At 61.4% G+C, this 52,983-nt stretch carries 72 protein-coding genes (2 of these 72 cut by a window edge); 42 read left to right on the top strand and 30 right to left on the bottom strand.

Translation table 11 applies throughout. From position 1 onward, the window contains the following. From I6F35_RS03185 to I6F35_RS03170, 4 genes are all read left to right on the top strand, one after another. On the top strand, positions 1 to 654 hold the 3' portion of the coding sequence (locus I6F35_RS03185) for a PepSY-associated TM helix domain-containing protein (protein WP_225116197.1). 495 nt of this gene lie to the left of the window's left edge; only the last 654 of its 1,149 coding nucleotides appear in the window; its start codon lies beyond the left edge, outside the window; its stop codon occupies positions 652 to 654. Between the two features lie 159 nt (positions 655 to 813). Next, complete coding sequence (locus tag I6F35_RS03180) at positions 814 to 1,173, top strand: hypothetical protein (protein WP_225116196.1); 360 nt, start codon at positions 814 to 816, stop codon at positions 1,171 to 1,173. A 183-nt stretch (positions 1,174 to 1,356) separates the two neighbouring features. After that, positions 1,357 to 1,536, top strand: coding sequence for a hypothetical protein (locus tag I6F35_RS03175; protein WP_225116195.1), 180 nt, complete (start codon positions 1,357 to 1,359; stop codon positions 1,534 to 1,536). Between the two features lie 523 nt (positions 1,537 to 2,059). After that, complete coding sequence (locus I6F35_RS03170) at positions 2,060 to 2,302, top strand: hypothetical protein (RefSeq protein WP_225116194.1); 243 nt, start codon at positions 2,060 to 2,062, stop codon at positions 2,300 to 2,302. Between the two features lie 105 nt (positions 2,303 to 2,407). Here I6F35_RS03170 and I6F35_RS03165 read toward each other — a convergent pair whose 3' ends face one another. Continuing rightward, on the bottom strand, positions 2,408 to 2,650 hold the full coding sequence (locus I6F35_RS03165; RefSeq protein WP_225116193.1) for a hypothetical protein: 243 nt from the start codon (positions 2,648 to 2,650) through the stop codon (positions 2,408 to 2,410). 393 nt (positions 2,651 to 3,043) lie between these two features. Further along, positions 3,044 to 3,904, bottom strand: a complete 861-nt coding sequence (locus I6F35_RS03160) for a DUF2306 domain-containing protein (RefSeq protein WP_225116192.1) — start codon at positions 3,902 to 3,904, stop codon at positions 3,044 to 3,046. 195 nt (positions 3,905 to 4,099) lie between these two features. Here I6F35_RS03160 and I6F35_RS03155 point away from each other — a divergent pair, with 195 nt between their 5' ends. The 3 genes from I6F35_RS03155 to I6F35_RS03145 all read left to right on the top strand — a co-directional run bounded on the left by I6F35_RS03155 (position 4,100) and on the right by I6F35_RS03145 (position 6,943). Then, positions 4,100 to 4,279, top strand: a complete 180-nt coding sequence (locus tag I6F35_RS03155; protein ID WP_225116191.1) for a hypothetical protein — start codon at positions 4,100 to 4,102, stop codon at positions 4,277 to 4,279. A gap of 129 nt (positions 4,280 to 4,408) precedes the next feature. Further along, complete coding sequence (gene serA, locus I6F35_RS03150; RefSeq protein ID WP_225116190.1) at positions 4,409 to 5,665, top strand: phosphoglycerate dehydrogenase; 1,257 nt, start codon at positions 4,409 to 4,411, stop codon at positions 5,663 to 5,665. A gap of 1,002 nt (positions 5,666 to 6,667) precedes the next feature. Continuing rightward, entirely contained in the window at positions 6,668 to 6,943 is a 276-nt protein-coding gene (locus tag I6F35_RS03145; protein ID WP_225116189.1) for a hypothetical protein, read from the top strand. A gap of 265 nt (positions 6,944 to 7,208) precedes the next feature. Here I6F35_RS03145 and I6F35_RS03140 read toward each other — a convergent pair whose 3' ends face one another. Continuing rightward, positions 7,209 to 7,439 carry a hypothetical protein gene (locus I6F35_RS03140; RefSeq protein ID WP_225116188.1) on the bottom strand — a complete coding sequence of 77 codons (231 nt, stop codon included), beginning with the start codon at positions 7,437 to 7,439 and terminating at the stop codon, positions 7,209 to 7,211. Positions 7,440 to 7,698: 259 nt separating this feature from the next. Between I6F35_RS03140 and I6F35_RS03135 the strand changes: the two genes are divergently transcribed. Then, a complete protein-coding gene (locus I6F35_RS03135) occupies positions 7,699 to 7,968 on the top strand; it encodes a DUF2312 domain-containing protein (RefSeq protein WP_225116454.1) in 270 nt (89 codons plus the stop codon). Between the two features lie 89 nt (positions 7,969 to 8,057). Here the strand turns inward: I6F35_RS03135 and I6F35_RS03130 are convergent, their stop codons facing one another. The 3 genes from I6F35_RS03130 to I6F35_RS03120 all read right to left on the bottom strand — a co-directional run bounded on the left by I6F35_RS03130 (position 8,058) and on the right by I6F35_RS03120 (position 10,275). Further along, positions 8,058 to 8,492: a hypothetical protein gene (locus I6F35_RS03130; protein ID WP_225116187.1), complete on the bottom strand. Its 435-nt coding sequence runs from the start codon at positions 8,490 to 8,492 to the stop codon at positions 8,058 to 8,060. Positions 8,493 to 8,648: 156 nt separating this feature from the next. Further along, positions 8,649 to 9,587, bottom strand: coding sequence for a hypothetical protein (locus I6F35_RS03125; RefSeq protein ID WP_225116186.1), 939 nt, complete (start codon positions 9,585 to 9,587; stop codon positions 8,649 to 8,651). A gap of 442 nt (positions 9,588 to 10,029) precedes the next feature. Next, a complete protein-coding gene (locus tag I6F35_RS03120) occupies positions 10,030 to 10,275 on the bottom strand; it encodes a hypothetical protein (protein WP_225116185.1) in 246 nt (81 codons plus the stop codon). A gap of 145 nt (positions 10,276 to 10,420) precedes the next feature. Between I6F35_RS03120 and I6F35_RS03115 the strand changes: the two genes are divergently transcribed. Further along, positions 10,421 to 10,666, top strand: a complete 246-nt coding sequence (locus I6F35_RS03115; protein WP_225116184.1) for a DUF3551 domain-containing protein — start codon at positions 10,421 to 10,423, stop codon at positions 10,664 to 10,666. A gap of 62 nt (positions 10,667 to 10,728) precedes the next feature. Here I6F35_RS03115 and bluB read toward each other — a convergent pair whose 3' ends face one another. After that, positions 10,729 to 11,361, bottom strand: coding sequence for a 5,6-dimethylbenzimidazole synthase (gene bluB / locus I6F35_RS03110; protein WP_225116183.1), 633 nt, complete (start codon positions 11,359 to 11,361; stop codon positions 10,729 to 10,731). 275 nt (positions 11,362 to 11,636) lie between these two features. Between bluB and I6F35_RS03105 the strand changes: the two genes are divergently transcribed. Further along, positions 11,637 to 12,557, top strand: a complete 921-nt coding sequence (locus I6F35_RS03105) for a DMT family transporter (protein ID WP_225116182.1) — start codon at positions 11,637 to 11,639, stop codon at positions 12,555 to 12,557. Positions 12,558 to 12,668: 111 nt separating this feature from the next. Here the strand turns inward: I6F35_RS03105 and I6F35_RS03100 are convergent, their stop codons facing one another. From I6F35_RS03100 to I6F35_RS03070, 7 genes are all read right to left on the bottom strand, one after another. Beyond that, positions 12,669 to 14,165, bottom strand: coding sequence for a hypothetical protein (locus I6F35_RS03100; protein WP_225116181.1), 1,497 nt, complete (start codon positions 14,163 to 14,165; stop codon positions 12,669 to 12,671). Positions 14,166 to 14,254: 89 nt separating this feature from the next. Then, complete coding sequence (locus I6F35_RS03095; protein ID WP_225116180.1) at positions 14,255 to 15,085, bottom strand: hypothetical protein; 831 nt, start codon at positions 15,083 to 15,085, stop codon at positions 14,255 to 14,257. Between the two features lie 156 nt (positions 15,086 to 15,241). Beyond that, positions 15,242 to 19,003, bottom strand: coding sequence for a vitamin B12-dependent ribonucleotide reductase (locus I6F35_RS03090; protein ID WP_225116179.1), 3,762 nt, complete (start codon positions 19,001 to 19,003; stop codon positions 15,242 to 15,244). Positions 19,004 to 19,740: 737 nt separating this feature from the next. After that, positions 19,741 to 20,163, bottom strand: coding sequence for a DUF3237 domain-containing protein (locus I6F35_RS03085; protein ID WP_346283135.1), 423 nt, complete (start codon positions 20,161 to 20,163; stop codon positions 19,741 to 19,743). A 38-nt stretch (positions 20,164 to 20,201) separates the two neighbouring features. Beyond that, positions 20,202 to 21,194 (bottom strand): NADP-dependent oxidoreductase, encoded by a 993-nt coding sequence (locus tag I6F35_RS03080; protein WP_225116453.1) that lies wholly within the window; start codon positions 21,192 to 21,194, stop codon positions 20,202 to 20,204. A gap of 139 nt (positions 21,195 to 21,333) precedes the next feature. Beyond that, a complete protein-coding gene (locus I6F35_RS03075; protein WP_225116177.1) occupies positions 21,334 to 22,455 on the bottom strand; it encodes an alkene reductase in 1,122 nt (373 codons plus the stop codon). A gap of 68 nt (positions 22,456 to 22,523) precedes the next feature. Then, a complete protein-coding gene (locus I6F35_RS03070; RefSeq protein ID WP_225116176.1) occupies positions 22,524 to 23,150 on the bottom strand; it encodes a TetR/AcrR family transcriptional regulator in 627 nt (208 codons plus the stop codon). Between the two features lie 110 nt (positions 23,151 to 23,260). Between I6F35_RS03070 and I6F35_RS03065 the strand changes: the two genes are divergently transcribed. Beyond that, positions 23,261 to 24,157: a DMT family transporter gene (locus I6F35_RS03065; RefSeq protein WP_225116175.1), complete on the top strand. Its 897-nt coding sequence runs from the start codon at positions 23,261 to 23,263 to the stop codon at positions 24,155 to 24,157. Here I6F35_RS03065 and I6F35_RS03060 read toward each other — a convergent pair whose 3' ends face one another. Further along, the gene (locus I6F35_RS03060; protein WP_225116174.1) at positions 24,158 to 24,562 is read right to left on the bottom strand and encodes a response regulator; all 405 of its coding nucleotides are present in this window, start codon (positions 24,560 to 24,562) and stop codon (positions 24,158 to 24,160) included. Positions 24,563 to 24,771: 209 nt separating this feature from the next. Then, complete coding sequence (locus I6F35_RS03055; protein WP_225116173.1) at positions 24,772 to 25,440, bottom strand: BA14K family protein; 669 nt, start codon at positions 25,438 to 25,440, stop codon at positions 24,772 to 24,774. Between the two features lie 264 nt (positions 25,441 to 25,704). Here I6F35_RS03055 and I6F35_RS03050 point away from each other — a divergent pair, with 264 nt between their 5' ends. Further along, on the top strand, positions 25,705 to 26,115 hold the full coding sequence (locus tag I6F35_RS03050) for an NADH:ubiquinone oxidoreductase subunit NDUFA12 (protein WP_225116172.1): 411 nt from the start codon (positions 25,705 to 25,707) through the stop codon (positions 26,113 to 26,115). 335 nt (positions 26,116 to 26,450) lie between these two features. Here I6F35_RS03050 and I6F35_RS03045 read toward each other — a convergent pair whose 3' ends face one another. Next, a complete protein-coding gene (locus I6F35_RS03045; protein WP_225116171.1) occupies positions 26,451 to 27,137 on the bottom strand; it encodes a DJ-1/PfpI family protein in 687 nt (228 codons plus the stop codon). 121 nt (positions 27,138 to 27,258) lie between these two features. Here I6F35_RS03045 and I6F35_RS03040 point away from each other — a divergent pair, with 121 nt between their 5' ends. Next, entirely contained in the window at positions 27,259 to 28,206 is a 948-nt protein-coding gene (locus I6F35_RS03040) for a GlxA family transcriptional regulator (RefSeq protein WP_225116170.1), read from the top strand. 12 nt (positions 28,207 to 28,218) lie between these two features. On the opposite strand, the gene I6F35_RS03035 is transcribed toward I6F35_RS03040, so the two are convergent. The 9 genes from I6F35_RS03035 to I6F35_RS02995 all read right to left on the bottom strand — a co-directional run bounded on the left by I6F35_RS03035 (position 28,219) and on the right by I6F35_RS02995 (position 33,038). After that, entirely contained in the window at positions 28,219 to 29,169 is a 951-nt protein-coding gene (locus tag I6F35_RS03035; RefSeq protein WP_225116169.1) for an alpha/beta hydrolase, read from the bottom strand. A gap of 192 nt (positions 29,170 to 29,361) precedes the next feature. Continuing rightward, positions 29,362 to 30,543, bottom strand: coding sequence for a tyrosine-type recombinase/integrase (locus tag I6F35_RS03030; RefSeq protein ID WP_225116168.1), 1,182 nt, complete (start codon positions 30,541 to 30,543; stop codon positions 29,362 to 29,364). Between the two features lie 270 nt (positions 30,544 to 30,813). Beyond that, positions 30,814 to 31,251 carry a hypothetical protein gene (locus I6F35_RS03025; RefSeq protein WP_225116167.1) on the bottom strand — a complete coding sequence of 146 codons (438 nt, stop codon included), beginning with the start codon at positions 31,249 to 31,251 and terminating at the stop codon, positions 30,814 to 30,816. After that, positions 31,244 to 31,555 carry a hypothetical protein gene (locus tag I6F35_RS03020; RefSeq protein WP_225116166.1) on the bottom strand — a complete coding sequence of 104 codons (312 nt, stop codon included), beginning with the start codon at positions 31,553 to 31,555 and terminating at the stop codon, positions 31,244 to 31,246. The genes I6F35_RS03025 and I6F35_RS03020 overlap by 8 nt, the downstream gene beginning before the upstream one ends. A gap of 10 nt (positions 31,556 to 31,565) precedes the next feature. After that, on the bottom strand, positions 31,566 to 31,832 hold the full coding sequence (locus I6F35_RS03015; RefSeq protein ID WP_225116165.1) for a hypothetical protein: 267 nt from the start codon (positions 31,830 to 31,832) through the stop codon (positions 31,566 to 31,568). Beyond that, a complete protein-coding gene (locus tag I6F35_RS03010; protein WP_225116164.1) occupies positions 31,823 to 32,044 on the bottom strand; it encodes a hypothetical protein in 222 nt (73 codons plus the stop codon). Before I6F35_RS03010 ends, I6F35_RS03015 begins: the two co-directional genes overlap by 10 nt. Then, positions 32,037 to 32,231, bottom strand: coding sequence for a hypothetical protein (locus I6F35_RS03005; protein ID WP_225116163.1), 195 nt, complete (start codon positions 32,229 to 32,231; stop codon positions 32,037 to 32,039). Before I6F35_RS03005 ends, I6F35_RS03010 begins: the two co-directional genes overlap by 8 nt. A gap of 69 nt (positions 32,232 to 32,300) precedes the next feature. Next, entirely contained in the window at positions 32,301 to 32,612 is a 312-nt protein-coding gene (locus tag I6F35_RS03000) for a hypothetical protein (protein ID WP_225116162.1), read from the bottom strand. Between the two features lie 90 nt (positions 32,613 to 32,702). Next, positions 32,703 to 33,038, bottom strand: coding sequence for a helix-turn-helix domain-containing protein (locus I6F35_RS02995; RefSeq protein ID WP_225116161.1), 336 nt, complete (start codon positions 33,036 to 33,038; stop codon positions 32,703 to 32,705). Positions 33,039 to 33,432: 394 nt separating this feature from the next. Between I6F35_RS02995 and I6F35_RS02990 the strand changes: the two genes are divergently transcribed. From I6F35_RS02990 to I6F35_RS02920, 15 genes are all read left to right on the top strand, one after another. Continuing rightward, positions 33,433 to 33,666, top strand: a complete 234-nt coding sequence (locus tag I6F35_RS02990) for a helix-turn-helix domain-containing protein (RefSeq protein ID WP_225116160.1) — start codon at positions 33,433 to 33,435, stop codon at positions 33,664 to 33,666. Between the two features lie 5 nt (positions 33,667 to 33,671). Beyond that, the gene (locus tag I6F35_RS02985; RefSeq protein WP_225116159.1) at positions 33,672 to 34,094 is read left to right on the top strand and encodes a GcrA family cell cycle regulator; all 423 of its coding nucleotides are present in this window, start codon (positions 33,672 to 33,674) and stop codon (positions 34,092 to 34,094) included. Between the two features lie 50 nt (positions 34,095 to 34,144). Next, positions 34,145 to 34,486: a VRR-NUC domain-containing protein gene (locus I6F35_RS02980; RefSeq protein ID WP_225116158.1), complete on the top strand. Its 342-nt coding sequence runs from the start codon at positions 34,145 to 34,147 to the stop codon at positions 34,484 to 34,486. Then, positions 34,483 to 34,812, top strand: coding sequence for a hypothetical protein (locus I6F35_RS02975; protein ID WP_225116157.1), 330 nt, complete (start codon positions 34,483 to 34,485; stop codon positions 34,810 to 34,812). Before I6F35_RS02980 ends, I6F35_RS02975 begins: the two co-directional genes overlap by 4 nt. 28 nt (positions 34,813 to 34,840) lie before the next feature. After that, positions 34,841 to 35,131 (top strand): hypothetical protein, encoded by a 291-nt coding sequence (locus tag I6F35_RS02970; protein ID WP_225116156.1) that lies wholly within the window; start codon positions 34,841 to 34,843, stop codon positions 35,129 to 35,131. A 1-nt stretch (position 35,132) separates the two neighbouring features. Beyond that, positions 35,133 to 35,588: a hypothetical protein gene (locus I6F35_RS02965; protein WP_225116155.1), complete on the top strand. Its 456-nt coding sequence runs from the start codon at positions 35,133 to 35,135 to the stop codon at positions 35,586 to 35,588. Positions 35,589 to 35,590: 2 nt separating this feature from the next. Beyond that, positions 35,591 to 36,640 (top strand): hypothetical protein, encoded by a 1,050-nt coding sequence (locus tag I6F35_RS02960; RefSeq protein ID WP_225116154.1) that lies wholly within the window; start codon positions 35,591 to 35,593, stop codon positions 36,638 to 36,640. A 96-nt stretch (positions 36,641 to 36,736) separates the two neighbouring features. Further along, entirely contained in the window at positions 36,737 to 37,429 is a 693-nt protein-coding gene (locus I6F35_RS02955; protein WP_225116153.1) for a hypothetical protein, read from the top strand. Positions 37,430 to 37,495: 66 nt separating this feature from the next. Then, positions 37,496 to 37,666 (top strand): hypothetical protein, encoded by a 171-nt coding sequence (locus I6F35_RS02950; RefSeq protein ID WP_225116152.1) that lies wholly within the window; start codon positions 37,496 to 37,498, stop codon positions 37,664 to 37,666. A 29-nt stretch (positions 37,667 to 37,695) separates the two neighbouring features. Then, entirely contained in the window at positions 37,696 to 40,440 is a 2,745-nt protein-coding gene (locus tag I6F35_RS02945; protein ID WP_225116151.1) for a DNA-primase RepB domain-containing protein, read from the top strand. 130 nt (positions 40,441 to 40,570) lie between these two features. After that, positions 40,571 to 41,119 (top strand): hypothetical protein, encoded by a 549-nt coding sequence (locus I6F35_RS02940; protein ID WP_225116150.1) that lies wholly within the window; start codon positions 40,571 to 40,573, stop codon positions 41,117 to 41,119. Next, a complete protein-coding gene (locus I6F35_RS02935) occupies positions 41,094 to 41,606 on the top strand; it encodes a hypothetical protein (RefSeq protein WP_225116149.1) in 513 nt (170 codons plus the stop codon). Before I6F35_RS02940 ends, I6F35_RS02935 begins: the two co-directional genes overlap by 26 nt. Beyond that, positions 41,606 to 41,791 (top strand): hypothetical protein, encoded by a 186-nt coding sequence (locus tag I6F35_RS02930; protein WP_225116148.1) that lies wholly within the window; start codon positions 41,606 to 41,608, stop codon positions 41,789 to 41,791. The genes I6F35_RS02935 and I6F35_RS02930 overlap by 1 nt, the downstream gene beginning before the upstream one ends. 13 nt (positions 41,792 to 41,804) lie before the next feature. Further along, positions 41,805 to 42,341: a hypothetical protein gene (locus tag I6F35_RS02925; protein ID WP_225116147.1), complete on the top strand. Its 537-nt coding sequence runs from the start codon at positions 41,805 to 41,807 to the stop codon at positions 42,339 to 42,341. Next, positions 42,338 to 42,991: a hypothetical protein gene (locus I6F35_RS02920; RefSeq protein WP_225116146.1), complete on the top strand. Its 654-nt coding sequence runs from the start codon at positions 42,338 to 42,340 to the stop codon at positions 42,989 to 42,991. Before I6F35_RS02925 ends, I6F35_RS02920 begins: the two co-directional genes overlap by 4 nt. Before the next feature lie 27 nt (positions 42,992 to 43,018). Here the strand turns inward: I6F35_RS02920 and I6F35_RS02915 are convergent, their stop codons facing one another. From I6F35_RS02915 to I6F35_RS02900, 4 genes are all read right to left on the bottom strand, one after another. Continuing rightward, a complete protein-coding gene (locus tag I6F35_RS02915) occupies positions 43,019 to 43,213 on the bottom strand; it encodes a hypothetical protein (protein WP_225116145.1) in 195 nt (64 codons plus the stop codon). Between the two features lie 38 nt (positions 43,214 to 43,251). Further along, a complete protein-coding gene (locus I6F35_RS02910; protein WP_225116144.1) occupies positions 43,252 to 43,566 on the bottom strand; it encodes a hypothetical protein in 315 nt (104 codons plus the stop codon). Between the two features lie 171 nt (positions 43,567 to 43,737). After that, complete coding sequence (locus tag I6F35_RS02905; protein ID WP_225116143.1) at positions 43,738 to 44,235, bottom strand: hypothetical protein; 498 nt, start codon at positions 44,233 to 44,235, stop codon at positions 43,738 to 43,740. A gap of 19 nt (positions 44,236 to 44,254) precedes the next feature. Continuing rightward, positions 44,255 to 45,298 (bottom strand): PIN domain-containing protein, encoded by a 1,044-nt coding sequence (locus tag I6F35_RS02900; protein WP_225116142.1) that lies wholly within the window; start codon positions 45,296 to 45,298, stop codon positions 44,255 to 44,257. Between the two features lie 140 nt (positions 45,299 to 45,438). On the opposite strand from I6F35_RS02900, the gene I6F35_RS02895 reads away from it, so the two are divergent. The 14 genes from I6F35_RS02895 to I6F35_RS02830 all read left to right on the top strand — a co-directional run. Next, positions 45,439 to 45,741 carry a hypothetical protein gene (locus tag I6F35_RS02895; RefSeq protein WP_225116141.1) on the top strand — a complete coding sequence of 101 codons (303 nt, stop codon included), beginning with the start codon at positions 45,439 to 45,441 and terminating at the stop codon, positions 45,739 to 45,741. Between the two features lie 10 nt (positions 45,742 to 45,751). Further along, entirely contained in the window at positions 45,752 to 46,099 is a 348-nt protein-coding gene (locus I6F35_RS02890; protein WP_225116140.1) for a hypothetical protein, read from the top strand. Positions 46,100 to 46,277: 178 nt separating this feature from the next. Further along, positions 46,278 to 46,520 (top strand): hypothetical protein, encoded by a 243-nt coding sequence (locus I6F35_RS02885; RefSeq protein ID WP_225116139.1) that lies wholly within the window; start codon positions 46,278 to 46,280, stop codon positions 46,518 to 46,520. Between the two features lie 335 nt (positions 46,521 to 46,855). Further along, the gene (locus I6F35_RS02880) at positions 46,856 to 47,362 is read left to right on the top strand and encodes a phage terminase small subunit P27 family (protein WP_225116138.1); all 507 of its coding nucleotides are present in this window, start codon (positions 46,856 to 46,858) and stop codon (positions 47,360 to 47,362) included. Beyond that, positions 47,359 to 48,954, top strand: a complete 1,596-nt coding sequence (locus I6F35_RS02875) for a terminase TerL endonuclease subunit (RefSeq protein ID WP_225116137.1) — start codon at positions 47,359 to 47,361, stop codon at positions 48,952 to 48,954. Before I6F35_RS02880 ends, I6F35_RS02875 begins: the two co-directional genes overlap by 4 nt. A 94-nt stretch (positions 48,955 to 49,048) precedes the next feature. Continuing rightward, positions 49,049 to 49,309, top strand: a complete 261-nt coding sequence (locus tag I6F35_RS02870; protein WP_225116136.1) for a hypothetical protein — start codon at positions 49,049 to 49,051, stop codon at positions 49,307 to 49,309. Beyond that, complete coding sequence (locus I6F35_RS02865; protein WP_225116135.1) at positions 49,306 to 49,512, top strand: hypothetical protein; 207 nt, start codon at positions 49,306 to 49,308, stop codon at positions 49,510 to 49,512. The genes I6F35_RS02870 and I6F35_RS02865 overlap by 4 nt, the downstream gene beginning before the upstream one ends. Before the next feature lie 12 nt (positions 49,513 to 49,524). Then, the gene (locus I6F35_RS02860; RefSeq protein WP_225116134.1) at positions 49,525 to 49,878 is read left to right on the top strand and encodes a hypothetical protein; all 354 of its coding nucleotides are present in this window, start codon (positions 49,525 to 49,527) and stop codon (positions 49,876 to 49,878) included. A gap of 23 nt (positions 49,879 to 49,901) precedes the next feature. Next, entirely contained in the window at positions 49,902 to 50,171 is a 270-nt protein-coding gene (locus I6F35_RS02855; RefSeq protein WP_225116133.1) for a hypothetical protein, read from the top strand. 6 nt (positions 50,172 to 50,177) lie between these two features. Continuing rightward, positions 50,178 to 50,417, top strand: a complete 240-nt coding sequence (locus I6F35_RS02850) for a hypothetical protein (RefSeq protein ID WP_225116132.1) — start codon at positions 50,178 to 50,180, stop codon at positions 50,415 to 50,417. Then, entirely contained in the window at positions 50,414 to 51,196 is a 783-nt protein-coding gene (locus I6F35_RS02845) for a glycoside hydrolase family 25 protein (RefSeq protein WP_225116131.1), read from the top strand. Before I6F35_RS02850 ends, I6F35_RS02845 begins: the two co-directional genes overlap by 4 nt. Next, positions 51,196 to 51,519, top strand: a complete 324-nt coding sequence (locus tag I6F35_RS02840) for an HNH endonuclease (protein ID WP_225116130.1) — start codon at positions 51,196 to 51,198, stop codon at positions 51,517 to 51,519. Before I6F35_RS02845 ends, I6F35_RS02840 begins: the two co-directional genes overlap by 1 nt. 4 nt (positions 51,520 to 51,523) lie before the next feature. Next, positions 51,524 to 51,988 carry a hypothetical protein gene (locus I6F35_RS02835; protein WP_225116129.1) on the top strand — a complete coding sequence of 155 codons (465 nt, stop codon included), beginning with the start codon at positions 51,524 to 51,526 and terminating at the stop codon, positions 51,986 to 51,988. Then, positions 51,975 to 52,983, top strand: partial view of a hypothetical protein gene (locus tag I6F35_RS02830; RefSeq protein WP_225116128.1) — the beginning only. Its footprint extends 2,417 nt past the window's final position; only the first 1,009 of its 3,426 coding nucleotides appear in the window; its start codon is at positions 51,975 to 51,977; its stop codon lies beyond the right edge, outside the window. Before I6F35_RS02835 ends, I6F35_RS02830 begins: the two co-directional genes overlap by 14 nt.

Here is a 52,983-nt window from a genome sequence, read left to right as displayed (position 1 = left end):
GTCTATTGGCCGTTCATGCGGCGGCTGGATTTTGGCACGATCCGACGCGGATCATCGCCGCGGCTCAAATGGCTCGACACGCATAATCTGCTCGGCATCGTCACGGTGACCTGGGCCGTGGTGGTTGGCATCACGGGCACGATCAACACGCTGGCGACGCCGCTGTTTGACCTGTGGCGCGCGCAACTCGTGCCGGTTCTGCTCGCCCCGTACCAGGGCAAGCCGGTCGCGCCGATACCCTCCGTTCAATCGGCCGTCAGCCGCGTGCGTGAAAAATTTCCCGACCGATTGGTGACATCTGTCACCATGCCGACCTCGGCGCGCTTCGGGAGCCCGCAACATGTCATCGTCTGGACCAAGGGCGCAACGCCATTCACGGCGCGCATGTTGCAGCCGGTGCTGGTCGACGCCAACAATGGCGAGAACATCATTGCCCCGCAGGTGCCCTGGTATCTGAGGGCGCTGCAGGTCTCGCGACCGCTGCATTTCGGGGACTACGGCGGGCTGCCGCTCAAGATCGTCTGGGCGCTGCTTGATCTCGTCACCATCATCGTGCTGGGCAGCGGCATTTATCTGTGGATTGCCAAGCGGCGCACCGCGCCGGCACGGACGAAGTTGCCGCGTGTGCGGCACGCCGTGGAGAGCAAGATCTAGATTCCTGTTTTGACGCGTTTCACTCCGCTCGAAAGCGCTCTACCCGCGAGCGTCGGAGCGCGGAGGAACCGGAACTTCAGGGCCCGTTGAACGAAAAATGGGAACGGCGTCCTCATTCCATCGTTGCCGCTTTCGAAGGGGCATATTGGAGGAGGAGCGATGAAGAAGCTTGCATTATTGGGCGCCGCCGCGGCATTGGCGACAACGTTCGCCACGCCCCTGATGGCGCAGGGCGTTACACAGGAACCGGGCTCGATCGGATTCAACTATCCGAATTCGCGCTACCTGACCGGCAGCTATGGCGTCGGCACGCCCTATAACACCGGCCGCTATCCCCGCATGGGGTATTATCGGCAGGTCTATTACGGACCGGTCTATCACCGACCGTATTATGGGCCGGGTCCAGGCGAGGTCGCGGCCGGCGTCGTCGGCGGCGCGATCGGCACAGCGGCCGCGATCGCCGCAGCGCCGTTCGAGCCCTATGATTCGTACGCCTATTACGGCTACGATCCCTACTGAGGAACGGAGTGGCGACAGGAGAGCGGCCCCCAAGGGGCCGCTTTTTTGTTGCCGCTTCCGCTATGCACCCGTCGGCCGAAGGCGCGTTGGCGAGTTCCATCAAATCGTCACGTTCCGGGCGAATTGCGGCCAAAGCCTATTGGCTATTGGCAAGGACGGAACAGGCGCAAAGGGATAAAGAATTTGTCCTACAGGATGATCGCAGAACGCGACAACGAGAAGGTCAGGGTCGAACGCCAGAGTTCATTGATCATCGTCGCCAAGGCGCGCGTGTTCGCCAGCGCTGGCTGGCAGGTGGTGATCACGGACGAAGAGGGGAAATCGTACGCCCCAGCGGAGTTCGATCGATTGTTGGCCGCTTGATCTGGCAGATTACGCTCACGCTAATTCACCCTGCGAATTCCGTGTCCGCAACTCGCGCGGCCATGCACCGTTCGCGGTGGACGGTGCGCTTATTGCGTCGAATGCGAGAATGATAGCGCGCCATACAGCCAACGCGTGATCGCGTCGTACAGCTGGCTAGCAGCTCAGCAACTCGTGAACGGCCGATCGAAATCGCAAGAGAGTCGGCTCGGCGGACTAAGGCGTGCAGCGGCAGTCGGTGTCTGGGAAGATCATTCTATTTCAGTCCCCGATCAGGAAGGCCTGGTTTCGCAGGCCGCCGTCACGGCGAAGATTCTTCCAATGACGCGCAAGGCGGATGCCTCGACCTCGTCGAGCTCACGGGCCCGTGGCGCCCGATCACGATGATGTTTTTAAATGATGATCATCATTCGATTGAACGTGAGCGCCTGATCGCTATGTGCACGTGCGAACGCCACGACGACTTCGAAACGTTGGCGAATTCAAACGCTATTGGTTTGGTCAATCGAAAGGGGAATAGGCAATGACTAGGTTCAAACTGTTTAGCGCGGTTGCGTTGGTATCGGCCGTGGTCGCAACTCCAGTGGTTGCGCAACAGGCGGTGCAGGAGCCTGGCGCGCAGGCATTCTATCAGAGCCTCGGCGTCGGCTCTAATTCGTACCCGCAGAACGCACTGGCGTCCGTCGGCCGTGTCGACCTGTCGGTTGCGGCGCCTCCGGTGCGACACGCGCGCCCGTCCGCGAGGCGTCACGTTTCCAGACAGTGATGTAGTAGCAGTCCGGCTGGCATAGTGTGAGCCGCCGGCCTTTTCAGACGAAGGCGGATCGCGTTCGCGCCGTCCGCCTTCATGCGGTTTAGAACGTGTTGTTACTCACATCCTCCTTGCGGAGCGCCACGCCGGAATTGGATCGAGTGGCGTGCGATAGAGCTCCACGTTGTCGATGTCGGTGACGCGAACCGCGCAGCCTCTCGATTTCAATTCGGGTTTGACTTGTGAGAGCTCGTTGGCGAGTTGGTCGGCTCTGTCGGAGGCAACGTGCAGGTCCTCGAGGATGATCGAGCCCTGATTTTTGAACTCTTCACCAATGACGAGATCAAAGCTGTAGCAAGGCATCCGAAGCGCTCCTGTTTCGGTATGCACTGCATGGTAGCACTGAGTCGGTGGTTCCCTAAGACAAGCAACGCGCAATGGTTAAGCGCGGCGCGCAAACAATGTGCAGTGATGCGCGAATGCATCATGCGACTCATCGCGCAATGAACGGCTCCGTAATTTTTCGGTGACGTGAGCGCCGGTTCTGTGCGCCGAGGGGTTGCCGGTAGAGTGTGATCTGGCCCACTCTTGCTTTGTTAGGACTTTATTAAACTTATCGCGGTCAGCCTAAGGGCACGGCAATCTGCAGCGGAACCGGACTCCGGGAGCCGGCAGCTGCAAGAGAAGACCGGCGGCGTAACGCCCGCCGGTCTTTTCTCTGGGCGGAGTTGAAGCCACCGGGCCGAGCGCGCTCCGTCACAATGTCAGAAGCCTCTGCACAATCCTCGGTCCCCAGTGCAAGGCGGTGAAATAATACGTGCTCACTGCGATGAACGCCGCGCCGAGGCCCATGCAAATTGCCGCTCCCAGTTTGACATAGCTGGGCGAGCGGTGCCGGCGCGCGCGGATGAAGGCTTCTGCTATGATCAGATTGGGAATGTAGAAAAAGAAGGCCATCACGACGTCGAAGCCGCCATCGAACGTGGGCGTATGACCCATGTTGTGGCCGAGCAAATGCCAGAAGCCGTAATCCATCCGGTAGAGCCATGATCCGATCACCAGCGCAAACAGCCGGATCGCCCAGGCGCGATGCTGCTCGAAGCGTCGCATGCGCGCATGCCAGAAGGTTGCCACGGCGGCGATCGCCGTGAGCGCGCCATAGAGGCTGAAACCGATATTCATCGGCGTCCCGCCGATCGTGCCCTGCACGGCGATAAAAGCCAGCCCGCCCAACCCCGCCATGAGCGCGGACAATGCATAGAGCCGGCCGACCCAGCGATGAAACGCCGGCGCGCTCGCCCGCACGGCCCTGATCAGCTGCAATGGCCCAAGCAGGAGCAGCACCGTGCCGGCCGCAAAATGCAGCCCGATCCCCATCGTTGCCATCCACGAATGCGGATCGTAAAGGCGCGGCAGGTCCCGGTTCCATTGATCGAGATTTCCATCCGCCAGCGCGCCGAGATAGATTGCCACGATATAGCAGCCGAAGATCGCCGCGCTGATCCAGACCGCGGCCACAAGGGCGATCGTCGTCCAGCGCAACGCCGCCGCGACGACGAGGGCACTCGTGCCGATCGAGCCGCTCTGCTGCCGATCAAGTTCGAATTGCAGGGACACTTTGGATAACTCGCCCAATCTGTCGGATCGCTGGCAGGCTTTGGAGCTGATTGAGGCATTGCGATGACTGCAAGCCCTCGGTGCCTGATCGATGGCGTTACCGTTGTAGTCGCGATGCATGTGATCGATGGAGCGCAACTTTCCTGGTCTCCAAGGCGTTGTCGGGCCATGACAGCTCAAGAGACCCTGCATCCCATGAAGTATTTCGACCCGTCCGAGCCGGCGGTCCTGCACGACCGCGCCACGGACGAGATTGTCACCTGGACCGGCGACGAAGCCGACGACTTCCGCCGCTCCAGCAACGCGCGCGCCGACGGGGCGATCGCATGGCGCGAGTTCGTGTTCGACGGCTGGGGAAACGTGCTGGGCGGGTGACCGGAGCACAAGGCGGCGGCACGCGCTTTCTCCGGTTGCCTCGGACGGCGAGGGCGGATATCCGTCCGCTCGTCCGGGCCAGCGCAAATTTCCGATGATCGGCCCGGCCAGACCACGATCGGACGACCGATGCCCCTGTCCCTGCCCAAGCAAAAGATCCGCGTCCTCTTGCTGGAGGGCGTGAACGAATCCGCCGTCCGCCTGTTCAACGCCAATGGCTATACCGAGGTCGAGCGCCTGCCGAAGGCGCTCGGTGCCAAGGAGCTCAAGCGGGCGCTGTCGGGCGTGCATATGCTGGGCATCCGCTCCCGGACCCAGCTCACCGCCGATGTGATCGAGGCGGCCGATCGGCTGATCGCGGTCGGCTGCTTCTCGGTCGGCACCAACCAGGTCGATCTCGATGCGGCGCGGCGGCTCGGCATCCCTGTGTTCAACGCGCCTTATTCCAACACCCGCAGCGTGGCGGAACTCACCATCGCCGAGGTGGTGATGCTGCTTCGAAGGGTGTTCCCGCGCTCGGTCGCGGCGCATGGCGGCGGCTGGGACAAGTCCGCGGAGGGCAGCCGCGAGGTGCGCGGCAAGACGCTCGGCATCGTCGGCTACGGCAATATCGGCTCGCAATTGTCCAATCTCGCCGAAGCCATGGGCATGCGCGTGATCTTCTTCGACCAGACCGACAAGCTCCGTCACGGCAACACCGAACCGGTCGAGACGCTGGACGAATTGCTGGCGGCAAGCGACGTCGTCTCCCTGCACGTGCCGGAGACGCCGGCCACCGCCAACATGATCGGCGAGCGCGAGCTGCGGCAGATGAAGCAGGGCGCCTACCTCATCAACAACTCGCGCGGCACCGTCGTCGACCTCGAGGCGCTGGCCCGCGTGCTGGGCGAGGGCCGGCTCGCCGGCGCGGCCGTCGACGTCTTCCCCGTGGAGCCAGCTTCCAACGCGGACCGCTTCGTCTCGCCGCTGCAGGGCCTTTCCAACGTGATCCTGACCCCGCATATCGGCGGCTCCACCGAGGAAGCCCAGGACCGCATCGGCGGCGAGGTCGCGCGCAAGCTGATCGACTATTCGGATGTCGGCTCGACCCTCGGGGCTGTCAACTTCCCGCAGGTGCAACTGCCGGCTCGTCCCACCGGCACCCGCTTCATCCACGTCCACCGTAACGTCCCCGGCGTGTTGCGCCAGGTGAACGACGCCGTCGCCCGCCACGGCATCAACATCCTCGCGCAGTATCTGCAGACCGATCCGGAAGTCGGCTATGTCGTGCTCGAGACGGACGTCGTCGGCGGCGAGGGCGAGGGACTTTTGGCCGACCTGAGGGCTGTCGAGGGCACCATCCGCGTCCGCGTGCTGTACGATCAGGACCGGCCGGTGGCGCGGTAAGGGATTCCATTCAATTTTCAAACAGCTTTCCGCTGTCATCGTCCGCCACCGGGTCGGCCGAACGGCCGCCCGATGACAGGCTCCGGCGGGCGATCCAGTATTCCAGAGACGTCAGTGCTTATGCCCAGACGCCGCGGGTTACTGGATGCCCGCCTTCGCGGGCATGACGGTGGAGTGAGGATGTGAGTTCGCGTTCTCGCGGCGCATGGCGTCCGAGTCTTGCTTCACTTTCCGCCCTCTCGTCGAAGTGAGGGCGCAGGGAAAGCCGGGTGCTGGTTGCACCCGTGGGCCCCGTGCAGCAAAAAGCACGGGGGTAGGGCCACAGGTTCAACCGATTCACACCGGCTTTCCCTGCGCGATGGTTTACGGCTTACTTCGCGCTCTTCCCGGTGACCGGGCTTTCTTGCCACCGTCGCCCGCAGATCATCTCCGCGAACTTAGCGCCAGCGTCGGGGCGCCAGAACCACACGACTTCGCCGTCCGCTGATGCCGCGCTCGTCAGTCGCAACACCCGCGTCCACCGCATCTCACCGCAACGTTCGTGACGATCGCGAGCCGCCCCTCATTCGGGTGAGACGCGCGGAGTCATAATGCTGATTTGCCCGACGGCGGAAGCGGAATGTTTTTTGCGGCAAGGCTGGACGGAGCAAATCACGTTGGAATTGCTGGCTAAATTCGCCTCGCCGCGCGCTCTCAGACCCTCATGGTGAGGAGGCGCAAAGCGCCGTCTCGAACCCATGAGGCCCCACTCTCGCCCGCGGCCCATCCTTCGAGACGCCGCTTCGCGGCTCCTCGGGATGAGGATCGAAGGCGGGGCCAGAAGGGCATTCTGTTTTGGCGTAAATTTCAGCCATTCGATGCTGTGCCGCGCGCGAGCGACGAAAGAAATCGCTTCGCCAGGCAACGGATCGCAATCCTGCATTGTTGCAATGCAACAAGGCGCATACCGCAGCGCAATAGGATGCTTATCTCCTGCCTTCGAACCTACCCAGGAGAATTGCAGTGAAGAAGACTTCCCTCACCATCGCAGCCGCCCTCGCTATCTCGATCGCAGGTGGCACTGCCAGCTTCGCTGCGGAGTTGCCGACCTACGCAGTTAAGGGGCTGCCGATCTCGCCGGTGCAAATCGGGCTGCTTGGAGCCGCGAATGTCCAGGAGCAACCGCAGGTCGCCCCTTCGGCGGCTTCCCCGCACCAGCTCAGCGTCCTGACCCCGCGCCCGAAGGTAAGGGCGGCGACGGCGGCCGCGCGGACCGAAACCGGTCTCGCATCCCGCTGAGCGACGCGTCCAAAGCCCTGTGACAGCAAAAGCCCGCGACTTGGTCGCGGGCTTTTTGATGGGGGGCTCAGATCGCGAGTCGGCGGCCCTTACCGGGGCCGATGCCTCGCCTGCCACTTCGGGCCGGGTCCTCGCATGTAATGAAGCTCGGGCCGGTAGGGATTACAGACGCTTTCGATCAGCCTGTGGCAGCCGGCGATGATCGCGTTCAGGCGCCGGCGCAGCGGTCTCCAGGACGGGTGTGCGAGCCGCATGGCGGGTCGCCTCAGTGCAATTTGCCAAGCACGGACGTGAACGGCAGGGCGAAGTGTTCCTCGCCGAGCTCATCGGTGACGTGCACGATCCAGCTCCGCCAATCTTCATCGCTGGGCGTCATGATGAGGGCGCGCACCAGGCCTTCTGCATGCTCGCGCGCCTCGGCCAGGTCCATGGCATGACCGCATTCATCGATCAGAACGTGTTCGGCGTCAGAGCAATGGAAATAGAGTTCAGCCATGTTCCGCCTCCTGCGGTAAGCGACCTCACGCTCTATCGATAGCAGCAGTGAGGACGGCGGAGAATCCGGGTGATCCCCCATCGGGAAATTACGGAGAATGCAGGGGATTCGACTCAAGCCGCGTGATCGGGCGACTCGCCTGAGGCTTGATCCGTCATGCGTTTGGTCGGGCGAGCGCTGCTTCCGGCAGGCTTTGAGGTTAACACATTGGTTATTTCTTTTCGGTCATTTTCACGACCTCATTCAGCAAAGAGGCACCATGTCTGACATCACTATTCCCGGCGGGCGTATTCGTTCCTTCGTCGAGCGGATCGAGAATCTGGACACCGAATTGCAGGAGTTGAACGAGCAGAAGAAGGAGGTCTTCTCGGAAGCCAAGGCCGAAGGTTTCGATGTGAAGATCCTCAAGGAAATCATCAAGTTGCGGAAAGAGGATAAAGAGGAACGCGACGAACGCGAAAGCCTGCTCGATCTCTACATGCGCGCGATGGAAACGGCTCCGCCGGAGAAGACCGCCAAGGCGGCGTGACGCATCGAGGCGAAGTGCGTGGGGCGGGTTAGGGAAGCGTAACCCGCCGACGTGCTATCTGCCACGTGGATTATTCAGTTGCATGGTGATCACATCCATCGGGCGCCAGTACCTCTCAAACCCATTGTCGTAATCGGCGCGAACAGTGTGGATGTTGAGCTTGCAGTCGCCTGTCTGCCGATAGATCGGCGTCCCCGGTCCATTTTCCACCCATGCGCAGACGTGGCTGCCAAAGCGAATGGCGCCTGACGAACTATGTAGACAAGGCCGGCAACTCTGATTTTGTGCTGGTTGTAGAGTTTGCAGTCGGATGCCGCCCAATCCCCGGTGACGTATTTGTCGCACAGGGTCGCTGACACCCACACGCGATTTGAATCGGGATTGTGCCGGAATTCCAAAAAGGCAGCACCGTTGGGCGTACGCCAGACACTGGGCACTTTCCCGACAAAAACGGTTCTTGAATACGCCTGTGCAGGAACGACCAGCACGAAAATCGTCGACAATAAAGCAATGAAAGTTTTCATTCTTGCCTCCGTTAGCGTGTGCTCCAGGAGTGAATGTACGCAGCAGCGCGCCGGACAAAAATAAACTCAGCGTTTGTACTCGCTGATTGGTGTCGTTTCTCGTGCGATCCGAGAACGCCAGCATTGCGCGTAGCGATCTCGGAACGATCGTGCACCTCACCAATAGGGATCGTCCCAGGGTTCGGCCATATACGGGGGCGGCCTCCAAGGCGGTGGCGGCCGCCTGGGCCGCGGAGGTGTGGCTACAGGCAGGCGCGGACGCGCAGCCGCATCGGTCTCCTTCTTCACCCCTGGCGCGGCGGCTTTCGCGGACAGAGTGGCGAGCTGCGCTTGCAGCGCCTGCACCTGCTCGGCGATGCGCGCGTTGTCCCGGGCGCCTTGCTCCTGCGCCGTCTTGAGCTGCTGAATGGAGTCGGCATGCTCGCGAAGCGTCTGGTCGTGACTGCTCTTCAGTTGCTCAAGCTTTTCGTTGATGTTCGCAAGGCCCTGCGCGATGGCCTTCAGCGATTGTGCCACATCGGCCGAGGTCGAATTGGCTGGTGGCGGCGCGCCGGCTGACGGAACGTCCTTGCTTTCCTTGCTGCTGGAAGGCGCCGGCACGTCTTTCTGGCTCGAAGGAGACGGCGTGGAGGGCTGTTCACCGGCATCGGCGACCTCGACCATCAGCGATTTCGTCGACGCGCGAGGCTCGGATGCCGCCGGGGGCGCTGAGGCTTGCGGCGCCCATCGCGCCATGATCGCCTTGGCCTCATTGCCATATCGCGCAGCGAACGCTGCGCCAACGATGCCTATCGCCAACAGAAGGCCGACGAGGACTCGCAGCATGGGGCGGCCGCGTTTCGGGTCTGGCTGGCGAGCCTCGTTCTTCTCCGACGTTGGCGCCGCGTCCACAGGAGCGCCGCTTGGCTCTGCACCAGTTCCTTCCTGCGGGGGAGGTGGGCTGTCACCGCGGTGCTCCAATCCGGAGACCAACCGGTCCAGCCGCGCCAGATCTTCCTCGGCGCTCTTGATCCGTTCATAGGCGCGAGCCAGATCGCCATCGGCGGGTTTCATGCCGTGCGGTTGGTCCGGCTTCGGGTCGTCCGTCTGGGGCACCGATGCGCTCTCCATTCAGTCTTGCATCAACGGAGTGCGGCAGTCCGAGATGAGCGAGAGGATAGGTCCTGCCGCCGCTTTGATCAAGACAACGCGGGCGTGAGGGAAAATTTATGGCGGCCTCGGCTGGCCGCTTCCGGCGAGTTCGTGCGCCCGGCGCGGTAGGCGCAGCTCTCATAAACGCCGAGCTGTTTGCGTCTTCGACCAGTCCGGCAGAAACCAATCGTTAGGCTTTCATCGCGCCCGATCTGCTCGATTCCGATTCGTTCTTTGGGAACGAAATAGAGTCAGATGCAGAACGAAATCATTCCTTCCTCTTGTCGCACGCGACGGTTTTCAGGAACACGTCCTGGCCCTTCGAAAACGCCAAAGATGGTCGAAAGCAGCACGGACAATCCATCGGCGGGGCGCACCTGTTCGAGAAAAGAGCAGCCAAGCCGCGCTACTGCTTCTCGCCCATGTGGTGCGGAGTGCCGGTGGCGGGGCCTCCGGTGTAGTGGTGACCTCCGGACCTCGCCTTTTTGGAAGAGCCGGTGGTTTGCTTCTTGCCCATATGGTGCGGCACTTCAGTCTTGGGGCCGCCCGAATAATGATGGCCACTCCTTTCCGCGTCGCCGCGCTGCGCCATGACTGGCATGGCCAGGAGGGAAAATGCCGTGGCTGCCGTCAACATCGTTTTGGTCATCATGTCTATTTCTCCTACATGTCTACTCTCCCAGTTTCGCGGCTGCCATCGATTGCATATTCTTCCCAAGCCGCGTTGACCCAGATCAACCGGGCGCAAGAACGACTTCCTCCGTCGAACCAGGCACCAATCCTTAAGGAGGTATCTCATGCGACGACTTATGCTCGCCCTGACCGTTGCGGTTTCAGCAGCGTTGGGAGCAATCTCGCCAGCCGCCGCGCAGGACTATCCTTTCTGCCTGCAGGGAAAGGACTATGGCCTTCCGGGCCTCTGCTACTTCCGGACCTACCAACAATGCCTGGCGAGCGCGTCCGGCACGTTCTCGTATTGCGGAATCAACCCGCGCTTTGCCTTTGTCTACACGCAGCCGGGCCGTTGGCCGCCGCCGCGCTGAGATCGTCTCGAGATAAAGAACCCCACACGGTGCTTGTTCGCTCCGAGCCGCCTCGTGACGCGTTATCGTCGCGTCGTGAACTCACGCGAGTGATGTCGATTTTCCCAACCTTCTCGTTCAAGCTCGGGATGGTCAAGCTCCATCTGCGGATAACCGACGCAGAGATAAGCGACGAGCTTCTGAGAGCTTGGTACGTCCAGAATTTCATTGATCCGCACAGGGTTCAGGATCGACACCCATCCGAGTCCGATTCCTTCGGCCCGCGCGGCGAGCCACATCGAGCAGATGGCCGCGACGACCGAATATTCGACTGTCTCCGGCATGGTTGCGCGTCCGAGGCCGTGGCCGATCTCGCTGGCCTTGTCCGCGAACACAGCGAGATGACCCGGCGCCTCCTCGAGACCTGCCAGCTTCAATGCGGCATATCGCGCCGCGCGATCGCCCGAATAGGATGCCAGAGCATCGGCGTTGCAGGCCCTGAAGTCGTCGATCACAGCGCTGCGTCGCACCGGGTCCTCCACGATGACGAACCGCCACGGCTGGCTCAGACCGACCGACGGGGACAGACAGGCGATGTCGATGAGCCGCTCCAGCGCACCGTCAGGCAGCGGATCGGTCCGGAATCGCCGCACGTCGCGCCGCCAGATCAGGAGTTCGCGCAACTGCCGGCGAAATTGCTCGTCGAAGGTAACCATCAGAGTTGCAGACTCGGATGAAAGAGCGCGGCGGTCAACTGGATGGGTGTCTCCCGGATATTCGGCACCGGCGAGAAAATTGGACTAACTATCCTGCCTGCGGCTACGTGCTTCGATTCGATTGTCAAACAGCGGATGCGATGCGGGTCCGCGTTCTCGCGGCACAAAATGCCCGAGGTCCACGTTTTCGTTACCCTCTTTCGATGGCCCATGCGCCCGTCAGCCTTGCATGGCCGTGGGTTGATCCGCTGTGGCGGCTGACGTAAGCGTCGGCGATGACCAAGCCGACCATCGGCGCCGATGCTCCAACCCACAAATCGGATGCGAAACCGGCCTTGCTTGGGGTCGCCTGCGGCCTTGGCGCGGCGTTGTGCTGGGCGCTCGGCTTCGTCTCGACACGGCACGGGCTGAAGGTCGGATTCACGCCCGCGGACCTGCTGATGCATCGTTATATGTGGTCGGGCATCGCGTTCCTGCCGCTCGTGCTTCGCGCCGGACTAGGCAATCTCTGCGGCATCGGATGGGGCCGTGGACTGGTGCTGATGGTGCTCGGCGGACCCGTGATGTCAATCATCAGCTATACCGGCTTCCTGTTCGTGCCGTTGGGGCATGGCAGCGTCATCCAGCCTTCCTGCGCGACGCTCGGCGGCCTGTTTCTCGCCACCGTTTTGCTGAAGGAGCGGATTTCGTTTTCGCGGGTGTTCGGGGCGGTCGTCATCGTCGGCGGCCTGGCCGTGATCGGGGCTGAATCGATCGGCCATATCGGGCCCGACGGCGTGCTGGGCGATCTGATCTTCGTCCTGACCGGATTGATGTTCGCGGTCTTCGCCGCGCTGCTGCGCCGTTGGAGCATCTCCGCCTTCTCCGCGGCCACCGTCATCAGCGTGCTGTCGCTCTTGCTGCTGCCGGTCTATGCGGCATCCGGCGGGCTCGGCCGCGTGGTGGCGCTGGGCCTCGGCGAAAACGCGCTGCAGGCCGTGGGGCAGGGAATCTTGGCCGGCCCCGCGGCGCTGTATCTGTTCGCATTCTCGATCCAGCTTCTCGGCGTCGCCCGCGCCGCCGTCTTCCCGGCGATGGTGCCGGCGCTGACCCTGCTCGTCGGCTGGCTCCTGCTCGGCGAGCCCCCGACCGCGCTGCAGGCGACAGGGCTGGTCCTGGTGCTGTCCGGATTCTATCTGGCGCAACGACAGCGGTAGAGCGCGCTGGGCGGATCAGTTAATTCGCCCGACGCGCTGAAGGCCATTGAGGAGCGACGGGGCGCCGGCGTGGCAAAACCGCAGGCAATTCATCCGCTGGTTTCCGTCGGTCTAGCCTGGGTCCGAGCGGCTGAACTTCTTTAGGCCAAGCACTTCTTTAAAGCCGGGATGAACTCGGAACTGCGATGCGTTCTCATTGAATGTGCTTTTTTGGTCTTTGTATTTCCAGATGTACTCCGATCCACCCGCTCCGCCACCCGGCGAATAATAGCCAATGAGTGAGAAACTATATAGCTGCTTCATTGCGAGGTCAGGCTTATCGTCGCCGGACAAGAGCGATCTTCGGCTTTCCCATGATTGAAGAAAATCGTCTCGGGTAAATTGGAGAGAGTCCAAATTTTTCAGAACTTCGACATAAAATTCATAGTTCGAAATCTGTTTGTGAATTTCATCCTCAAGCTCTCTGTAAAGGTAGTCCGAATAATGAGATTGAGCAGCCAAAATGTGTTTGTTCTCGAACCTTCCAGCGCCATCCATAGACGCTTTGTAAGCCGTCAACGTTTCATTGCAAAACTTAATCATATCGCGCGGTCGCAAGAATGTTCGATCGCTCATGTATTGGTACTTGGTCTGTCGACCGGTCATCTTGTGTAGTTCATCAAATATTTCCTCCCAATCGATGTGCTTGCTCGACTGCGTAACCGTGGTGAACCGCTTTTCCATAAGGCTCTTCATCGTGCGATGGTTCGGCCCGTGATCCCAATAGACGGGGGCGGCAAAATTTTCGGTTATTTTGTTTTTGTCTTCAAAGCGCAGTGAGCCGTAAATGTCGTCTCTCAAGAAAATACCTATCGTCAGCTTTTTTCCTTTTGCCTTGGCGAGAACGTTAAGCTCCTTTGCGGCGAGCAGCAATCCGATCAGCCTCAAGGAGTACGCCTTGTCTTCAATCGAAAATCCGAGGTCTAACTGGTCGAATAAGACGTAGTAGTGGTTCTCGGGATTGAGGCTTTCGACAACGGACGTGCGGAGATTATGATTCACCTCTTGGGCAATCGTCGGTAGATGCTCCATCTCGATGCTGTCTATCTTTGTGGATGCCTTAAAGATTTTCCAATTGATCCCGATGTCGCCCGAGAATCGCAGTTTATGGGAAGGAGAAAATATCTGTGTAACGTCCGGGTCACGACTGCCGTACGTGTCGAGAATGAATCTTTCAACGCGCTGGATATGATCAACGGTGCCCTCGCTATAGGGCTGTGAGTGGTCTTGATTGAGAAGGATTTTTGACAGCGAGATCAGACAAAGATAGGTCCAGCTTTGCACGAAGCACTGTTCCTCAGGCACTCCGGCCTTTTTTTGTTTGTCGTGGTGGTGCCATGGGTAATCTGTGAATGTGTGGCCGAACGAGAATGCGTTGGCTTGCCTGTCCTGTAGGATTTTCTTGAAGATCGCTGTTTTTCCGCTCCCTTTCCGGCCAAGAATGCAGAATCTTTCGTGCTGCACAATTTGCGAGTAAGCCGGATGATCTTCGAAGGAGTCCAGCAGCAAGGCATCTTCATCCGCGTCTGTCCCGCCAAAATTAGAAATGGTCGATAAATTAATGGGCATGATTTTCTGCTCGTTTTCGTCTACAAGATTGTCGAGAGTGCGAGGAGTGAGCGGCGGAGGATTAGGCCTTCGGCTAATCCGCCGACGAGCTAATCAACTAAGTTGCTAGAGTAAGAAACTCCCGGATAGCTAATTGAGATGTTGTTGCCATCGAGACGGATGTCAGTTGGCGTCTCTTCGAATATATGAGTGTTTAGTAAAGCCAGGATTTCATCGCTGCTGCGTCCGTTTTTTCGTTCTGCGCTGGCGATCTCAATTATTTCATCTGAGACGCGATCTCTTATTTTTTCTCGATTTTTAGTGTCGTCCCACAATTTGGAGCTTTGTCTGCGGGATGACTGAGCTAGCGCACTCTCAATGGATACCAGGCGTTCCTGTAGTTCAGCTAGAAGTCTCTCGCGGGGATCTTCACTTTGCCGCATCTTAAAGCTGGCGTTGGCTTGTGTAATGGGATTGCTAACCCTGTAGTCCGGCTTGGCGATTGCTCTGGCGGAATCTGCCAGTCGACTGCGAGCTTGTTCGATGCTTTGCCAATCAGTTAGATCGACGAATATAGTGCGATGGGCAACGTTGTCGAATGGCAGAGGTGTGCCGGACCTCGCGATGTGTATGGTCGGTAGTTCAGTTGCATGACGAATTCCTAGTTCATAAAATGCGTTCGGATTTAAATCGGTCAGGTCGGCAATAACCAGCGGTGATCTTGTTATATCGGCAATAACGCGATCTCCGATCATGCCAGGATCTGCGTCCTCATCGGCACGTCTGACCTTGTAACCGAACTCGTTGTTCTCCAACACATGCTTGATGATCGCATTTAGCAGCAAATCTGCGTGCTTTCGCTCGGGAGTACCCTCTTTGCCGATTGGGCCTACGACAAAGCAAAGGGCTTCCTTTTTGGTAGTCTTTTCGTCAGTCGTCATGACAAGTCTTACTGGTGAAAGATGTTTGTTGTCGCACTCTGCAATTATAGGTTATGGATCGAGTTCGACACAATTTGAACATAGGAAAGGCGGCCTTTCGGCCGCCTTTCGTGGATGCTCGGGTCAAGGCCGGGCAGCATGACCGTCATCGCAGAATCACGAACACCCCGTCGTACTTCCGCACGTGTCGCACTTCATGCACGTACCGTTCCGCACCAGCGTGAAGTTGCCGCACTCCGAGCACATCTCGCCCTCATAGCCCTTGGCCTTCGCTTCCGCGCGGCGTTCGGCCTTCGTCGGCGCAACCGCAGCGGCGGTGCCGGCTTTGCTCCAGTGCCCTACCTTTTCCGCCGGCGAGAGGTCGTGCTCCGTTTCCTGCTTCAGCGCCACCGCGCCTTCGATGGTGTCGGAGACGCGGGACTGCGCGCCTTGCGAGGAGAGGGCGGTGACGCGGGAGCCGCCGGCGGGCGCGTTGTCGGTGGTCTGGCTGACGGCGGTCGAGCCGCCGCGCATGACGACGAGGTTGTCGGTGCGCGAGCGGGTGAGACCGCGCGACAGGTATTTTGTTGCCTGGTGCTGCGGCGCCTCCGGGTCCTTGCCTTCCTCGACGCCCTTGCCGAGCGCGTCGAAGCCGCTCTCGTTGGGATCGACATGGGCGAGGTCGAAGCGGGCGAGATAGCTCACCGCGAGCTCGCGGAAGACATAGTCAAGGATCGAGGTCGCGTACTTGATGGAGTCGTTGCCCTGCACTGGCCCTGCGGGCTCGAAGCGGGTGAAGGTGAAGGCGTCGACATATTCATCGAGCGGCACGCCGTATTGCAGGCCGAGCGAGACCGCGATCGCGAAGTTGTTGATGAAGGAGCGGAGCGCCGCACCTTCCTTGTGCATGTCGATGAAGATCTCGCCGAGGCGGCCGTCGTCATATTCGCCGGTCCGGAGATAGACCTTGTGGCCGCCGACCACCGCCTTCTGGGTGTAGCCCTTGCGGCGATCCGGCATCTTCTCGCGCTCGCGCATCACGACGATGCGCTCGACCAGCTTCTCGACGATCTTCTCCGAGACCTGCGCGGCGCGCGCGGCCATCGGCTTCTCGTAGAGCGCCTCGACCGCATCGTCCTCGTCCTCATCATCGCTGATGAGCTGCGAGTTGAGCGGCTGCGACAGCTTCGAGCCGTCGCGATAGAGCGCGTTGGCCTTCAGCGCCAGCTTCCAGGACAGCATGTAGGCTGCCTTGCAGTCCTCGGCCGTGGCGTCGTTCGGCATGTTGATGGTCTTGCTGATCGCGCCCGAGATGAACGGCTGCGCCGCCGCCATCATGCGGATGTGGCTCTCGACCGAGAGATAGCGCTTGCCGATCTTGCCGCAGGGGTTGGCGCAGTCGAACACCGGATAGTGTTCGGCCTTGAGGTGTGGAGCTCCCTCCACCGTCATCGCGCCGCAGATGTGCACGTTGGCGGCCTCGATCTCGCGCTTGGAGAAGCCGATCGCCGAGAGCAGGTCGAAGCCGGGGGCGGCGATCGCTTCCGCGCCGATGCCGAGCTGGTCGCGGATGAAGTCCTCGCCGAAGGTCCACTTGTTGAAGGCGAACTTGATGTCGAACGCGGTCGGCAGCGCCTTCTCGACCTTGGCAATGGCTTCATCGGTGAAGCCCTTTGCCTTCAGCGTAGAGGCATTGATGCCCGGCGCGTTGGAGAGCGAGCCGTGGCCGACGGCGTAGGCCTCGATCTCCGCGATCTCGCTCTCGCGATAGCCGAGCGCGCGCAAGGCTGCCGGCACTGCCTGGTTGATGATCTTGAAGTAGCCGCCGCCGGCGAGCTTCTTGAACTTCACCAGCGCGAAATCAGGCTCGATGCCGGTGGTGTCGCAATCCATCACCAGGCCGATGGTGCCGGTCGGCGCGATCACGGTGACTTGCGCGTTGCGATAGCCGTTGGTCTCGCCGAGCGAAAGCGCATCGTCCCAGGCCCTGGTCGCGTGGCCGATCAGATCGGCCTGCGGGCAGGAGGCGTGGTCGAGCGGCACCGGGTTGACCGAGAGCGCCTCATAGCCGGTGGCCTGGCCATGCGCGGCGCGGCGATGGTTGCGGATCACCCGCAGCATGTGGGCCGCGTTCTTCTTGTAGCCGGGGAAGGTGCCGAGCTCGGCCGCCATCTCGGCCGAGGTCTTGTAGGCGATGCCGGTCATGATCGAGGTCAGCGCGCCGCAAAGCGCACGGCCTTCCCTGGAGTCATAGGGCAGGCCCATGGTCATCAGCAGGCCGCCGATATTGGCGAAGCCGAGGCCGAGCGTACGGAATTCGTAGGACAGCTCCGCGATCGCCTTCGAGGGGAATTGCGCCATCAGCACAGAGATCTCGAGCACGATGGTCCAGAGCCGGCACAGATGCTCGTAGGACTCGATGTCGAAGCGCTTGGTGGTGGTGTCGTAGAAGGTGAGCAGGTTCGTGGACGCCAGGTTGCAGGCGGTGTCGTCCAGGAACATGTATTCCGAGCACGGGTTGGACGCGCGGATGTCGCCGGACGCCTTGCAGGTGTGCCAGTCGTTCATCGTGGTGTTGAAGTGCAGGCCCGGATCGGCGCTGGCCCAGGCGGCATAGCCGATCTTCTCCCAGAGATCGCGCGCCTTCAGCGTCTTGGTGATCTTCTTGTTGGTGCGGGCGACCAGGTTCCAGTCGCGGTCGGTCTCGACGGCGCGCAGGAAGTCGTCCTTCAGCGAGACCGAGTTGTTGGAGTTCTGGCCGGAGACGGTGAGATAGGCCTCCGAATCCCAGTCGGTGTCGTAGATGTCGAACTGGAGGTCCTTGTAGCCTTGCCTGGCGAACTGGATCACCCGCTTGATGTAATTGTCGGGCACCATGGCGCGGCGCGCCAGCTTGATCTCGCGGCGGAGCGCGGGGTTCTTCTCGGGATCGAAGCAGTCGTCGCCCGAGCCTTCGCAGTTGACGCAGGCCTTCAGCACCGCCTTCAGGTGCTTCTGGTTGATCTTGGAGCCGGTGACGAGGGCGGCGACCTTCTGCTCCTCCTTCACCTTCCAGTCGATATAGGTCTCGATGTCGGGGTGATCGATGTCGACCACGACCATCTTGGCGGCGCGGCGCGTGGTGCCGCCGGACTTGATCGCGCCGGCGGCGCGGTCGCCGATCTTGAGGAAGCTCATCAGGCCGGACGAGCGGCCGCCGCCGGACAGTTTTTCGCCTTCGCCGCGCAGGCGCGAGAAGTTCGAGCCGGTGCCGGAGCCATATTTGAACAGGCGCGCCTCGCGTACCCAGAGGTCCATGATGCCGCCGTCGTTGACGAGGTCGTCCTCGATGCCCTGGATGAAGCAGGCGTGCGGCTGCGGATGCTCGTAAGCCGATTTCGACTTCGTCAGCTTGCCGGTCTTGTAGTCGACGTAATAGTGGCCCTGGCCGGGGCCGTCGATGCCATAGGCCCAGTGCAGGCCGGTGTTGAACCATTGCGGCGAGTTCGGCGCCACCATCTGCTTGGCGAGCTGGTAGCGGATCTCGTCGAAGAAGGCTTGCGCGTCTTCATCGGAGGAGAAGTAGCCGCCCTTCCAGCCCCAATAGGTCCAGCAGCCGGCGAGGCGGTCGAACACCTGCTTGGCCGAGGTCTCGCCGACGATGCGCTCGCTCTCAGGCAGGAGCGCCAGCGCCTCGCTGTCGGGCACCGAGCGCCACAGCCACGAGGGAACAGTCTCCTCCTCGACCTTCTTCAGCCGCGCGGCGACGCCGGCCTTGCGGAAATATTTCTGGGCGAGCACGTCGGAGGCGACCTGCGACCAGAATTCGGGCACCTCGACATTGTCAGCACGGAATACGACGGAGCCATCCGGATTGCGGATCTCAGACGTGGTCAGTCTGAAATTGATTCCGGCGTAAGGAGATTCTCCGGCCGTGGTGTTGCGCCGTTCGATATGCATGCTCGTGCCCCGTCTTCTGCCCGGCCTCCCTGCGTTGGGGTGGTCCGGAAATGTTATTCCTAGAGCGAGTCCCCGGTCCCATCCTTCCGTCCAAAGGGTGGGGGGCCAGAGCCCCGCAAGCTCAGCCGGTGGACCGGCCTGTTTCTCTCGACCGCAGGGAATCGGCTGGCACCGATCCGGCGGCGGCACGACCCTGACCGGCCCAGGCGGACCGTTCGGTTCGTGCATTCAACGCCCCAAAACTCATCAACGCGGCAGGTCACCGATGAGCCTTTTCCGGCCCGTTGTTGGCGTCCCAAACTGCCCCGAAACCAAGGGCAAAAAATCCTTCACCCGCAGCCTGATCGGCTGACGGAGTGGTCGTTCTGGACCCTTTTGGGAGCGACCGGCGGGGACCCGAAACACACTCGCGCCGAACAGGAGGAAAGCTAGGCCAAGTCCGTACCGCCCGTCAAGGACTAGTACGAGTTCCTGAATCAAATACTAAATATGGTGGAAAACGGAGGAAAACAGGGGCGGTGCCACGCCTGTGATACCGCCAAGTATCAGTGAGTCCTGAAGGATTCCCAAGAGAAAAAAATCTCATGGGTGCTGTGGAACAACGCTTCGCCCGCTTTTCACAGGGCAGGTATTTTTGGCAGCCGACGGATTGAATTTCGAAGACTCACGTGGGCTTACGGAGAACGCGGCTATGGCGGACATTCTCTATCCGCCGCGGCTCGTGCGAATCGCCCGCGTCACTCAACAGCGTAGAAGGCGTATCGCAGGCTGCGGGCACGCGCATCGAACTCCCCGTTGCCGACAGCCTGGACGCCATTCAACCAGGCATAGCGCGGATCGCCGGTCTCAAACCGTGGCGCGACGACGACTTTGTGCAAGTGCCCCTCCGTCGAGAAACGCAAACGGCCATTGTACTGGACGAATATGAGGACGTCGTCGTCCGTTCGCGCGGTAAAGCGCACGTCGAGGAGACTGAATGACCGGTCGGGAGCAACGATCAGCCAGTCTGCCGCGGCTTTGCCCGCCAGCGAGGCGTTCAGGCGATTGCCGCTCATCGTGAGTGCCTTGACCTCGGCGATCGCCCGTTCACCCAGTGGCGTGCCTGACAGTGACAACCGCTCGCCCAGTTCCGCGCGAACATGGCATATCAGCGTCAGCACGGGGGGCGGGAGGCTCCAATCCGGGGACGTCATCGAACCTACTGCCCCTCTGCGAGCCGAACCATGAGCTTGCCGAAGTTTCGTCCATTCAGCATCCCGATGAAAGCGGCCGGAGCCTTGTCGAGGCCGTCCACGATGTCCTCCCGCGTCTTGATCTGGCCGTCGCGCAACAGCCGTCCGACCTGCTGAACCGCATTCGGAATCTGCGCAAGATGCTCGGAGATAATGAACCCGCGTATGTTGATGCGGTTGCGGAGCAGCACCGTCAGATCAGGCCCCGGGCAGGGCGCGGTTTGGTTGTACTGAGCGATCAACCCTGAAACGACAAGGCGGGAATGCCGGTTCATGAGTGGCCAGATTGTATCGAGCACGCTCCCGCCGACATTCTCGAAGTTGATATCGATGCCGCTGGGGACGGCTGCCGCCAGCGCGCGGTCAAAATCGGGCGCCTTGTAGTCCACGCAGGCGTGAAACCCGAGTTCGTCAACGACATAGCGGCATTTATCGGACCCGCCGGCGATTCCAACCACGCGACAACCGGCGATCCTGGCGAGCTGACCGGCGACCGTTCCGACCGCCCCGGCTGCCGAGGAAACCACGACCGTCTCGCCCGGCTTGGGAGAGCCGAGGTCCATCAGGCCGACATGAGCGGTCCATCCCGGCAATCCGAGAGGTCCAAGCCAGGCCGGCAGCGGAGCCAGCATGGTGTCGATCTTGCGCCATGTGCTGGCCGGGCCGACCGAGTAAGCCTGCCAGCCGCCCATGCCATGAACATGGTCGCCAGGATCGAGCGTCGCCGCCCGCGATTGGACCACGACGCCGACGACATGCCCTCGCATGACCTCCCCGAGGTTGACCGAGGGGATGTACGATTCCTTCTGGTCCATGATCCCGCGCATGTAGGGGTCGAGAGACAGGTAAAGCGTCTTCACCAGGGCTTCCCCCTCCGAGAGCTCCGGCGTTGTCTGCTCAGACCGCTCAAAATCTTCGTCGCAGGGCATTCCCGTCGGGCGACGCTTGAGCAGGATCATTTGATTTTTAGGCATTGCGTGCACTCCGATCGAAATCAGGACGGTGTGAATCCACTGTCTTCACCACGTCCCACGGCTTTCCATAATCCACGACTTGGACCGTCAGCACTTTTTTCCTCCGAATGATTTGGGAGCGAAGTCAGGCGACACCGCGCAATGAGGCGAGGGCGGGGTAGTCGGTGTATCCCCGCTCGTCGCCGCCGTAGAATGTCCGGCGGTCAAAGGCATTGAGGGGCGCATCGATCGCGAGGCGATGCGGCAGGTCCGGATTGGCGATGAAGGCGCGACCGAACGCGATGGCGTCGACGGTTCCGGACTTGAGCTCCGCTTCGGCGGAGAGCTTTGTAAAGCCGCCTGAGGCGATCAGAGGGCCTTTGAACGCCCTGCGAAACAGGGCTGCCACGGACGCTGGCGCATCCAGATTCGCCTCGTCACGGACACCTGCGTTCGCGCGGGGTTCGATCAGATGAAGATATGCAATACGCCGCGCGGACAGCGCCTCGATGGCGTGGGCAAACAGCCGAAGCGGATCAGAGTCTCCGATGTCACCGACCGTTCCGAACGGCGAGAGTCGAACACCGACCCGCTCGTTGCCGCACACGTTGATCAGTCCGTCGGTCACCTCCAGCAGAAAACGGACGCGGTTCGCGATCGAGCCGCCATACTGATCGGTGCGATTATTCGTACGATCCTGCAGAAATTGGTCGATCAGGTAACCATTGGCGCCGTGTAGTTCGACACCGTCGAATCCGGCGAAGATCGCGCGAGCGGCCGCCCGCTTATAGTCCTCGACAACCTCCGGAATCTCCTCGGTATCGAGCGCGCGAGGCGTTTCGTAGGGCAGACGTTCGAATGCCGACCCGAACGCTTGTCCGGCTGGAGTGATGGCCGAAGCGGAGACCGGCAGTCCACGATCAGGTCTGTGGCTCGAATGTGAGATTCGACCGGTATGCCAAAGCTGCAGGAAGATCAGGCCGCCCTTGTCATGAACCGCGTCCACAACTCCCTTCCAGCCGGCAACTTGCTCATCGGTGTGGATACCCGGCGTGCGGGGGTATCCCTTGCCTTGCCAGGAAATTTGAGTTGCCTCGGCAATGATCAAGCCATCTGGACTGGCGCGCTGTCCGTAATAGCGGGCGTTCAAGGAGGTCGGCGCGGAGCCCGGCTCCGACGCTCGCATCCGCGTGAGCGGTGCCATGACCACGCGGTGCGCCAGTTCGTAGCGGCCAATTCTGAGAGAAGAATGCAGTGTCACGCTCATTTTTCCTTCTAAGATGACCGGTCATATTGTATGCAATCAAGCGACAGCGGGTCGCGCTTCTGCCTTCATCACGAGAGGCTGGTGAACACCACCTTTTCGAACGCTTCGAGCGCAGCCCGGTCTTTGTCGACCTTCGCCCGCATGACGGTGCCTTCCCAGGCGTTCAAGAGAAAAGAGGCTATCAGCTTGGCGTCGATATCGCCGCGCATCGACCCGTCGGCCTGGGCTTCCCTGACGCAGGATTCGATGCCGCGGCTCCACGCGGCCAAGATGATGGCCAATCGTTCGCGAATCGGACGGCTCTGGCCTGACATCTCGGTGGCCATATTTCCGATCAGGCAGCCGCGCTGATATTTTTGCTTGCGCGAGATTTCGTCGAGCGACCGGAAATACGACTTGAGCCGGACGAGTGGCGGGACATTGGGATCGCTGAGCATGCTCAACGAGGCGAGCGCCCTTTGCCAGTAGCGCTCGATGACCTCGACGCCGAGCTCTTCCTTGCTTTCGAAATGATTGTAGAACGATCCTTTCGGCACCCCTGCCGCATCGGTGATGTCCTGCACGCCGGTTGCGTTGAAGCCCCGGCTGTGCAGGGTTTCAAGGGCAGCCGCAACGATATTTTCTTTGACACTTGGTCTCGCCATAACGTTCAATATGACCGATCGTCTTAATCGTGTCAACGCTGGTGCGGCCAACCCGCTGCAGGGTTAGAACCGGCATGCTCGGCTGGCATGTCGCGTTGCCGCTGGTCTCGTTGACCGATTACCGGCACGGTATGCTCCGATTCCATTCCCTGCCGGGCTCCATGACAGAATCAAAACCGACCGCGCGCGGCCGCCTCGCGCCCGCGGGCTTCCTGTTCCTCGCCGTCACTTCGGTGGGCTGGGGCTTCAATTGGCCGGTGACGAAGTACCTCCTGAGCGAACTGCCGCCGCTGACGCTGCGCGGCTCGACCGGCGTGATCGGGGCCGCGCTATTGGCGCTGCTTGCGGTCCTTCGCGGGCAGAGCCTTCTGGTCGGCCGCGAGATGTGGCTGCGGCTGATGCTGGCGGCGCTGTTGAACGTCACCGGCTGGATGGTGCTGATGGGCCTCGCGCTGCTCTGGCTGCCGGCCAGCGAAGCCGCGCTGATCGCCTACACCATGCCGGTCTGGGCCTCGATCCTGGCCTGGCCGGTGCTCGGCGAACGGCCGACGCTGCTGCGCACCATCGCGCTGGTGATGGCCTTTGCCGGGCTCGCCGTCATCATGGGCGGCAACGGGCTTTCCGCGAGCCGCGAGAAGCTGCCCGGGATCATCATGGCGATCACGGGCTCGTTCGGCTTTGCGCTCGGGACGGTGCTCGCGAAGAGACTGCCGCTCAAGATGGCGCCAGTCCCGGCGGCGGCCTGGCAGATCGGGCTCGGCTGTCTGCCGGTCGCCGTGGTCGGGCTCCTCATCGAGACCTCCCATCTCGATCGCGTGACGACGCTCGGCTGGTGGCTGCTGGTCTATTCCACCGTGATCCAGTTCTGCATCGCCTATGTGAGTTGGTTCGCCGCGCTCAGGCGATTGCCGGCCTCGATCGCGGCGATCGGCACCATGGCGGTCCCCGTCATCGGCGTCGTAGCATCAGCGGTTGCGCTGCGCGAGCCGCTTGGACCGACGCAGATCGTGGCGCTGGTCTTCACGTTCGGCGCCGTCGTGCTGGCGACGCGGTCGTAGTCATTTCGAGAAGCGGGCCGACGTTGCCGATTTGCCGAGGCATTCGTTGACGGTGGTGATCAGCGCCTCCGGCGTGAACGGCTTGCGCAGGCAGCGCGTTGCACCAAGTTCGAGCGTCATGCGCAGGAAATCCGGCGCACGATCGGCGTTGGCGAAGGCGTAGCCGGACATCGCGATCACCGGGATGTCCGGCGCGCGCTCGTGGAAAATCCGGATCGATTCGAAGCCGCGCATATGCGGCATGAAGACGTCGACCAGCATCACATCGAAGCTGTTACCTTCGAGCGCAACCATTCCGGCCTCGGCGCCGTCAGCGACGGTGACGTCAAACCCCTTGCGCTTCAGACAGACCTCGATGGTGGCGGACACCATGAGGTCGTCATCGACCACGAGAACGCGCGGCACGACGGATCCTCTTGTCGAGACGATATCGGTATCTGCCGACCAGCACGGCCGACTGTTTGATTAAGGCGGAAGCGCGATAGCGCGTCTGCAAGATGCGGTGCATACGAGATTCGCTTAAGGCAGAATTCATGTTGTGCGATGTGGGGGCGACCTCTCAACAAAAAAGGGCGGCTCTTGCCGCCCTTTTTCACGCGAGAGGACTCAGTCGGTCAGGGGCAGGGATGACGCCTGCCGTCATAACCGAGATAGGTGCCTGACGCCGGATCATATGACTTGTAGCGTTGCCGGCAGTAGGTGTCGTCACCGCCGTCAGGTGCGGCCGCAACCGCTACGCTGTCATCATAGTATCCATCGTCGTAATAGCCGTAGCCCGGCCCATAGCCGTAGCCATAGTAGTAGGGATCATAATAAGCGCTCGATGCGAGTGCGCCGCCGATCAGGGCACCTGCCGCGACGCCGGGCCAGACTCCGTAGCGGCGATGACCATAATAGCCGCCGCGCCAGCCGGGACGATATCCGCCACTCCATCCGGGCCGGCCGGCACCCCAGTTAGGATTGGCGATCGCGCCGCCGCGGTAAGCGGGAGCGCCCGCGAACTTGGTGCCAAGGCCAGGGCTGCCGGCGGCAAAGCCGCCGCCACGGAAGCCGCCGCCACCGGCGTAGCCGCCGCCGCGGAATCCGCCTCCGCCGATGGCTGCTCCACCGCCGAAACCGCCACCTCCACGGAATCCTCCGCCGCCGCCTCCAATAGCCATACCGCCTCCGCCGACCCGCCCAGCGGAGAACTTGGTGCCCTGGGCAAAACCTTCGCTAGGAATGACGAGCGGCACCACCAGGGCCAGCGCCGCGGCGGTGCTTAAAACCTTGAGATTGATCATCGTTGGGACTCCATCTGCGGGACATGATCCAACCCTTTCCGGGGGCCGGTGTTCCCGAACCTCGCGCCACATCGATGCGCGGGGCGTCAGCCTTTCAAATAGGAACTGTATGGCGAATGAACGGGTTAGACCCAATTCCGCGACAATTGGCCGCCAACACTGCGCCGTGATGTTCCGGTCCGGATCACAACATGTGCGGCAATCTGGACAATTCGATCCGCCGATGGCATCAGAGCCCAACGATCCCGAACCGGCCGGCGCTTCATGAAACAATTCCTGCTCAAATTCTTCACGTGGTGGAACGGCCAGACCTTTGGCACGCAGCTCTGGACCTGGCGCTTCGGCGAACTGGTCGGCACGGACGAGCAGGGCAATCGCTACTATCGCACCCGTGGCGGTGCGATCGATCCGGTGCTGCATTTCGAGCGCCGCTGGGTGATCTACAACGGTTACGCTGAGGCCTCGCGGGTGCCGCCGTCCTGGCATGGCTGGCTGCATCACGTCGTCGACGTGCCGCCGACCGAAGAGACATACACGCCGCGGGAATGGGAAAAGCCGCATGTGCCGAACATGACGGGCACACCGGCGGCGTATCGTCCGTCCGGCTCGACGCTGGCAAGCGGCCGCCGCCCGAAGGCGACCGGCGACTATCAGCCCTGGACGCCCGCAAGCTGAATCAACCTCATTCGGACGTTGTGCGAGCGCGCAATTGCGCGTGCGGCGCACGCGTGGCTGTGAACAACGGTAACAGCGGGGACGGGCGATACGACGTCCTTGCGCTTCACGCGGGGGCGGAGCTCAATAGGGTCATCTTACGGAGGTGGATGACCACCGCGTCGGATCGGGCTCCAGATCGCGACTGCCCCGATGAGCAGCGGCTTCCGAGTGGGATGCGCGCGGGACATAGGCCCCCGGTGCAGACGTCCTGAAATCGCCCGTTAATGTGAGGCCACCGTAAGACAGGAAAGGCCGCCCGGGAAACCTGGCGGCCTTTTTCTTTGGCTCGCGATTTATCCGAGCTGCGCCGCGGCGCGGGCGATCAGTTCGCCACGGCGCGCCTGTGACGATGCCATCTTCTCTTTCATGAAGGCGAGGATTTCGGCTGGTGCGGTATCCGGCGAACCGGCATTGAACGGCGGCTTCGGGTTGTATTCGAGACGAAGCTGAATGGCTTGCGCCGTCTTGCGGTCGACGAGCTCCGACACCAGCGTCAGCGCGAAATCGATGCCGGCGGTGACGCCGCCGCCGGTGATGCGGTTACGATCGACGCAGACCCGCGTCCGCGTCGGGATCGCACCGAAGGCTGCGAGAAAATCGATCGCTGACCAATGCGTCGTGGCGCGATAACCCCTAAGCAGGCCGGCGGCGCCGAGCACCAGCGATCCTGTGCACACCGAGGTGATATATTTTGCGCCCTCCGCCTGCTTGCGCAGGAAGGCGAGCATCTCCTCATCGTTCGCCATGTCGTCGGCGCCCATGCCGCCGGGAACGCAGATCACGTCGAGCTGCGGGCAGTCGACGAAGCTGACCGTGGGCGTCAGCGCCAGCGGGGTATCGCTCGGCACCGGCTCGATCCGTTTCCATACCAGATGCACTTTGGCGCCGGGCACGGAGGAGAACACCTGCAGCGGCCCCGTGAGGTCGAGCTGCGTCACCTTGGGAAACACCAGAAGTCCGATCTGTAGCGGGGTCGACATGGGGGCCTCAAATATCCGTTGACCGCGACAGAATGGCATGGTGGCCTGATGTCCAAAATGGCATAATTCCCTTATTTCAGGACTCAGCCCTTTGGTTCTGACGTCGACAGGAGAAGCCCCGATGATCGGCGTTCTCGTATTTCCGGACTTTCAATTGCTGGATGCCGCCGGCCCGATCTCGGCCTTCGAGATCGCCGCGCGCTTTGCCGGCAATCCACCCGAGCTGAAGGTGATCGCGGTGACGCCAGGGCCGGTGCGTTCGTCGTCCGGCGCCGAGATGTTCGCGCGGGGCCTGCGACCGTCAGCGGCGATCACCACACTGGTGGTGGCAGGCGGCGAGGGCGTGCGCGCGGCGGCGAAGTGTACGAAGACGCTGGCATTCGTGCGCGGGCTCGCCAGGCGCGGTGTCCGCGTCGCCAGTGTCTGCTCGGGCGCCTATATCCTCGCGGAAGCCGGCCTGCTCGACGGCCGACGCGCCACCACGCATTGGCAGCGGACCAAGCATTTTCTTTCCGCCTATCCGAAAGTGAAACTCGAGCCGGATCGCATCTTCACCCGCGACGACAACATCTGGACCTCGGCCGGCATCACCGCCGGCATCGACCTCGCGCTAGCGATGATCACCGAGGACTACGGCGAGGAGATCGCGCAGAAGACCGCGCGGCAGCTCGTGCTTTATCATCGCCGCAGCGGCGGCCAGTCCCAGTTCTCCTCGCTATTGGAGTTGAAGGCTGCAAACGGCCGCTTCGGCCCGCTGCTCGCCTGGGCGCGCGAGCATCTCAATGCGCCGCTGACGGTCGAGGACATGGCGGAGAAGGCCGGCATGAGCTCGCGTCACTTCACCCGCGCCTTCGTCGCCGAGACCGGCACCACGCCATCGAAGGCGGTGGAGCGCCTGCGCATCGAGGTGGCGCGGCAGCGCGTGCAGTCCTCCGCCGAAGCCATCGAACGCGTCGCGGAGGCGACCGGTTTCCGCGATCCGGAGCGGATGCGACGCGCCTTCATCCGCGCCTTCGGCCAGCCTCCGCAATCGCTGCGGCGGGCGGCGAGGGCGGGGGAAAGCGTCTAGTCGCCCGTTCGGTTACGCGTTCAACTGTTTCAGCCACGCGCCGATATCGCTTGCTGCGACGTTGGCCTGGTCGAGCAGTTTGCCCATGGTGAAGAAGCCGTGGAACTGGCCGGGGAAGTGCTTGTAGGTCACGGGCACGCCGGCCGCTTTGAGACGCTCGGCATATTCGTCGCCTTCGTCGCGCAAGGGATCGGCGCCGGCGGTCAGCACAAAGGCCGGCGGCAGGCCGATCAGGGTGCTTGCGCGGGCCGGCGAAGCGCGCCAGTCATGCGCGTCGGCGGCGCTGCTGAGATAGTGATCGCGAAACCAGCGGATGACGGAGTGGGTGAGCAGGATGCTGGTTTCGGGCTCGCTGTGCGAGGGATGCGTCATCGCGAAATCGACCGCCGGATAGATCAGCACCTGTCCCGCGATCGCAGGGTTGCCCTCATCGCGCGCAGCGATCGACACGACAGCGGCGAGATTGCCGCCGGCACTGTCGCCGCCGACGCACAAGTGCGCGGCGTCGATGCCGAGCTGCCTTGCGTTTGCCGCCACCCATTTCGTCGCGGCGATGGCATCCTCCACGGCCGCGGGGAATTTGTGCTCGGGCGCAAGGCGGTAGTCGACGGAGATCACGATCAGCTCGCCTTCATCGGCAAGCTTGCGGCAGACCACGTCATGAGTGTCGAGATCGCCGATCACCCAGCCGCCGCCGTGGAAGAACACCAGCGCCGGAGACATCCCATCCTTCTGGCGCAGCTTCTTCGGCCGGTAGATTCGCGCCGGGATCGCGCCGTGCGGGGCGGGGATCGATAACGGCTCGATCTGCGCCAGCTCCGGCGGCTCCGGATTACTGACAAAGCGCGCCTGCAGGTAATACGCGCGTGCTTCGGGAGCGGTCAGCGTTTCGTAAGCGGGGCGGCCGGCCTCCTGAAACGCCTTGAAGACAGCGGCGGCATCGGGATCGAGAACGACGGGCATCTTTGTTGGGGCTTCCTCTGGCTTCTCCGGTGCGAATTCCGGATTCTTGTGATTTTCCGCGCTGCGGGCTCGCGGATCTTGGTTGGCGCGGAACTATTTCACGGGGAGTGCAGGCTGACCAGTGGTGGATGCCGCCCTTTCCCCGCCGGAAACGGCGGGTTAGACGCATGTACTTGTTTTTGAAGGATTCTTTTAATTCTGCCGCTGCGCGGTCCCGGAAACGGTCCCGGAAACGTTTGGTTTTCGGGAGCGACTCAGCTTCACGCCCAGCAAGTTGTCGAACGTGCGCGGCGTCTCGTGCCGGTAGGTCTTGCGAATGGTCTCGACCGACACGCCGCAATATTGGCTCACCAGCTCGATATCCACCCCCGCGTCAAGGTACCACGTGATCGCAGTGTGGCGCAGCGTGTGGCGCACCACCTTGCGGCGCTTGTCGTCAGTCCCGAGCCCAGCCTTCTCAACGAGGCTTTCCCAGCCATCGTGAACGCGCTTTACGGGCTTGCCCATGAATTCGACAACGGAGTGGTTGGAGATGCCGAGCCGCTTCCAGCGACGCATGTGCGCAAGCAGGCGAGGCGGCAGCGGCACTGTCGGCTGCTGCTTGCTGGTCGCCTCCTTGTTGTCCGGCTTGCGCTTGAAGATGCCGCGCTCAAGATCGACATAACCGCGACCGATGGTCGGGATCACAGCCGCGTTGCAGATGTCGCCGTTGCGCGAACCAGTGTAGAGACCGACAAGGATATATCGCGCGAGATGGCGCAGCGTGTGGCGACCCTTGCTGGTCGCTAGTTTGGTCGCCTTGCGATATCGCCAAGCGGTCCACAACATCTTCGCGGCCTCGCCGCGCTCTAAATAGCGCTCGCGAGACTTTGGCGCGGGCGGTAGCGTCGCACTGAACTTCGGCTGGATGCCGCCCTTGGTTTTCTTAACGCAACGATTGATCGCCGCCTGCAATAACTTCAGATCACGAAACGCTGATGCACCGGTCTCTGTTAAGCGCTCTTCGGCGTACCGTTCTTGCAGCGCGCCATCGAGATCGCCGATGGTGTAATCGGCAAACCAATTGCCGATGCGCTGGATGGCGGAGATCAGTTGGTTCTTATACGTCTGATCGATGTTGCGCTTACTGATGTGTCGAATTTCGAGCGAGCAAACGTCGGTGATCTTGATCGTGTTTACGTCGTTAGCGCTCAGCGCCTTCTTTGGGTCGTGCTTTTTGGTGATGTACGCGGCGAGGGCTTTTTCAGCTCCTGCGCGATCATGTTCATAGCATCCCGTGCCAGCGTCTTTGTCGCCGTCGCGGATGATCCACATGGTTTCTCTGCCGGCACGCCTCTTTTTGCGGAGGTAGGGCGGCTTGCTGGGACGCGGCATGACGATCTCATTTCCTCTATAGCGGCAAGCGTGACGTAATACTTGCCAGCGATCAATTCGTGCGACACTTGCCCAGCAACAACCAATCGGCGCAAAGCAGAAACTGACATCGATCCATCAGGGAAAGCCAATTGCGCCGCGACTTCGAGACGTAATGGCGTAGAGGTAGTGATGTCAGTCAGTGCCGGGATTTTGGCACGCATAACTCAATTCCTCATATATAGGGCAAAATGCCCGCTTTATCAAGGAACCTGACAGCCTTGATTTGACTCACTTTTCCGGCCCCGCCAGCATCAACGGCATATTGCCGCCCTTGTACTGGTCGGCGATTTGCGGGCGCACGCGGTCGCCCACGGTCGAGCCGTCGGGCATCACGACATGCGCCAGGAATGCCTCTTCAAAGGTCTCGATCTGGCAATCGATGCTGACCAATTTCGACTTGATGGTGAGGAAGAGCGCGCGCCAACGCTCGCGATGATGGCGCGCGGTCTTGGCATCGGAGACATCGCCATTGAGCGGCAGCTCGAACCGCACCCGGCGGCCGGCGCATTCGAACATCACCGTCGCGCCCTTTTGATGGCTCGCGAACGCGAACGCGGTGGCGCCGAATTTTGCCAGCGTCGCCTCGATCTCGGCGCGGGTTTGCGTGACTGGCGTCTTGGTGTCGGCGGCATAGACCCGGCGGCGCTCACGTGTAGCATTAGCCATGCTCAACCTCCATCAGGCGGTCGATCACCGCGCCGATCACCGACGACGGATTGTTCTGGCTGTCGCGGGTGATGGCGTGGCTGATCGTCGCTAAGTCAACGCCATGCTGAAGCGCGAGGCTGAGCAGCACCGCGCCATCACGGGCAATGGCTTCCAGGGTCTCGCCACTCTTGCCGCCGGTCACGAAGCATTCGCCGACCCGGCCATCGGCATAGAAGCCCACGGTCACGACGTGCGGAAAGTTGCCCCACATGATGGTGAAGGTCTCGGAGCGGCGACGTTGCGGCAGGTGATCGCGCGGCATGGTTAACACGTCAGGTGCTGTCGCCGTTGAAGTGTCCCGGTGCGGCAATCGTGCTGCCGATGTTCTCGTGCAGCTGCCCGATGAACCAGTCAAAAAGCTGGCGCTTGGCGTCCGTCGACACGACCACGTTCATCACCCGCTGGATATTGCCGCCGAACGCGCCGAGGATCACGGCAACAGGCGTGTCATCCGGAAGCCGCTCGAGAACCTCGCCGATGTCGTCGGTGAGTTCGATCAGCAGCTCGTGGTCATGATCTTGTTGGGTCATCACTGGCATGATGCATCTCCCTCACTGTCGTCACTTCCGGCTTCCTGAAATGCGATGGACATATCCAGCTCGCGCTGGTGGTGTGCGCGGGCCAGCAGGCGCATGACGCGGTCGGCTTCACCACCGAAGTCATGGCGGTGGCAGTGCTCGCCGTCGCGCATACAGCGGTCACCGCAGCACAACGCGGTCAGCAGCTCGGTGTAGGTGATGCCGCTAGTCATGGTAGCGCTTCTGAGCACAGAAATATTCCTGACCGTGCACGGTAATGCGGCTGACGTTGAGCGAATGAAACAGCGGATCGTCAGGGTGAAACTGACCGCCCCAAGATGTCAGTGCGTCATGGATAAAAGCGGCAATGTCGTCGATCTCCGCGCCGTTCGGCTTGTCGAATCTGATTTTCGCGATCATGTCGGGCTGCGCCTTTCTCAAAAAGACGGCAGGCGCGCCATTATCAGGCGCGCCTAACAATCCGGATGTTCAGCGCATCGCCAGTTGCAGCGAGCGCAGCTCGGCGATCACCGCCGTCAGGCGATGGTGTGCGCGGCTAAGCGCGCTGTTGGTGGCGTTCACCAGTTTCGAAACGCCAGCCGCCGCACCCTTCCGAGCGGCCTTGGCGGCTCGCTTGGCTGATCTCCTGGCGCGGCGCTTGGTGGTTCGCTTGGCGACCGCGGCGACGGCCGGGCGCGACACCTTCCGCTTCACGGCCTTGCGCGCCTTCTTCTTCGGCGGCGCGCCCGACGGTGCCGTGGCCGATGGCGATGCCGGCTGTGCACCCTTGACTTTAGCCATATGTGACTCCTTCGGTTGGATCAGATTGTTTGAATTGCGCTGATCGGCTCGCAATCATTTCCCGATTTCGCGTGGGAAATTCCGTTTTGATCATGCCGCTGCCTGCGCAAGCACCCGACGCACGCTCTCGCCATAGAGCGAGACCGCGTGGGCGACGGTCGATTGCCAGCGGTTGAAGACACGGCCGACGCCGCTATGACTGCCGCCGGTCAGCACCACCGTTGCCGCCATGATCTTCATCCGTGGTTGAGCGATGTGCTGTTTGCGGCAGTCCGAGAGCACATCGGCCAGCGAGACGTTGAACGCGCGAAGGCCGGCGTTGCGGGCGAGAATGTATCGGCTGATCTGCGGACTGTCCGCGCAGCGCCGCTGGTATTCCAACGCCATCGCGCGATAGGCGGCGGCGTCTTGCTTGTGTTCACTCATGGCAGCCGCCATCGCTCAATGCCCTTCCATCATTCAATGGTGGTGGCGCTGTTGCTCAGATCGAAATTGCCATGACGCGTATATGCGAGCCTGTTCGCACGGTGCTGTCAATAGATTAGAAACGCCCTAAAACTAAGGGTTTGCGTCATGTCGGATCAAAGACTTAACCCCTGTTTTGCCAGGCTGGCTGGCAAAAGTTATCGTTAAAGAAATTTAGCGACCGAGTACCGCACACCGCTTAGAAGCGCGACGCATCGCAACAGAGTTATCGTCAACAAAATTGAGCCGGCGTGCATTTTCTGAACGATAACTCGGGCGGCGCCTGCTGACCAACGCCGCGATCACGCCTATCCATTGGCGACGTTCATCGACATCTTTGCAATGGAGTTGGCTGATGCGCGCAGAGATGCGAAACAAAGTCTTCGTCGCGCTGAGCAAGGACACCGCGCTGGCCGCCAAGCTGGCGCAAGCCTGCGGCATTGGACGCAGTGCCGTCTGTATGTGGCCCAACCGAGTGCCGGCAAGGCATGCCCTCAAGGTCGCAGAATTCATGGGTCTGCATCCGAGCGAGGTGCGGCCGGATCTATATCCCACCGATTTCGACCGTCGTTTTGCCAATGCGCGGTGAACGTCATGGATACGTTGGCAGCGCCATGGACGGCACCTGAGATCGAAACCCTGATACGCGACTGGCAGAGCGGCAAAAGCGCCTCGCTGATCGCCGCCGAGCTGCGGCGTTCGCGCAATGCGGTGTGCGGCAAGGTGCATCGCCTGGGACTGCCGCTCGGAGCGACGCAGCGGATTCAGATGCGGGCGCCATCACAGTCGAGGCGACCACTGTTGACACAGCCCATTCAGAACGATCCTCCAGGCAAGCCGCATAAACCGGTGCGGCTCTTCAATCTGCGTTCGCATCATTGCCGCGCGCTGCTCGATGCCAGCAATCAGGCCAACCCGCTGTATTGCGGCAAGCCAACCGTGTGGCTCGCAAGCGGCGCGCGATCATCCTATTGCGCCGAGCATCACAAGAAATTCCACCAGCGGCGGGCGCCATGAGCGGACGCAAGCGCATCGCCCGGATCGAGCCGAGCGAGCACTCGCTCCAGGTGCAGCTGCTGACCATCCTTGCCTACGCTAAGCGGGAAGAGATTTTCGTGTTTGCGATTCCGAACCAGAGCAACCGCCGCATCCGTAACGCGGTGCGAATGAAAGCCGAAGGACTGCGCTCCGGTATCGCCGATCTCTGTTTTCTGTTCCCGAGCGCCGAGGGCGCGGTCGCATGGCTGGAGCTGAAGGCGCGCGGCGGCGCGCTCTCCGATGAACAGAAGGGATTTCGCGCGATCTGTCAGCGGCTCGGCATTCGCTGGGGCATGGCGAAGTCGGTCGAGCAGGCGCTCGAGATCTTGCGGGGCTGGAACGTGCTCAAGCCGGGCGTGGTGATCCTATGACGCTATTCCGCGATCCCTTGTCCGACAAGCTGACCGAGCCTGACCCGACGCTGACCCGGCAGGCGCGCGCGACGTATCCCGGCATGGCGCATTTCGCCGGCACCTATGGCGACAGCAACATGACGTGCCGGCAATGCCTGCACTGGGAGCATCACGCTTATGAGTACCACTCCAAGAACGGCAAATATCACGGGATGATCAAGCCGGCGCCGTGCCGCAAATACCGGGCGATCACCGGCAAGGCGGGCGCCGCGGTGCCCGACAGTGCCGAGGCCTGCAAATATTTCGAATGGAATGTCGCTCATCCGCGGAGGTTCGCGCAATGACCACCGACATTCGTGACGGAGGGCGGCCATGAGCGACGACATCATCGCCAATTATCACGGCGGCCATTCGCGCAGCGTCGAGGCGCGCGAAGCCACCAAGCCGCGCAAGAACACTGACTATTTGCGCATTCTCGCACTGCTGCACCAACGGCCGGCAGGTCTCACCTGCGATGAAGCCGAGATCCTTCTTGGCATGCGCCACCAAACCTGCAGCGCGCGCTTCTCCGACATGAAGCGCAAGGGTTGGCTGGTGACGCGCGGCAAGCGCAGGACGCGATCGGGCTGCAGTGCCGATGTGCATTTCGAGGCATCGACCTAGCATGAGCAACAGCTTCGAACGATATGCCGCGATGGCGGCGCCGCGCCGCAGCAAGCCGGTGCGCGTGGTGCGGTCGGAGGCCAATGCACCACTGGTGCCGACCGTGCTGGAGAAAGAGCAGCGCGACAACAGCGTACAGTTCGCGCGCTACAAGCGGGCGGTACGCACTGAGAGCACCGCACTATTAAGCAGCGAGCACAGCGCGAACTATCGCATTCTCCTGGCGCTGTTGCGACGGCTGACACCGCAGTCGTCGCACGAGCTGGTCGACTATGTGAAAGGTGCGCGCTGGATCAAGGCTTGCGACCGCGATCAGCAGTTCACCGTGCTGTCGATGATGGACATGGCGATCGTCCGCGCCCGGGTGCACGCAGGTCTGCCACCATTCGACGACGCGCTGCCCGGCGAGCCCGACAACGCTTTCCTGATCCTCCGAAAAGAAATCACGGGAGCCTAGCCATGGGCACCATCATCCGCCCGGCGCTCGAAGCCTTTGCGCAGCACCATAATGCGTTTGATCCCGAGGACCGGGCGCAGACCGTTGGCGCCTCGGATATCGGTCAATGCGAACGCAAAGTCTATTACGTCAAGAACGAACGCGACCATAAACATGGCGCGCCGCGTGATGAGGATTACCGGGACCGCTGGGGCGCACGGGCGCGCGGCAGCTTCTTCGAAAATTATTTCTGGTATCCGGCGCTCAAGGAAGCCTTCGGTGACCGATTGAAATTTTCCGGGCCGGAGCAACGCACATTCGTGTCAGGGTTCTTATCGGCGACCCCGGATGGCGTGCTTACCGGATGCAAGCCGGATGAGATCGCACCTGGCAGCGGCAGTGAGGTCACGGTTGAATGCAAGACCGCCGACCCGCGCACCAACCTCGCCAGTCCCAAGGCTGAGAACGTCTTTCAAACGCAGGTGCAGCTCGGCCTCGTGCGTGAGCTGACCGAATACAAGCCGACGCATTCGGTGCTGTCCTATACCGATGCCAGTTTCTGGGATGAGGGGCCGGAGTTCATCATTCCGTTCGACCCTAAGATCTTCGAGGCTGCCAAAGCGCGCGCGGCGCGGATTATGACCGCGACATCGGCCCATGATCTTAAACCAGAGGGCTGGATCGCGGGCGGCCACGAATGCGAACTGTGCCCGTTCACCAAGCCGTGCGGCATCGAGCGACGCAGTGTTCCGCATAAGGAAATGCTGGGCAATCTCGATGATCAGTTCATCGCCGAGATCACCGACCACGCGCGGACGGCGAAACAGATCGAGGCCGAACGTGATGCCGCCGATGCCGCGCTGCGCGAAGCCCATCAAACCATCAAGGACCGGCTGCGCGAGCGCAACCTGCGACGGGTGCCAGGCGTGGTGACCTGGAGCGCGGTTAAGGGCAGGGCCGGCTGGGACAACGCGCGCATCCGTCAAATGCTGGAAGACCTCGGGGTCGATCTCGAGGAATTCAGGACAGAAGGCGAACCGGGAGACCGGTTGACCATCCTGGTCTCGCATTAAGAGAGTTTCCACCCGCCCCGCACAGGCGCGCATGCCTGCCTGCGGATTCGCAAGGAGCGACACGAATGAACCCCTCAAATCAGAGAGTGATGAATCATGTCCGAACTCGCAACGCGCAACGGCACCGAAGCCGCGCCGGCCCAAGGCAATTTCTTCACCCAATATGGCGAACAGGCATCGCAACGCAACATCGTCGGCCGCCTGCTGAAGTTCAGCAAAGGTGATTACCTCGTCGGCGAGCACAATGCCGAGATGCCACGCGGCACCGAGCTGATCGCCAACATGGATGAGCTGATGATCGGCTGGATCAAATGGGAAGACAACAAGCCGGCGGAACAGATCATGGGTCGCCTCGCGGACGGATACCAGCCACTGAAGCGCAAGGATCTGGGCGATCAGGATGAAACCCAGTGGGAGCGTGATGACGATGGTCAGCCACGCGACCCGTGGCAATTTTCCAATTACCTCATCATGAAGACGCCTGGCGAAGATGATCCCGATGATGCGCTGTTCACCTTCACCACGGCGAGCAAGGGCGGCATCGGTGCGATCGGCGAATTGTGCAAGGCCTATGGCAAGGTGATGCGGCAACGGCCCGACGAATTCCCCATTGTCAAGCTTGATGTCGGCTCGTATGCGCATTCGAACAAGCAATTCGGCCGGATCAAATTCCCGATCTTCGAAATCGTCGGATGGTCCGCCAAGGCGGAATTCGCCGAAGCGCTTGGCCAGGCGGCAGCGGCGGCGGCTGCGGAGGAAAAGCCGAAACAAACTGACATCCCGTTCTGAGCCGACACGTTCTGCCTGCCCGGTGATCATGCCGGGCAGGCCCTGTCTGTCAAAGAGGAGCGAGTGATGGTCAAGCAAGGAGAGCCGCGCGAGCCGGACAATCGAATGCTGCGCTGTGTGTTGGATGGACATGCCGAGTGTGCCGCCCGGGTACCCGCAGCTTGCATCTGCAATCAGATGCCGCGCCTTCTCTATCTCGAAAAGCTCAAAGAAAGATACGGCGAGGACCAACAGTAGAGTTGACTGGCCGTTTGCGGGGAACGGTGATGACGATTGCGGTAACATTCATTCACGCACTGTTCGGTGTCAGCACCGAGCACCCGGTGTACCTGTGCTCGTTTCCCAACGAGCGCAACGATGACACCGAGCCGCCCGAGCGCCATGTCGCGACGCGGACTCCGTCGCATATCACTGCGTTCGCCGCGAAGTGGGACCGAGCGAAGCGGGGCCTGTTCTTCTGCGCCGGCACCGTGAAGGCCGGCATGCGGCGGGCCAAGGAAAACATCGTCGAGACCCCCGGATTATTTGTCGACATCGATTTCAAGAACATTACCGAAACCCGCGACGAGGTCGTGCGCCAGCTTGCCAAGCTCCGCTATCCGCCGACTGCGGTGGTGGCCTCCGGCGGCGGACTGCATTGCTACTGGCTGTTCAAGGAAGCCTTCGATACCCAGAGCGACATCGAGCGCATCGAGTCGGCGCTGCGTCAACTCGCCGACCTGGTTGGCGGCGATCTGCAATGCTGCGAGGTGTCGCGGGTGCTGCGACTGCCCGGCAGCCACAACACCAAGAACGATGGCTGGGTCGAGGTCGAGGTCATCAGGCTGACCGAGGCGCGCTATGAGTTGGGCGATCTGGAGGAATGGCTGGCGGAAGCCAGTCCGGTAATCCTGCGCAAGGATCGCCCGCAAGCCGTCACCGCAGGGCAGGCGGCTGACAATCCCTATCTGCGCTATGCCATCGAGCATGGCTATAAGCCGTCGCTCGATGTCGAGAAGCGACTGAACGCGATGATGTTCATGGGCGGCGGCGAATCCGCGATCCATGCCACCCAGATCGCGGTGTCGGCCTCGCTGCTCAATGCCGGCGAGGATATCGACGATGTCGTGAGGCTGATCCTGGAAGCCACCAGGAATGCGGCCGGACACTACGGAGCGCGATGGAATTGGCGACGTGAGGAAAAGAACATCCGCCGGATGTGCGAGACCTGGTTGGCCAAACATCCGCAGAAGCCCAAGGAAGCCAAACCGGTCCCGGCACCGCGAGACGCCGGCGAACAACTCGGCAAGCTTTATCAAGAACAGCAGGACGAACGCGCGAGCGCTGCCAGCGGCGGCGGCGCCAAGATCCTCGAGTTCAACAAGCCGGCGCCACCGCCATCGCCGCCGAAGCCGCCAAAGAAAGAGCTGGAGCATGTCGTGCTCGGCAACATCGTACTGCGGATGATGCACGATGCTGGCGAAGCAGTGATGTTCACGGCAAAAGCCGCATGGGTTTACAGCCACGGCATCTGGGAATTGCGCATCGGCACCCACTGGCTGGATGTGAAGATCGAAGATGCCTGCGTCGTCATCGGCTTCAAGAGCAAGAGCAAATTAATTTTCGAGACCCGCAGCTGGATCATGCGGCAACCACAGTTGTGGCGCGACGGTGAAATCCCGTGGGATGCGCATCGCAAAATCCCGACAAGGTCGGGCCTGATCGATCCCGACACGTTAGAGCTGACGCCGACCAAGCCGGACGACTTCTGCACGTGGCGCATCGAGTGCGACTATGATCCGAAAGCGACGTGCCCATGGTGGCAAACCATGCTCAACGACACTTTCGCCGACCAGGCGGAGGAAACGCGCAAGGCTTATATCCGCATTGTCCAAGAATTGCTCGGTGCAGCGCTGATCGATGTCAAGCCGCGCTCGCAATCAAAGGTGCTGATCCTGCAAGGCATCTCCAATGTCGGCAAATCGGAGATCCTCGAGGTGCTTGGCGGTCTGTTCGGTGACGAGATCAATTCGACTGGGCTCGATGCGCTGGAGAGCGCGCACGGCTTGATGCGCTTCGTGCGCCGGGTGCCGTGGGTGCTGCATGAGGCGTTTCAGCCGGGCAAATGGCATCTGTCGGCGACGGTGAAGGCGATCATCACGGGCGAGCCGGTGCCGATCAACATCAAGAATGGTCCACTGCTTAGTAAACGGATCACGGTGCCGATCTTCTGGGGCGCCAACTACGCGCCGCAGTTCAAGGAAGCCACCAAGGCCATCACCAACCGCATCATCGTGCTGATCTGCACCCGCGAATTCGTCGAGAGTGAGCCGCTGATCGGCGCCGCCGCCGAAGCGAAGCGATGTGGGTATGACAAGGCATCGGCACTGGTCCTGAACACCGAGCGACCTGGCTTGCTCAACTGGGCGATTGCCGGGCTACGGGCGGCGCGGAAGCGGGGCTTCATCGAGTTGACCGATGCCGTCAGGGAAACCGCTGAAGAGATCAGGCGCGATAGCAATCTCGCTGCGGGCTTCATCGCCGACTGCGTCGAATACGATCCCGAGCGGCGGATATCGGTGCCGGATTTCTGCGCCGCGCTGGCGGTGTGGTGGGTCGAAAACAAGGGCGAGGACCGACATGTTCCGAGCAACGACAGCATCGGCCGCGCGATGGTGGCGCTAGGCGATCCTCGCATCGCCATCAACCGCAGCGAGTTGCGCGAAACCCACCGCCGCTACTACGCCGGCATCAGGTTGAACGACGCCGGGCAGGGCTATTGGAAGCGCGCCGTCGAGGGCAATCTGTTCGAGGGCAAAACCGCCAGCACGACATCGCCGCAAGGTGACCCCAATGGCTTTATTCCAGGCTCATGGAGTGCGAAGCCGTGCGTGTCATCGATGAGGCATGCGCAGAAGAAGAAGGCGGCAACGGCGCGCCGCATGACACCTGACAACGATACCGACGGAAGCGGCACAAATGACGGGTCATCGACGCAAGCTTCTGAGGGGCCTGATGATCCTCCGTTCTAATGACCGTTATGACACTTCTTTTCTAATAGCTGGAAGAACAGAGAAAGAAGAAAGAGAGAGGGAGAAGGAAGGTGGTAATAGAGGTAATAGCGAATATAGGGGAATCTCGGTCACGAAGTGGCATTGTGTCATGCCGGCGCTGTCGGGGGCGTCGATGACGGCGCGCGAGATCACCGGTCGGATTGACAACGCGCTGCGGGTGTGGCCACCGCGGGTGACGGCGGCAGCGCTCGCCTTCGAAGCGCGCTGGACGCGCAACGCGCTACGCCGGGTTGCCCCGGATTTGGCTGACCGGCTTGATCTGCAAACCCGGTTGTATCAGGAGGCGGTCGAGGACGGCACCGCCGAGCAGATCGAGACCCATGGCGGCGGCATGTGCCGGGGCTATGCCATGTGCGCCGCAGCGATGCAGACGGCCGGCGCCGCGGATGATGCTTACCTGATCGGAAGCGATGGCGGCGTCACGGTGGCGATCGGCGACGCGCGCGCCGCGGTCGACCGGGTCAAGGAAAAATTCGGCGGCGACGTGGTGTTCATCACGCCAGATGAGGTGGCTGCGCTGCTGGCGAAGTTGCCGGCGGTTATCGATGTGAAGCGCGTGTTTTCTGGCGCCGAGATCTCCGACATCAGAACCAGTACGAGGGAGTGGAGCTATGACGATCCTGTTGCGACGCGTTGAAGACCCGCTGCCGTTCGACCCGCTTGATGAGCAGACGATGTTGCCCGCGGTGTGGAGCGGCGAGCATGTTGGCTTGCGGCTGGTCGAGGCGATGCAGACATTGCGGTTGTTGCCAGGCGAAGGGCATGGCTCGCGGAGTGCATGGCCGCCGTACCTCTATGAATTCGATGATTTGGTTGAGCAGCAAAGGCAGGGCGAACTGGAGCGTACACAACAAATCCAGAACCGCACCAGGGTGTCGCCGAGCCTGACTGAGATTTCACGGATGGAGATGGTGATCTGGTGGCCGATGCATTTTTTGATGTTCGGTGCGCCGCATCTGGCGGAGTCCGTGATGTGGGTGTCGCACGCTTATTCGATCCAACGCGACGCAGAGTGGGTGGTGCGCAAGCGCGGCGGGTTTGCTGACACCTGGCGCGCGCGTCATGCGCACGGCTGCGAGATCATTGCCGAAGGATTGGTGGCGGAGAAGGTGAGGGTGTTCTGATGGGCGAGCACAAGGAAAGCCTGGTCGACGTTGCGGGCAACAAAACGGGCGAAACTGAGAAGGCATATCGGATTTTCGACGGCACAAAAAGCGAATGGGTGCCGAAGTCCCAGGTTGAGTACAACGAGGAGGATGGCACGTTCACGATGCCGGAATGGCTGGCACGGGAAAAGGAATTCATTTGATAGGGGCTTTGAAATGAACCAGATGTATCGCGTCAAGTTTGCGCGTCAGCTTGACCGGGACATGGTCGATCTCGGCGACTGTGTGGTGTGCGCGCAAAACGCCGAAGCGGCATGTGATGCAGTTCGTGTCATACTGGGTATCGATGAGTCTGCAACGAAAATGGATGCTTCGCGAGTAAAGCCGAGCTTTTACCAAATCGCTCGGAGAGAGGTGAAAGCTTCGCTCGCGACGTGCGATGCAGGCACGGTGAGAGAAGACTTAGCTTCAGTGGCAACCTTCCCTGGCCAAACTGAATCTAGGCCCGATGAATTTTGGCATGCTGTGGAGGTGAAGGCCAAGATTAGGGCGCTAGACGAAAACGAAGCAATCACCAAGCTGACGCGGGCAGTGATCCGAGAAACGTCAGGTGAGAGGCAGAAGGCGAGCTGCAAGGACCTGGATATTTTGTGTGATCGCGTGGAATTGCATGCGCGCCCGCCTGGTATGGAGAAGCAGTCGATCTATACGAATTCGCGATTTTTTCCTGGCGGAGCAGCGAGGCCAAAATGAGCATCGAGATGCCACGGGGTGCGGCGCGTGAATATCTGCGGGTGTTCGGTGTGGCGGCGATATATGTGGCCGTCAAGCCGGAGGGGAGTTGTTGCCGAGTTGGCATGTCGCTGGATCTTGCGCGCACGCAGACCTTCCTGGATAGGTTTGAGATCGATCTGGTGTTCTGGGTGCGGGACGCCATGACGGCGCGGCGGGTGATGCGCAAGGCGCGCGTCAGGCTGGCGATGTTCGGAGGGCTGGCGCATGTGTCGGGGCAAACCGCTGGCGAGGAAATCGAGGCGGCGGCGGGACGGTTGGGGGTGCCGCTGACCGAGCACCAGGCGGCGCTGGCGCGGGTGACCAGGGCGCTGGGGCGGGTGGAGGCTGTCCTGGCCCAGGCGCACGCGGACGGCACACTGAGCTGGTTTAACCGGGCCTACAGGGCCTATCGGCTGGCGAGCACTGGAAGGACCATGCTGTATGGGGAAGCCAAGGTGAGGCTCCGCAACGCCGTGGTGCGGCGGATCATGGCCGGTGAGACTTTGGCGGATTTACAGGGCGAGGTGTTTGGAAAGTTATCGTCAACAAAATCCGAGTTGTCGTTAACAAAATCGCCGCCGGTCGTTGACAGGTCGAATTCGAGGGGGGTTCTATACGCCCGCGCATAACCCCTGGCCCGAGGTGTGTCGTTCTCCTCAGTGTTCGTTGGCGCAGGTGGATGACGTGTTGCATCGCCTTGGCGAGATCTCCATCGGCTTGATGTTGATCTCGTCCCAATCGTCAGCCTCGCGCAGCATTTCGCGCTTGCGCGCTATCGCCGCCTTTTTCGTCGGCTCGTAATAGGTGGTCGGCCCGCCGGAATCATCGCCGCTGACTTCATAGAGTTTCACGGGAATTCATCTCCAGGCACGTGCGGGTTGCTTCCTGGTCAGTCATTGTCGCCACCATCGTCATTGTCTTCGTCATCGCCAACGACGCGCTTGTCGTTGAGCCGGTCGAGGATGAACCTGATCTGTGCCGGCTTCACTCCGGCAATCCTCAGCACTTCCTCCGGTGCGATGTTCTTTGCCAGCATCAGTTCAAGGACCATGGCGACCGGCCGCGCAACGTGGTTGTTTTGCTTCCATCGTCTTGCCGTGCGTTCGTTGACACCGAAGAACAAGGACGCACCGCGCTCGGTCCAACCAAGTCGGGTCAGGATCTCGAGGTAGCGTTTCGCATTCATGGTTGGTGCTGCCATCATGGCGGTTTATCCTTATGGTGCTTCGTACTGCGCACCGAAGTGCGCAGGGTCGAAACATCATACGTCGTTCAGATCGTCGTTAGGACCGATGTTCATCGACTGGCCGCCGGCCCAGTCATGGCGACGGGCGCTGATGGTCGCGCTCGAAGCGCGGCGCAAGGCGCGAAGCGCCTAAGACCGTCCAAAGCCGCGCCCAACCCAAAGTAAGCTGTATCCGAAGATGAACAGCAGGATGCATGGTACGAACGCCCAGGCCGTGACGACGCCAGCAGCATATCCCCAACGACCCCACCGCTGATCCCAGAATTGCCTTGCGATGTAGTCCTTGTCTGCATCGTTATACCCATCATGCATATAAAGGCGACTACCGTCAGGCATTTCGACCACGGCCATGGAAGAATCCTTATCCCATTGGGTTTGGTCCGTTCTCTGAACCTCGAAGAATTGGACGCTTAGTTTTTCGGCTGAGGGAGAACGCATTGTCTCATAGAACGGCTTACGATAGTCGACCGCCCAAGGGTTCAATCCACCCTTCGTTGCCCCTGCTGGTTGGAATACCCCGCGTATCGTGTCGGGCGCGACGATCGTGTAGGCGACGAAGCCTGCACCTATGATCCAAAGAACTGAGATCAAAACCCAAGCGCGAAACAATCCTCTACCGACATTCATTAGAAAATCCCGCTTGGCTCTAAGTATCGAGCATGTCCCAGTCATCGCCGAGCACCCATCTGAGTGCCGATAGCTTGCCGTTGATCATGCCCCACTCAAAATCATCCCAAGGACCCAATTCACCGGGGCCGTATTTCGCTTCCATCTTTCTCGCTGCACGTTCAGCGCCTTCCCAAACGTAGCGATGTATCCGCAGTCCAAAGGGGTCTTTGCCACGTTCCTCGTTGTTCTCGATCAACGCCGCTTGCCCGCACTCCAGTCTTGCGTTCCAGACCTGATGTCGGTTGTACCAAAGCTGATCGAGCAGTTTGCTGCTCGCTTCCGTTATCTCGACAAGCCGCCGTGGCGGAAACTCCATCGTGTGCTCGACCATGATGTCCTGCAATTCGATAGGGCGATAAGCGTTGAGAGCATTTCCCAGTTTGGTGAAATATCGCGATCTGCTCTTGGGGAAGAACTTGGCGATGTCCGGGTGCGGCTCCTGTTCGTTGACGCCAATGTTGCTGAAGTCCTTGATGTTGTGACTCACGAAGGCATAGTGGCCAGCGGCGCGCCTTTGAATCTCTCCGTAGGCTTCGATCAGCGTTGCATCGCCCATACTGTTGCGCTGTCGATGAAATGGAGCTTTGTTCTGCAGCGCGCGCTCAGCCGCTGCGAGCTTCATTGAAGGCGTGATTTCCACTATCTCGGCTGCGCCAAAGATTAGCCTCTCAATTCGTTCAACGGCCTTCGTCGCGGCATCACGATAGTTGACGGACTTGTGGTCGATCTCAGTGAGCTGCCGGATGGCAACTTGCTTTTCACCATCGTTGCCATAGCGGGCCAGCATTTCCTTTGCCCGTCGCAAAGTACCTGCAATACTTCGTCCGCTTTCCTCGATCACCCGCTCCTTGTTTCGGCTTAGCTCATCCACGACTATCTTTGGAACGACGAGGCTGACGAAATTCATGCGCACCAAGTCCTCCAGTGCGCTCAGCAGCGGCTCTTGGCTATAGTCCTTCGCAAGGTCCAGCCAAACGCAGGTGTCTACCACGAGAAAAACGGGCTTGCGCTGTCGTGCCATGTGTCCTCAGCTTCGGGCGATTCGCGCCCATCGTTGACAAAATGAATTACCTCAAGTTGAGGTGGCATCGCCACGCGCTTTTGGGCCGGCGCTGGCTCCGAGGCTGGAAATGCGGGGAAAACACGTGGGGACCGGGGCAAGTGAGCGACAATAGTCCTGAAATAGATGCGTCATCCGAAAAGCTGACCAGCAGTTTCTTAGAGGGGTTGTACGGCGATCCGCTGCGATCCGAGACCATGCGCACCGGCCGCCAACTCATCATCGCTTCGGCAGTGTGTGCAGCGGTCGTGCTATTCAATGTGCGTCTTCAATCCACCAGCTTAATTCCGCTCGATTTTGGAAACCGGATTGACGTTCTCCCGATGCTTCTGGCGCTGGCGGTCATGTTGCTGCTGCTGAGTTTCGTCTTTGCGTGCGGCTACCGATCTACTGCGGGAACGTGAGACAGCGAAATTGTTTGTCGAATACATAGAGGGAGAGCGCGTCAAGGCCGCCGAAAGAGCCGCTCAAGAGACAGAAGAAAGCATCGCACAAAGTGAACGCGAGTACCGCGAGGACCGCCCCGACTCGGACCTGGACCCATGGTGGGAGCCATACATTGCGGTGAAAGAAGCCGCAGATGCGGCGGTACTGAAGGCAGAAAAACGACTGGGGATTAGACGGCTGCCTCGGCACCTGAGGCAAGCGCGCAAAATCCTAGAAGTCGGTGTGCCCATTGTCTTCGCTGCTCTCGCGATCGTCTTGTCGAGAGCGTCGATGTATACGTTCGGCGCGGCCTTGGTCTCTGCTTTCACGCCCTAGTCGTTCGCAGCCACCCCCCCTGCGACCGTCCGCGCGGCCGAAAAATGTGACACCCGGTGGCGGAATCCAGCGATATTCAGCGCGCGCGCGAAGAGGGGCAGAAGACGAACGCCAGGCGACAGCGGCCACGCCGGAGGTCACCGCGCTGCGGGCGCAGGTTCTCGAGCTTGAGCGGCTAGTGCTCGAGCTGGCGCGCGGCTCCAGCCGGCTCGGCCAGAACCTCGACGACGAACTGGAAATCCAGCTGCTGCGACAGGCCGCACTCGAAAACGCCCAGGCGCAGGCCGAAGCCAAGACCGCCGCATTATGCGTCGAGATCGCCGACCTTCGTATCGAGCTTAGGCAACCGCTTGTCGACATGGACCGCGGCAAGCCGATCGATCTGCCGGCGTTGCCGTCGGCGATGCGGAGCGTGAACTGAGGGCGCGAACCATGGGGCGGGGGGAACTTGGGAAAATCCGAAGTTCCAGCATTTCCCAGCGCGGCGGCGCTCCAAAATTAGCGTCCCCAGAATTTCGGTTCCCAGTGGAAAAGTAAAGTTTTGTCCGTCGCAAGTAACGGAAATCATTAAAGATTTGGCGACGGCTCCAAAATAGGCCCGGTGTAGTCCGCACTAAATGAGTTCCCGGTGCGCGGAACTCAGCCGCCGGGTGCGACGGTAGTAACGCACGAATTCTCAAACAGCAAAAATCTTCTCTTCAGCGGCATCTGGACACCATTCCGGAGAGTTCCGCCTGTTCCGTTAGGAGTTCCACGATGCAACGAGGCGCCAAACCCAAGCCGACAGCGTTAAAGCTGCTCCGGGGCGTTCCGGGGCATCATGCCCTGCCGAAGGGCGAGCTGCATCCGCTCCGGGAGGAGACCTGTCCGCCGCCGCCGCACAACATCCGGCACAAGGCCGACGCTCGCGAGGAGTGGAATCGGATCGCGCCGGAACTGCACCGGCTCGGGCTGCTGACCATCGCCGACTATCGGCCGCTGTCGCTCTACTGTCTCGCTTACGCGCGCTGGTGCGACGCCGAGGCCGCGCTGGACGAGATGGCGAAGGATGACCCGCGCTTTCACGCGCTGGTTGTCGAGGGCGCGATGGGCGGCAAGGTCGCCAACCCGCTGGTCAAGATCGCCGCCACCGCCGGGCTCCACGTGATGCGCTACGCTGTCGAGTTCGGCTTCACGCCGTCGAGCCGCACCCGCATCTCCGGCACCGCGTCGGGTGACGAGCCCAAGAGCAAGTTCGACGGGCTGCTTGCGGCGAACGAGTGACACTGCCGATTGTCCGCAAGGCGCAGCGCGCCGACAAAGTCATCCGCTTCATCGAATGCCTGACCGTGCCATCTGGGATCGGCGCCGGCAAGCGGTTCAAGCTGGAGCCGTTTCAGAAGGACTTCATCCGCGACATCTATGAGCCGCATGTCGGCGCCAACCGCGCGGTGCGGCGGGCGATCCTGTCGATTGCGCGCAAGAACGGGAAGACGGCGCTGATCGCGGCGATCGTGCTGGCGCACCTGGTCGGCCCTGAGGCGATCGTCAACGGCGAGATTTACTCCGCCGCCAATGATCGCGACCAGGCCGCGATCGTGTTCAAGTTCGCGCGCCAGATCGTCGAACTCGAGCCCGAGCTGCGCGCGCAGATCGACATCATCTCCTCGACCAAGACCATGGTGGCGCGGCGCACGGGCTCCGTCTATCGCGCGGTTTCCAGCGAGGTCGGCACCAAGCACGGCTACCTGCCGAGCGTCGTGATCTATGACGAATTGGCGCAGGCGCGCAACCGCGACCTCTATGACGTGCTCGACACCGCGTTCGGCGCCCGCGAGGAGCCGCTCTTCATCGTGATCTCGACCCAGTCGAATGATCCCGAGCACGTGCTCAGCAAGCTGATCGACGATGGCATCAGCAAGATCGATCCCTCAATCGTCTGCCACCTGTACGCCGCCGACGAGGATTGCGAGCTTGACGACGAGACGCAATGGTTGAAGGCCAACCCGGCGCTCGGCGTCTTCCGTAATCGCGAGGATCTCGTCGCCGCGGTGCGCAAGGCCAAGCGGTTACCTGCTGAAGAGCCGAAGGTCAGAAATCTTTTTCTCAATCAGCGGATCTCGCCGATCTCGAGCCTGATTAGCCGCGCCGAATGGATGGCGTGCGGCGGTACCAGGGACGACGCGGCGCTGGTCGACGGCGAGGATATTTACCTGGCGCTCGATCTCTCCAGCGTCGCCGACCTGACCGCGCTGGTCGCCGGCAGCGCGGAAGAGCCGGTGCGGATCCAGCCGTTCTTCTGGAAGCCGGCTGATCATCTCGCCGATCATTCGTTGCGCGACTTCGGCGCCGGCACCCACCGCTATGAACAATGGCGCGATCAAGGTCACCTGCTGGCTTCCGCGGGGCGCTCGATCGATCCCGAGGCGATTGCGCTTCTGATCGCCGAGCTGGTCGGCCGCTACAACGTCAAGGGCCTGGCCTACGACCGTTGGCGCATCGCCGATCTGATGCGCGAGTTCGACCGCATCGGGCTGGCGGCCTGGGAGGACAAGGGGGCCGAAGCTGCGAAGAGCCACGAGGACGGCCTGCGCATGGTGCCGTGGGGCCAAGGCTACCGCGACATGGGGCCGGCGATCGATGCGCTCGAGCTGGCGGTGATCGAACGCAAGCTGATCCATCCACACAATCCGTGCCTGACCTGGAACATGGCCAACGCGGTGGCGACGATGGATCCCGCCGGCAACCGCAAGCTCGACAAGGACAAGGCGCGCTTCCGCATCGACGGCGCGGTTGCTCTCGCGATGATGCTCGGCCTGCGTTCCCGCGACCGCGTCACCGAGCAGCCGGTCGATATTGAAAGTTTAATTGCATGAGTTTGGGACCGATTGATAGCGCCACGCGCAGGATCTGGATCGCGCTGATCGTCGGTGCGGTCGTGCTGATCGCGATCGTCTGGCTGTTGCCAGCATGATTGATCGCGACGACTGGAGCGAGCGCGAGCTGCAGGACGCCGAAGCCTACGCCATCACCTGCAGCAACGTAATCAGCCACATCCTCGGCAAGCTCGCCGCAGTCGAGGTGGCGCTGTCGGAGGAAAAGCGTGCCGCGGTCGAGGTCGCCGCGCTGCTCGAGGCCGCGGTGCATTTGGCGCAGGACAAGCTGCAGCTCAACGCCGACGACTTCGCCACCACGGCCTGCGAGCTGTACATGCGGATGTCGAGGCCATGACTTGGTGGAAGCTGCAAACCTTCTACGGCGTCGAGGAGCCTGAGAATGGCAAGCATCGCGGCGATTGCGCGATCCAGCCGATGTTCACCGACGACCGCGCGCTGCAGGCCGCGATAGCGGCCTCCCATTTGCGCGACGATATCGGCTGGGTCGACGTCACCGATATGATCACCCACAAGCTCCGCCGCGAGTACATGCGATGACAGGAGACGACAATGGCGCTGGCTGTTCTCAATGGTCCGGTCATTCAGCAAGGCGAGTCCCTGTCCGATGGCCTGGATTGCACCAGCGGCACCATCGTTCGCTTCACGATGCCTGCGGAATGGACGCCGGCCAATTTGACGTTTCAGATTTCGTCTGACGGCAACGGCTACAACGATCTCGTCGACGTCAGTGGCAAGGCGATCACGCTGGTGGTGGTGCCTGGTTCGGCGGTCGTCATCGCTTCGCTGACCGAGTACTTGAAAGCCGTCGCGTTCCTCAAGCTGCGGTCTGGCACGCGCGAGTATCCGGTTGCGCAGGCAGCGCGTCGGGAATTCGCTGTCGCGGTCGACACCACAAACACCTAATGATCACTAAGGGGGGAGCAAAAATGCGGACATTGGTTTTTGCTGTGGCTGTGGCCGCGTTCGGCTTCCTGACCACCGAAGCGTCGGCCGTCACCGTGATCAAGACCACGCCGGCCGACGTGAAGGCGCAGTGTGGGGGAAAGACCACGTGCACCACGGCCTGCGGCAGCACGATCTGCAGCTACAACTGCAGCAAGCCGAAGAAGCAGTGCACCGCCGCGATCTTCCTGCAACGGCCTCCGGAGCCGCGCCGCCCGCGCCCCATCCCTGGTACCTCCGGAAGGATGCAATAGCGCCGCATGGACATCGCTCTGATCGTGCTCCGCCTGGTGCTGCTGCACGGTCCGGACGGTCACGAGATCGCGCTCAATCCGGAGCAGATCACCACGATGCGGGCGGCGTTGCCCGGCAGCCAAAACAAGCATCTGACCCAAGACGCGCGCTGCATGATCTCGACCAGCGATGGCAAGTTCGTCAGCGTGGTCGAGAGCTGCGACCAGGTGCGCAAATTGATCGAGGACGCGGAGAAATCCCCATGAGCGATCACCCGAGCTGCATCGATATCTCGCATTGGCAAGGTTTTCCGGACTTCGAAGAAGTCGCCGCGCAGGGTGTGGTTGCTTGCATCATGAAAGCGACCGAGGGGACGAGCTACATCGATCCGAACCGCGCCGCCAATTACATCAACGCCACCGCCGCCGGCATCGCCTGCTGCACCTATCATTGGATCAAGCCGGGCAACGCTGCCAAACAGATGGAATTCTATCTGTCGGTGGTTGATCCGGTTGGCGGCGAGAGGATGGTCATTGACTATGAGGAAGATGGACTTCAGTTGCCGGATCTGCTCGAAGCGGTGGAGGTTCTGAAGGCTGATCCGCGCGGGCTGCAGGTTACGGTTTACAGCGGTCATCTCCTGAAAGAGCAGCTTGGTATCGACTGCGACGATTATCTCGCCGAGAACACCGATCTCTGGCTCGCGCAGTACACGACCGGCACGCCGAGCTGGCCGAGCGGCACCTATCCGCACTGGACCCTGTGGCAGTATTCGGAGAGCGGCGAAGTCGACGGCATCGACGACACCAATGTCGATCTCAACCGCTTCGATGGCGACAACGACGAACTGGTGCGATGGATCAGTCCGGGAGGGGTCGCGCCGCCGAAGCCGCCGAAGCCGGAGCCGAGCGAGGTCGTGACGGTGGGCATCATGGCGCCCGAGAACATCGGAGTGCTGGTGACCGTCAATGGCGACGAGGTCAGCGAACGACGGGGCCGCCGCCGTCGACGGCTGTTGATCCCGCGCGGACCTGATCTGCGCTGATGGACGAAAGCTCGACCCGCACCCAGTGGCAGCACTTCTACGACACCGCGGTCTGGCAGCGTCTGCGTCGGCTGCAGCTCACCCACGAACCGCTGTGCAAGATGTGCCTGGCGCGCGGCGTGGTCACGCCGGCCAGGGTTGCCGACCATGTCGAGCCGCACAATGGCGACTGGAATAAGTTTCGGCTCGGCCCGCTGCAGTCGCTCTGTTTCGACTGTCACGACATCCACAAGCGGCGCATCGATCTGCACGGCTACTCGAGCGACATCGACGATGACGGCTGGCCGATCGATCCACGGCACCCAGCGAACAAGGTGAGGTAATGGCTTGTCGATTTTGCCATGGCGTTGCGAACACGGTGAACCGCCAATTGTCGATGTGGCGTGCGCGAGGCTCGTCGATCTTTCGCCGGAAGGCGGCGGCGTCAAGGGCAACACCGTCTGTATCAAAGGCGCGGGCATCATCGAATCGTTCGGCCGCGGACCGTCCGGCAGCATCGATCCGCACGGCCGAGCATGTGCCGTCGCCGTTACCAAGACAGTCTTGTTCGACGCCGGAATCACGCTGAAGCATTCCGAACATCTCAAACTGCTCAGTCTTCGTGACCGAGTGTTGGATCAAGCCGCGATCGGCATCTATCGCTGTAACGGCGACGGCGATTGGATTGAATTGCATTTCACTGCGACCGGGGAAGCCGAGCTGGGCCGGCGGCTCGAAACGGTTTTGCGGCGGCTCGACGAAATCGACGAACGGCTGAAGCGGCTGGAGCGGCGGGGCAATGTCCGTCATTGATGCGCAAATCAAAGCGCTGATCGCGCACCGCTTCCAGCGCGCCAAACAGCAATTCTTTCGGGACTTCGATCCAAGCCAGCCGCGCGATGAGCACGGCCGTTGGACCGATGCTGGCGGTAGCGATTATGGCGGTGCGGCACCCGCGGCGCCCGCGATCGACACGGCCAAGGTCGAGGCCAAGACCCAGAGCAACGTCACCGCGGCCAGTGCCAAAGCGCTCGCCAACGGCGTCACGCCATTGCCGGGCAGCAAGGGCGAGCACCCCAACACCATCGGGTCCCGGCAGCCGACGGCGAAGGGCGCCAAGCTGGCTTACGGCCAGCCCGACGTCGCGTCGATGAAGCTCGACCCGAAGCGCTACGCCCACGACGTTGCACTGCTCGGCAACGCCGATTTCTATCCGAACTTCAGGCCTGCAGAGATGGCCGGTTCGACCGATGCCGCGAGCCGCGCCGCGGTCGACCATATGAAGGCGAACCTGAAATTTCTCTACAGCTTCGCCGATCCGCACACCCAGGTCTGGTACGACGGCGCCCGCGCGCTGGTCGACGATCGCGCCAAGCTGTGGGGCTTCAACGACGCCAGCGTCGCCGCGGTCTACGCCGCGCTGTCGCCGACCAAGGACTGGGATCAGAATGTCCACATCGCGGACATGCTGATGAAGACCTACAAGACCCAGCAGGGTCACCGCTGGGACGATGCAATGGACGCCAAGGCCAAGGCGCTGTGGTCGGATAAGAACCAGGCCGTGGTCGACCTGGTGCGCGGCAAGACCCTCGGCGAACTGGAGAGCCCGGCCGAGAAGGCGCTCTGGATCCGGACCTACGACGAGACCCACAATTCGACCGACTACCGCACCGTGCTGCCGAACGGCGCCCTCGGCGCTATTGCGCGCAACAAGCACGGCTCGCCGGCCAAGGTGGTGTGGCAGTCGCTGGCCTCGATCACCAACGCGGTGAAGGCGCTGGAGGCCAACGGTGATACCGCGACCATCT

It is taken from the genome of Bradyrhizobium sp. BRP22 (assembly GCF_020194175.1).
Classification (GTDB): Bacteria; Pseudomonadota; Alphaproteobacteria; order Rhizobiales; family Xanthobacteraceae; genus Bradyrhizobium.
The sequence above is the reverse complement of the archived record's forward strand: the minus strand, read 5'-3'. Positions and strand labels throughout refer to the sequence as shown.

Coding starts and splice junctions, on each gene's coding strand:
- I6F35_RS03040 (WP_225116170.1), top strand. CDS start 27,259: ATGATCGGCGTTCTCGTATTTCCGGACTTTCAATTGCTGGATGCCGCC.
- I6F35_RS02855 (WP_225116133.1), top strand. CDS start 49,902: ATGCGGACATTGGTTTTTGCTGTGGCTGTGGCCGCGTTCGGCTTCCTG.
- I6F35_RS02990 (WP_225116160.1), top strand. CDS start 33,433: ATGCGCGCAGAGATGCGAAACAAAGTCTTCGTCGCGCTGAGCAAGGAC.
- I6F35_RS03165 (WP_225116193.1), bottom strand. CDS start 2,650: ATGCCTTGCTACAGCTTTGATCTCGTCATTGGTGAAGAGTTCAAAAAT.
- serA (WP_225116190.1), top strand. CDS start 4,409: ATGCCCCTGTCCCTGCCCAAGCAAAAGATCCGCGTCCTCTTGCTGGAG.
- I6F35_RS02845 (WP_225116131.1), top strand. CDS start 50,414: ATGAGCGATCACCCGAGCTGCATCGATATCTCGCATTGGCAAGGTTTT.
- I6F35_RS02975 (WP_225116157.1), top strand. CDS start 34,483: ATGACGCTATTCCGCGATCCCTTGTCCGACAAGCTGACCGAGCCTGAC.
- I6F35_RS03005 (WP_225116163.1), bottom strand. CDS start 32,231: ATGATCGCGAAAATCAGATTCGACAAGCCGAACGGCGCGGAGATCGAC.
- I6F35_RS02920 (WP_225116146.1), top strand. CDS start 42,338: ATGAGCATCGAGATGCCACGGGGTGCGGCGCGTGAATATCTGCGGGTG.
- I6F35_RS03130 (WP_225116187.1), bottom strand. CDS start 8,492: ATGAAAACTTTCATTGCTTTATTGTCGACGATTTTCGTGCTGGTCGTT.
- I6F35_RS03080 (WP_225116453.1), bottom strand. CDS start 21,194: ATGATCCTGCTCAAGCGTCGCCCGACGGGAATGCCCTGCGACGAAGAT.
- I6F35_RS02900 (WP_225116142.1), bottom strand. CDS start 45,298: ATGGCACGACAGCGCAAGCCCGTTTTTCTCGTGGTAGACACCTGCGTT.
- I6F35_RS03010 (WP_225116164.1), bottom strand. CDS start 32,044: ATGACTAGCGGCATCACCTACACCGAGCTGCTGACCGCGTTGTGCTGC.
- I6F35_RS02960 (WP_225116154.1), top strand. CDS start 35,591: ATGGGCACCATCATCCGCCCGGCGCTCGAAGCCTTTGCGCAGCACCAT.
- I6F35_RS03170 (WP_225116194.1), top strand. CDS start 2,060: ATGACTAGGTTCAAACTGTTTAGCGCGGTTGCGTTGGTATCGGCCGTG.
- I6F35_RS02970 (WP_225116156.1), top strand. CDS start 34,841: ATGAGCGACGACATCATCGCCAATTATCACGGCGGCCATTCGCGCAGC.
- I6F35_RS03035 (WP_225116169.1), bottom strand. CDS start 29,169: ATGCCCGTCGTTCTCGATCCCGATGCCGCCGCTGTCTTCAAGGCGTTT.
- I6F35_RS03105 (WP_225116182.1), top strand. CDS start 11,637: ATGACCAAGCCGACCATCGGCGCCGATGCTCCAACCCACAAATCGGAT.
- I6F35_RS02880 (WP_225116138.1), top strand. CDS start 46,856: ATGCAACGAGGCGCCAAACCCAAGCCGACAGCGTTAAAGCTGCTCCGG.
- I6F35_RS02905 (WP_225116143.1), bottom strand. CDS start 44,235: ATGAATGTCGGTAGAGGATTGTTTCGCGCTTGGGTTTTGATCTCAGTT.
- I6F35_RS02925 (WP_225116147.1), top strand. CDS start 41,805: ATGAACCAGATGTATCGCGTCAAGTTTGCGCGTCAGCTTGACCGGGAC.
- I6F35_RS03045 (WP_225116171.1), bottom strand. CDS start 27,137: ATGTCGACCCCGCTACAGATCGGACTTCTGGTGTTTCCCAAGGTGACG.
- I6F35_RS02945 (WP_225116151.1), top strand. CDS start 37,696: ATGACGATTGCGGTAACATTCATTCACGCACTGTTCGGTGTCAGCACC.
- I6F35_RS03155 (WP_225116191.1), top strand. CDS start 4,100: ATGAAGTATTTCGACCCGTCCGAGCCGGCGGTCCTGCACGACCGCGCC.
- I6F35_RS02930 (WP_225116148.1), top strand. CDS start 41,606: ATGGGCGAGCACAAGGAAAGCCTGGTCGACGTTGCGGGCAACAAAACG.
- I6F35_RS03075 (WP_225116177.1), bottom strand. CDS start 22,455: ATGAGCGTGACACTGCATTCTTCTCTCAGAATTGGCCGCTACGAACTG.
- I6F35_RS03000 (WP_225116162.1), bottom strand. CDS start 32,612: ATGGCTAAAGTCAAGGGTGCACAGCCGGCATCGCCATCGGCCACGGCA.
- I6F35_RS03120 (WP_225116185.1), bottom strand. CDS start 10,275: ATGATGACCAAAACGATGTTGACGGCAGCCACGGCATTTTCCCTCCTG.
- I6F35_RS03180 (WP_225116196.1), top strand. CDS start 814: ATGAAGAAGCTTGCATTATTGGGCGCCGCCGCGGCATTGGCGACAACG.
- I6F35_RS02955 (WP_225116153.1), top strand. CDS start 36,737: ATGTCCGAACTCGCAACGCGCAACGGCACCGAAGCCGCGCCGGCCCAA.
- I6F35_RS02870 (WP_225116136.1), top strand. CDS start 49,049: ATGATTGATCGCGACGACTGGAGCGAGCGCGAGCTGCAGGACGCCGAA.
- I6F35_RS02940 (WP_225116150.1), top strand. CDS start 40,571: ATGCCGGCGCTGTCGGGGGCGTCGATGACGGCGCGCGAGATCACCGGT.
- I6F35_RS03100 (WP_225116181.1), bottom strand. CDS start 14,165: ATGCCCATTAATTTATCGACCATTTCTAATTTTGGCGGGACAGACGCG.
- I6F35_RS02850 (WP_225116132.1), top strand. CDS start 50,178: ATGGACATCGCTCTGATCGTGCTCCGCCTGGTGCTGCTGCACGGTCCG.
- I6F35_RS03020 (WP_225116166.1), bottom strand. CDS start 31,555: ATGCCGCGCGATCACCTGCCGCAACGTCGCCGCTCCGAGACCTTCACC.
- I6F35_RS02995 (WP_225116161.1), bottom strand. CDS start 33,038: ATGAGTGAACACAAGCAAGACGCCGCCGCCTATCGCGCGATGGCGTTG.
- I6F35_RS03025 (WP_225116167.1), bottom strand. CDS start 31,251: ATGGCTAATGCTACACGTGAGCGCCGCCGGGTCTATGCCGCCGACACC.
- I6F35_RS03115 (WP_225116184.1), top strand. CDS start 10,421: ATGCGACGACTTATGCTCGCCCTGACCGTTGCGGTTTCAGCAGCGTTG.
- I6F35_RS03015 (WP_225116165.1), bottom strand. CDS start 31,832: ATGCCAGTGATGACCCAACAAGATCATGACCACGAGCTGCTGATCGAA.
- I6F35_RS03140 (WP_225116188.1), bottom strand. CDS start 7,439: ATGGCTGAACTCTATTTCCATTGCTCTGACGCCGAACACGTTCTGATC.
- bluB (WP_225116183.1), bottom strand. CDS start 11,361: ATGGTTACCTTCGACGAGCAATTTCGCCGGCAGTTGCGCGAACTCCTG.
- I6F35_RS02860 (WP_225116134.1), top strand. CDS start 49,525: ATGGCGCTGGCTGTTCTCAATGGTCCGGTCATTCAGCAAGGCGAGTCC.
- I6F35_RS03095 (WP_225116180.1), bottom strand. CDS start 15,085: ATGACGACTGACGAAAAGACTACCAAAAAGGAAGCCCTTTGCTTTGTC.
- I6F35_RS02950 (WP_225116152.1), top strand. CDS start 37,496: ATGGTCAAGCAAGGAGAGCCGCGCGAGCCGGACAATCGAATGCTGCGC.
- I6F35_RS03135 (WP_225116454.1), top strand. CDS start 7,699: ATGTCTGACATCACTATTCCCGGCGGGCGTATTCGTTCCTTCGTCGAG.
- I6F35_RS02840 (WP_225116130.1), top strand. CDS start 51,196: ATGGACGAAAGCTCGACCCGCACCCAGTGGCAGCACTTCTACGACACC.
- I6F35_RS02910 (WP_225116144.1), bottom strand. CDS start 43,566: ATGATGGCAGCACCAACCATGAATGCGAAACGCTACCTCGAGATCCTG.
- I6F35_RS02985 (WP_225116159.1), top strand. CDS start 33,672: ATGGATACGTTGGCAGCGCCATGGACGGCACCTGAGATCGAAACCCTG.
- I6F35_RS02965 (WP_225116155.1), top strand. CDS start 35,133: ATGAGCAACAGCTTCGAACGATATGCCGCGATGGCGGCGCCGCGCCGC.
- I6F35_RS03090 (WP_225116179.1), bottom strand. CDS start 19,003: ATGCATATCGAACGGCGCAACACCACGGCCGGAGAATCTCCTTACGCC.
- I6F35_RS03055 (WP_225116173.1), bottom strand. CDS start 25,440: ATGATCAATCTCAAGGTTTTAAGCACCGCCGCGGCGCTGGCCCTGGTG.
- I6F35_RS02935 (WP_225116149.1), top strand. CDS start 41,094: ATGACGATCCTGTTGCGACGCGTTGAAGACCCGCTGCCGTTCGACCCG.
- I6F35_RS02865 (WP_225116135.1), top strand. CDS start 49,306: ATGACTTGGTGGAAGCTGCAAACCTTCTACGGCGTCGAGGAGCCTGAG.
- I6F35_RS03030 (WP_225116168.1), bottom strand. CDS start 30,543: ATGCCGCGTCCCAGCAAGCCGCCCTACCTCCGCAAAAAGAGGCGTGCC.
- I6F35_RS03050 (WP_225116172.1), top strand. CDS start 25,705: ATGAAACAATTCCTGCTCAAATTCTTCACGTGGTGGAACGGCCAGACC.
- I6F35_RS03065 (WP_225116175.1), top strand. CDS start 23,261: ATGACAGAATCAAAACCGACCGCGCGCGGCCGCCTCGCGCCCGCGGGC.